Origin of the sequence: Pseudomaricurvus albidus (assembly GCF_018863235.1) — a bacterium.
In the GTDB taxonomy this organism is placed as follows: domain Bacteria; phylum Pseudomonadota; class Gammaproteobacteria; order Pseudomonadales; family Cellvibrionaceae; genus Pseudomaricurvus; species Pseudomaricurvus albidus.
Genome location: NZ_JAHKRS010000004.1, coordinates 1 through 57,671, shown reverse-complemented (window position 1 = coordinate 57,671; position 57,671 = coordinate 1). Strand labels below are relative to the sequence as shown.

At 49.6% G+C, this 57,671-nt stretch carries 57 protein-coding genes (1 of these 57 running past the window's edge); 16 read left to right on the top strand and 41 right to left on the bottom strand.

Features of this window, described 5'->3' with window-relative positions:
- The 6 genes from KOI40_RS08470 to KOI40_RS08445 form a co-directional block, all read right to left on the bottom strand.
- Positions 1-114: the beginning of a DUF6795 domain-containing protein gene (locus KOI40_RS08470; protein ID WP_216097075.1), read on the bottom strand. Its footprint begins 360 nt before the window's first position; only the first 114 of its 474 coding nucleotides appear in the window; its start codon is at positions 112-114; its stop codon lies beyond the left edge, outside the window.
- Positions 107-400: a PAAR domain-containing protein gene (locus KOI40_RS08465; protein WP_216097074.1), complete on the bottom strand. Its 294-nt coding sequence runs from the start codon at positions 398-400 to the stop codon at positions 107-109. Before KOI40_RS08465 ends, KOI40_RS08470 begins: the two co-directional genes overlap by 8 nt.
- A gap of 136 nt (positions 401-536) precedes the next feature.
- Positions 537-1,109, bottom strand: coding sequence for a DUF6931 family protein (locus KOI40_RS08460; RefSeq protein ID WP_216097073.1), 573 nt, complete (start codon positions 1,107-1,109; stop codon positions 537-539).
- 65 nt (positions 1,110-1,174) lie between these two features.
- Positions 1,175-3,010 carry a type VI secretion system Vgr family protein gene (locus KOI40_RS08455; protein ID WP_255568291.1) on the bottom strand — a complete coding sequence of 612 codons (1,836 nt, stop codon included), beginning with the start codon at positions 3,008-3,010 and terminating at the stop codon, positions 1,175-1,177.
- A gap of 250 nt (positions 3,011-3,260) precedes the next feature.
- Positions 3,261-3,749 carry an Hcp family type VI secretion system effector gene (locus tag KOI40_RS08450; protein ID WP_216097071.1) on the bottom strand — a complete coding sequence of 163 codons (489 nt, stop codon included), beginning with the start codon at positions 3,747-3,749 and terminating at the stop codon, positions 3,261-3,263.
- A 543-nt stretch (positions 3,750-4,292) separates the two neighbouring features.
- Positions 4,293-5,009 (bottom strand): transposase, encoded by a 717-nt coding sequence (locus tag KOI40_RS08445; RefSeq protein WP_216097070.1) that lies wholly within the window; start codon positions 5,007-5,009, stop codon positions 4,293-4,295.
- A 341-nt stretch (positions 5,010-5,350) separates the two neighbouring features.
- Here KOI40_RS08445 and KOI40_RS08440 point away from each other — a divergent pair, with 341 nt between their 5' ends.
- From KOI40_RS08440 to KOI40_RS08420, 5 genes are all read left to right on the top strand, one after another.
- On the top strand, positions 5,351-6,235 hold the full coding sequence (locus tag KOI40_RS08440; protein ID WP_216097069.1) for a Stp1/IreP family PP2C-type Ser/Thr phosphatase: 885 nt from the start codon (positions 5,351-5,353) through the stop codon (positions 6,233-6,235).
- 99 nt (positions 6,236-6,334) lie between these two features.
- Positions 6,335-10,462, top strand: coding sequence for an RHS repeat-associated core domain-containing protein (locus KOI40_RS08435; RefSeq protein WP_216097068.1), 4,128 nt, complete (start codon positions 6,335-6,337; stop codon positions 10,460-10,462).
- Positions 10,459-10,677 carry a hypothetical protein gene (locus KOI40_RS08430; RefSeq protein WP_216097067.1) on the top strand — a complete coding sequence of 73 codons (219 nt, stop codon included), beginning with the start codon at positions 10,459-10,461 and terminating at the stop codon, positions 10,675-10,677. Before KOI40_RS08435 ends, KOI40_RS08430 begins: the two co-directional genes overlap by 4 nt.
- A 65-nt stretch (positions 10,678-10,742) precedes the next feature.
- Positions 10,743-11,069: a hypothetical protein gene (locus KOI40_RS08425; RefSeq protein ID WP_216097066.1), complete on the top strand. Its 327-nt coding sequence runs from the start codon at positions 10,743-10,745 to the stop codon at positions 11,067-11,069.
- A gap of 6 nt (positions 11,070-11,075) precedes the next feature.
- On the top strand, positions 11,076-11,360 hold the full coding sequence (locus tag KOI40_RS08420; protein ID WP_216097065.1) for an immunity protein Tsi6 family protein: 285 nt from the start codon (positions 11,076-11,078) through the stop codon (positions 11,358-11,360).
- 129 nt (positions 11,361-11,489) lie between these two features.
- Here the strand turns inward: KOI40_RS08420 and KOI40_RS08415 are convergent, their stop codons facing one another.
- The gene (locus KOI40_RS08415) at positions 11,490-12,032 is read right to left on the bottom strand and encodes a flavin reductase family protein (RefSeq protein WP_216097064.1); all 543 of its coding nucleotides are present in this window, start codon (positions 12,030-12,032) and stop codon (positions 11,490-11,492) included.
- Positions 12,033-12,407: 375 nt separating this feature from the next.
- Between KOI40_RS08415 and KOI40_RS08410 the strand changes: the two genes are divergently transcribed.
- Positions 12,408-12,881: a PEP-CTERM sorting domain-containing protein gene (locus tag KOI40_RS08410; RefSeq protein WP_216097063.1), complete on the top strand. Its 474-nt coding sequence runs from the start codon at positions 12,408-12,410 to the stop codon at positions 12,879-12,881.
- 31 nt (positions 12,882-12,912) lie between these two features.
- Here the strand turns inward: KOI40_RS08410 and KOI40_RS08405 are convergent, their stop codons facing one another.
- Positions 12,913-13,494, bottom strand: a complete 582-nt coding sequence (locus KOI40_RS08405) for a DJ-1/PfpI family protein (protein WP_216097062.1) — start codon at positions 13,492-13,494, stop codon at positions 12,913-12,915.
- Between the two features lie 475 nt (positions 13,495-13,969).
- Here KOI40_RS08405 and KOI40_RS08400 point away from each other — a divergent pair, with 475 nt between their 5' ends.
- Positions 13,970-14,605, top strand: coding sequence for a hypothetical protein (locus KOI40_RS08400; RefSeq protein ID WP_216097061.1), 636 nt, complete (start codon positions 13,970-13,972; stop codon positions 14,603-14,605).
- Positions 14,606-14,762: 157 nt separating this feature from the next.
- Here the strand turns inward: KOI40_RS08400 and KOI40_RS08395 are convergent, their stop codons facing one another.
- Positions 14,763-16,325, bottom strand: a complete 1,563-nt coding sequence (locus KOI40_RS08395) for an EAL domain-containing protein (RefSeq protein WP_216097060.1) — start codon at positions 16,323-16,325, stop codon at positions 14,763-14,765.
- Positions 16,326-16,807: 482 nt separating this feature from the next.
- Here KOI40_RS08395 and KOI40_RS08390 point away from each other — a divergent pair, with 482 nt between their 5' ends.
- Positions 16,808-17,815 carry a permease gene (locus tag KOI40_RS08390; RefSeq protein ID WP_216097059.1) on the top strand — a complete coding sequence of 336 codons (1,008 nt, stop codon included), beginning with the start codon at positions 16,808-16,810 and terminating at the stop codon, positions 17,813-17,815.
- 16 nt (positions 17,816-17,831) lie between these two features.
- Entirely contained in the window at positions 17,832-18,071 is a 240-nt protein-coding gene (locus KOI40_RS08385) for a thioredoxin family protein (protein WP_216097058.1), read from the top strand.
- A 110-nt stretch (positions 18,072-18,181) separates the two neighbouring features.
- Here KOI40_RS08385 and KOI40_RS08380 read toward each other — a convergent pair whose 3' ends face one another.
- The 7 genes from KOI40_RS08380 to KOI40_RS08355 all read right to left on the bottom strand — a co-directional run bounded on the left by KOI40_RS08380 (position 18,182) and on the right by KOI40_RS08355 (position 25,832).
- Positions 18,182-18,952: an EAL domain-containing protein gene (locus KOI40_RS08380; RefSeq protein WP_216097057.1), complete on the bottom strand. Its 771-nt coding sequence runs from the start codon at positions 18,950-18,952 to the stop codon at positions 18,182-18,184.
- Positions 18,953-19,261: 309 nt separating this feature from the next.
- A complete protein-coding gene (locus KOI40_RS08375) occupies positions 19,262-19,477 on the bottom strand; it encodes a TIGR02450 family Trp-rich protein (protein ID WP_216097056.1) in 216 nt (71 codons plus the stop codon).
- A gap of 578 nt (positions 19,478-20,055) precedes the next feature.
- Positions 20,056-21,777 (bottom strand): DUF2326 domain-containing protein, encoded by a 1,722-nt coding sequence (locus KOI40_RS08370; protein ID WP_216097055.1) that lies wholly within the window; start codon positions 21,775-21,777, stop codon positions 20,056-20,058.
- Positions 21,768-22,001 carry an ABC-three component system middle component 6 gene (locus KOI40_RS18850; RefSeq protein ID WP_369413163.1) on the bottom strand — a complete coding sequence of 78 codons (234 nt, stop codon included), beginning with the start codon at positions 21,999-22,001 and terminating at the stop codon, positions 21,768-21,770. Before KOI40_RS18850 ends, KOI40_RS08370 begins: the two co-directional genes overlap by 10 nt.
- A complete protein-coding gene (locus KOI40_RS08365) occupies positions 21,994-22,986 on the bottom strand; it encodes an ABC-three component system protein (RefSeq protein ID WP_216097054.1) in 993 nt (330 codons plus the stop codon). The genes KOI40_RS18850 and KOI40_RS08365 overlap by 8 nt, the downstream gene beginning before the upstream one ends.
- A 186-nt stretch (positions 22,987-23,172) precedes the next feature.
- Complete coding sequence (locus KOI40_RS08360; protein ID WP_216097053.1) at positions 23,173-25,089, bottom strand: DUF262 domain-containing protein; 1,917 nt, start codon at positions 25,087-25,089, stop codon at positions 23,173-23,175.
- Positions 25,090-25,172: 83 nt separating this feature from the next.
- Positions 25,173-25,832, bottom strand: a complete 660-nt coding sequence (locus tag KOI40_RS08355; RefSeq protein ID WP_216097052.1) for a RipA family octameric membrane protein — start codon at positions 25,830-25,832, stop codon at positions 25,173-25,175.
- A gap of 746 nt (positions 25,833-26,578) precedes the next feature.
- Here KOI40_RS08355 and KOI40_RS08350 point away from each other — a divergent pair.
- Entirely contained in the window at positions 26,579-26,995 is a 417-nt protein-coding gene (locus KOI40_RS08350; protein WP_216097051.1) for a hypothetical protein, read from the top strand.
- 114 nt (positions 26,996-27,109) lie between these two features.
- Here the strand turns inward: KOI40_RS08350 and KOI40_RS08345 are convergent, their stop codons facing one another.
- Positions 27,110-28,381, bottom strand: coding sequence for a PA0069 family radical SAM protein (locus KOI40_RS08345; RefSeq protein WP_233710131.1), 1,272 nt, complete (start codon positions 28,379-28,381; stop codon positions 27,110-27,112).
- 143 nt (positions 28,382-28,524) lie between these two features.
- On the opposite strand from KOI40_RS08345, the gene KOI40_RS08340 reads away from it, so the two are divergent.
- Positions 28,525-31,026 carry a bifunctional diguanylate cyclase/phosphodiesterase gene (locus KOI40_RS08340; RefSeq protein WP_216097050.1) on the top strand — a complete coding sequence of 834 codons (2,502 nt, stop codon included), beginning with the start codon at positions 28,525-28,527 and terminating at the stop codon, positions 31,024-31,026.
- 14 nt (positions 31,027-31,040) lie between these two features.
- Here the strand turns inward: KOI40_RS08340 and KOI40_RS08335 are convergent, their stop codons facing one another.
- Both KOI40_RS08335 and KOI40_RS08330 read right to left on the bottom strand, forming a co-directional pair.
- Positions 31,041-31,493, bottom strand: a complete 453-nt coding sequence (locus KOI40_RS08335) for a hypothetical protein (protein ID WP_216097049.1) — start codon at positions 31,491-31,493, stop codon at positions 31,041-31,043.
- A gap of 85 nt (positions 31,494-31,578) precedes the next feature.
- Positions 31,579-32,160, bottom strand: coding sequence for a DsbA family protein (locus tag KOI40_RS08330; protein ID WP_233710143.1), 582 nt, complete (start codon positions 32,158-32,160; stop codon positions 31,579-31,581).
- A gap of 232 nt (positions 32,161-32,392) precedes the next feature.
- Between KOI40_RS08330 and KOI40_RS08325 the strand changes: the two genes are divergently transcribed.
- Positions 32,393-32,743: a YggL 50S ribosome-binding family protein gene (locus KOI40_RS08325; protein ID WP_216097047.1), complete on the top strand. Its 351-nt coding sequence runs from the start codon at positions 32,393-32,395 to the stop codon at positions 32,741-32,743.
- Between the two features lie 66 nt (positions 32,744-32,809).
- On the opposite strand, the gene KOI40_RS08320 is transcribed toward KOI40_RS08325, so the two are convergent.
- Complete coding sequence (locus tag KOI40_RS08320; RefSeq protein ID WP_216097046.1) at positions 32,810-33,157, bottom strand: nucleotide pyrophosphohydrolase; 348 nt, start codon at positions 33,155-33,157, stop codon at positions 32,810-32,812.
- Between the two features lie 154 nt (positions 33,158-33,311).
- Between KOI40_RS08320 and KOI40_RS08315 the strand changes: the two genes are divergently transcribed.
- The 3 genes from KOI40_RS08315 to KOI40_RS08305 all read left to right on the top strand — a co-directional run bounded on the left by KOI40_RS08315 (position 33,312) and on the right by KOI40_RS08305 (position 35,762).
- Positions 33,312-33,785, top strand: coding sequence for a DoxX family protein (locus tag KOI40_RS08315; protein ID WP_216097045.1), 474 nt, complete (start codon positions 33,312-33,314; stop codon positions 33,783-33,785).
- A gap of 116 nt (positions 33,786-33,901) precedes the next feature.
- Positions 33,902-34,873 (top strand): glutathione S-transferase family protein, encoded by a 972-nt coding sequence (locus KOI40_RS08310; protein ID WP_216097044.1) that lies wholly within the window; start codon positions 33,902-33,904, stop codon positions 34,871-34,873.
- A 37-nt stretch (positions 34,874-34,910) separates the two neighbouring features.
- A complete protein-coding gene (locus tag KOI40_RS08305) occupies positions 34,911-35,762 on the top strand; it encodes a pirin family protein (protein WP_216097043.1) in 852 nt (283 codons plus the stop codon).
- A gap of 51 nt (positions 35,763-35,813) precedes the next feature.
- Here the strand turns inward: KOI40_RS08305 and KOI40_RS08300 are convergent, their stop codons facing one another.
- The 21 genes from KOI40_RS08300 to trmJ all read right to left on the bottom strand — a co-directional run bounded on the left by KOI40_RS08300 (position 35,814) and on the right by trmJ (position 56,101).
- Complete coding sequence (locus KOI40_RS08300) at positions 35,814-36,074, bottom strand: GNAT family N-acetyltransferase (RefSeq protein WP_304504193.1); 261 nt, start codon at positions 36,072-36,074, stop codon at positions 35,814-35,816.
- Between the two features lie 83 nt (positions 36,075-36,157).
- Complete coding sequence (locus KOI40_RS08295; protein ID WP_216097042.1) at positions 36,158-36,958, bottom strand: VOC family protein; 801 nt, start codon at positions 36,956-36,958, stop codon at positions 36,158-36,160.
- Between the two features lie 203 nt (positions 36,959-37,161).
- Positions 37,162-38,580, bottom strand: a complete 1,419-nt coding sequence (gene der, locus KOI40_RS08290; RefSeq protein ID WP_216097041.1) for a ribosome biogenesis GTPase Der — start codon at positions 38,578-38,580, stop codon at positions 37,162-37,164.
- A 181-nt stretch (positions 38,581-38,761) separates the two neighbouring features.
- A complete protein-coding gene (gene bamB / locus KOI40_RS08285) occupies positions 38,762-39,898 on the bottom strand; it encodes an outer membrane protein assembly factor BamB (RefSeq protein ID WP_216097040.1) in 1,137 nt (378 codons plus the stop codon).
- A complete protein-coding gene (locus KOI40_RS08280; RefSeq protein WP_216097039.1) occupies positions 39,895-40,584 on the bottom strand; it encodes a YfgM family protein in 690 nt (229 codons plus the stop codon). Before KOI40_RS08280 ends, bamB begins: the two co-directional genes overlap by 4 nt.
- A 112-nt stretch (positions 40,585-40,696) precedes the next feature.
- Positions 40,697-41,962 carry a histidine--tRNA ligase gene (hisS, locus tag KOI40_RS08275; RefSeq protein ID WP_255568289.1) on the bottom strand — a complete coding sequence of 422 codons (1,266 nt, stop codon included), beginning with the start codon at positions 41,960-41,962 and terminating at the stop codon, positions 40,697-40,699.
- A 63-nt stretch (positions 41,963-42,025) separates the two neighbouring features.
- Positions 42,026-43,144: a flavodoxin-dependent (E)-4-hydroxy-3-methylbut-2-enyl-diphosphate synthase gene (gene ispG, locus KOI40_RS08270; RefSeq protein ID WP_216097038.1), complete on the bottom strand. Its 1,119-nt coding sequence runs from the start codon at positions 43,142-43,144 to the stop codon at positions 42,026-42,028.
- A gap of 57 nt (positions 43,145-43,201) precedes the next feature.
- Positions 43,202-44,239, bottom strand: a complete 1,038-nt coding sequence (locus KOI40_RS08265; RefSeq protein WP_216097037.1) for a RodZ domain-containing protein — start codon at positions 44,237-44,239, stop codon at positions 43,202-43,204.
- A 13-nt stretch (positions 44,240-44,252) separates the two neighbouring features.
- Complete coding sequence (pilW, locus tag KOI40_RS08260) at positions 44,253-45,041, bottom strand: type IV pilus biogenesis/stability protein PilW (RefSeq protein WP_216097036.1); 789 nt, start codon at positions 45,039-45,041, stop codon at positions 44,253-44,255.
- 86 nt (positions 45,042-45,127) lie between these two features.
- Positions 45,128-46,318 carry a dual-specificity RNA methyltransferase RlmN gene (gene rlmN / locus KOI40_RS08255; protein WP_216097035.1) on the bottom strand — a complete coding sequence of 397 codons (1,191 nt, stop codon included), beginning with the start codon at positions 46,316-46,318 and terminating at the stop codon, positions 45,128-45,130.
- Positions 46,319-46,399: 81 nt separating this feature from the next.
- On the bottom strand, positions 46,400-46,825 hold the full coding sequence (gene ndk, locus KOI40_RS08250) for a nucleoside-diphosphate kinase (RefSeq protein WP_216097034.1): 426 nt from the start codon (positions 46,823-46,825) through the stop codon (positions 46,400-46,402).
- Between the two features lie 289 nt (positions 46,826-47,114).
- Positions 47,115-47,537, bottom strand: a complete 423-nt coding sequence (locus tag KOI40_RS08245; RefSeq protein WP_216097033.1) for a SufE family protein — start codon at positions 47,535-47,537, stop codon at positions 47,115-47,117.
- Positions 47,538-47,623: 86 nt separating this feature from the next.
- On the bottom strand, positions 47,624-48,157 hold the full coding sequence (gene sufT, locus KOI40_RS08240) for a putative Fe-S cluster assembly protein SufT (protein WP_216097032.1): 534 nt from the start codon (positions 48,155-48,157) through the stop codon (positions 47,624-47,626).
- A gap of 1 nt (position 48,158) precedes the next feature.
- Positions 48,159-48,527 (bottom strand): HesB/IscA family protein, encoded by a 369-nt coding sequence (locus KOI40_RS08235; RefSeq protein ID WP_233710130.1) that lies wholly within the window; start codon positions 48,525-48,527, stop codon positions 48,159-48,161.
- A gap of 106 nt (positions 48,528-48,633) precedes the next feature.
- Positions 48,634-49,851, bottom strand: a complete 1,218-nt coding sequence (locus tag KOI40_RS08230) for an aminotransferase class V-fold PLP-dependent enzyme (RefSeq protein WP_216097031.1) — start codon at positions 49,849-49,851, stop codon at positions 48,634-48,636.
- Positions 49,852-49,885: 34 nt separating this feature from the next.
- Complete coding sequence (gene sufD / locus KOI40_RS08225; protein WP_216097030.1) at positions 49,886-51,142, bottom strand: Fe-S cluster assembly protein SufD; 1,257 nt, start codon at positions 51,140-51,142, stop codon at positions 49,886-49,888.
- Positions 51,143-51,146: 4 nt separating this feature from the next.
- Positions 51,147-51,929 (bottom strand): Fe-S cluster assembly ATPase SufC, encoded by a 783-nt coding sequence (gene sufC / locus KOI40_RS08220; RefSeq protein WP_216097029.1) that lies wholly within the window; start codon positions 51,927-51,929, stop codon positions 51,147-51,149.
- A gap of 60 nt (positions 51,930-51,989) precedes the next feature.
- Positions 51,990-53,426 (bottom strand): Fe-S cluster assembly protein SufB, encoded by a 1,437-nt coding sequence (sufB, locus tag KOI40_RS08215; protein WP_216097028.1) that lies wholly within the window; start codon positions 53,424-53,426, stop codon positions 51,990-51,992.
- A gap of 138 nt (positions 53,427-53,564) precedes the next feature.
- Positions 53,565-54,731, bottom strand: a complete 1,167-nt coding sequence (locus tag KOI40_RS08210; protein WP_216097027.1) for an aminotransferase class V-fold PLP-dependent enzyme — start codon at positions 54,729-54,731, stop codon at positions 53,565-53,567.
- On the bottom strand, positions 54,728-55,198 hold the full coding sequence (gene iscR, locus KOI40_RS08205; protein ID WP_216097026.1) for a Fe-S cluster assembly transcriptional regulator IscR: 471 nt from the start codon (positions 55,196-55,198) through the stop codon (positions 54,728-54,730). The genes KOI40_RS08210 and iscR overlap by 4 nt, the downstream gene beginning before the upstream one ends.
- Positions 55,199-55,309: 111 nt before the next feature.
- On the bottom strand, positions 55,310-56,101 hold the full coding sequence (trmJ, locus tag KOI40_RS08200) for a tRNA (cytosine(32)/uridine(32)-2'-O)-methyltransferase TrmJ (RefSeq protein WP_233710129.1): 792 nt from the start codon (positions 56,099-56,101) through the stop codon (positions 55,310-55,312).
- 237 nt (positions 56,102-56,338) lie between these two features.
- On the opposite strand from trmJ, the gene KOI40_RS08195 reads away from it, so the two are divergent.
- Positions 56,339-57,145 (top strand): inositol monophosphatase family protein, encoded by an 807-nt coding sequence (locus KOI40_RS08195; RefSeq protein WP_216097025.1) that lies wholly within the window; start codon positions 56,339-56,341, stop codon positions 57,143-57,145.
- Positions 57,146-57,671: the final 526 nt, after the last annotated feature.

The following is a 57,671-nucleotide window of genomic DNA, read 5'->3' as shown; positions in this document are numbered from 1 at the left end:
AACCTCAGAAAATACACAGGCGTTACCTGCACCGAAAATAGACATACCAAATCCATTAGCTGATAAAAAAACAAGGCTTAACAATACTGTGAATTTTTTTAACAATTTAACCACCTATCAATACTGTTGGACAACCCAGTACGATCTTGCCACCATGAGCCGTGCTATCCCCCAACCGGGCGGCAGGTTTACCCTGAATCAATACGGTCGAACTACCAGAACACACCGTATCTGGTGGCCCAATACAAACACAAGTGCTGCCCACAGTTGCTGAGGGCAAAAAACCAATAATCACCGTCGGTCCACCCGGTGACACAATCGGACCGCCGACATGAGGTACGGTTCCTGTCACCATCGGACATACATGCATATCTGTAATTCTGGACGCTGGTTTTCCCATAACTGTTTTCCCAAATCGTTACCACTGCAAGTTGTCACATCTGTTAAGTCGAGTTTGTCAAACCCTTACGCCTAAAAACTGACCTTTCTGAAATGGTGGCGCCCCTAACTGAAGCCCAGCCTGGACCACAGGCTGGTCAGACCAAGCCATTTCCACCTTCAGCAAGATTAACCCCCTGCTTGATAAAGCGCAGCATACCTTCAGCAGGATCATCCATGTTCACCAGCCCTCCAGCCAGAGTCACACTACCCGCGACTGCATGTGCATAAAGATACTCAGGAGGATTAACCTCCGGCTCTCCCGGCTCTGACATACTACCGGTCGACCAGCTTGCTGCCGTTGCAGCCCAACTGGCAGGGGTTTCATAGCGGGTTTTTTCAGCAAGCTCTTTACAGCGGAGACGGTTTTCTTCAGTCGGTTTTTTCGCCCAGGCCTCCGCCGCAATCAGTGCCGCCGCGTTTAATTCGTCCGTCTCCGGTGTCTGCGTTTGACGGGTCGCCAGACAAGCCCACCACACGGCTTCACGCTTGGGAAGGCAATGGGCGAGAAACTTAATCGCATCGTAATGACACTCGGCTTCAACCAATGCCATCAAACCTCCAGGAGGGTTTAATTCCGGGTGCAATACTTCAGCAGCCTTATCCTCTAATTCGAAGTGAGTCATTAATTCACCAGCATTTACAGCGGCCACTTTTACCCAATCATTCATCAACTTATATCCTTTGATCTGCCCTGCCAACCAGAAACTGGTCTAGCTTTTATAGCTAACCCCAATCAATTGATTTTGGTCAAAGCCCCCTTCAACGTTAAGACTCCCCCGGCTTTAACAGTGCTCATGGCACTGGCCTTACTATCGATCTTGGCTGCTTTGAGGGTAATTCCTGCCGGATCTATCTTGATGCTACTACCACCCACCTTGAGGGTAATAGACGTCTTTGAGGTTATTTTAATTGCTCCCTGAACATCTACAGTTTGTGTTCCTTTGCTAACGGTCTTGCTTTCATTACCCTTGGAAACAGTAATCGATCGATTATTGACCACTTCCAGAGATTGATCATTTTCAATCTTTCCTGATTGGTCGTTATGGATCAGGAAATTGTGGTCTCTACCTGCCTCCATATAAATTTCTTCTTCACCAGGCTTATCATCAAACTTAAGCTCATTGAATTTACTGTCGTCAAACTCTGTCTTCCAACCGCTCTGAGTTGACGTATATTTCGGCCCGGTATTTGTACCATTGTAAACTGCACCAGTGACCAGAGGCCTTTCAGGATCACCATTAATAAAAGTAACAACAACCTCTTGATCTTTTCTCGGAACGAAATTGGCTCCCCAATTTTTACCTGCATAGGATTGAACAACCCTGATCCAGCAAGAGTTCTGCCTGGAATTCCAGGGAAACACAACTTTTACTTGAGTAAAGGTATCCTGACCTCCACTGGTTGGATTAGCTCTAACCTCTTTCACAGTAGCCAGCTGAGGGTGATGAATCTGTTTGGCAAAACCTGACGGATCAGGTCTGGGAGTTACATCCGAAGGCACACAAATGAATTCGTTCTTAAAAGAGGTCTCACGATTATTTCCATCAGACGCAACCATCTTTACCTGCATCAGCAAGTAATTTCCTTTTTCACTGGAGATTGGATGCTCAAGCGTGAATTTTCCGCCCGCGGCAAAATCGACCACATCACTGGCACCACGCCCTACATCAAAACCCATTTCCTGAAACTCGAGCGCTCGATCAACAACCTCTTTATTTACGCCATCGTTAAATTTATGCTTATTTTCGCCATCTATTTCAAATTGATATCTTCCATAACGCTGCGTTTTATAACTGCTAACGTCATTCAGATTGTTTTTTGTGCTACCACTTTTCAGATTATCTTTTGACGTGGTGAATTCATTGTAATCTTTGAATTCAAAACCACCGGTATGATAGGAAAACTCTCTCTGCCAACGATGCACAGTGCATTTATCAGGTTGACTGCCGCCACCATCATATTCAATGTCTTGCTTGCAGCAGTCAAAGTAATCTTTAATTCCATCGGTAAGGATAAGCTCATGCTTACCTTTAGTGTGCTTGAAGTAATAACTTATGCCCTCTTCTGCCATCAATCGATGGACAAAATCATAATCACTTTCATCAAACTGAACACAATATTCACGATTATCAGTATGCTGCTTGTCGACTTTGATGCTATATGAAACAACCTTTTTATATTCACCTAAAACCTCCTCGATTATGCTTTTAACACTTTTCGAGTGAAACACTCTATTTTTGGCACCCAGAGTCAAAAACCAAAAACCGGGAACGACTGTCGCCCGATAACATCTCATACCACTGGCATCAACATCATAACAAGCAAATTGATTCACATACCCATGAATGATTCGGGGATTATCTTCGCCATTATTATAAATTGATAAGGTAAGAGCATGACCGACAACATCCTGTTGTTGTATTTCATGGTCATCAGAAAATAACTCGACATCGAATCTGAAGAGATCAGAGACAAATTCCTGGCCGGAAAGATAAGTAGCGATAAATTTTGATTCACCCAAGTGTGAATCTACGCGTATTAGTCGATGATCCTGGCTTAAGATAGGCATAACCTTGTTAATCTTCCCTAATCAATTTCATGGTTAAGATGCTTTTATCGTCAATCGTCGATTGAGCCCTAATGAGCACCAGCATTCAAATCTTATACTTCAAAATTTAGAGCAGTTCACTGATTTTATTAACAATACGATTAGATAACACAAGAATCGATATCTATAACAAAAAGACGAACTGCACAATCGCCAAAAAGCCGGACATCCGCTAAACAGCGGAGCCCGGCTTTCGGATAGCAGACCGTTATTACAGCGGAGTAGCAGTAGTAAGGTCGTAACCAACACGCATATTGGCAGTGTTTTTGTTGGTTTTATCAGCGTGGGTCAGATCTGCTTCGATCTTGGCAAAGCTGATAGAAATAGCTTCTTGTGGTGGACCACCGGCAGAAGCGTTTACGGAGTAGCTGGAGATAATAGAGTCTTCCAGTTTGTACACAGCGTACTTCTCAACAGAGTTAGCACCAGTTTGTACAACGTGAATTTCAACAGGAACACCTTCATCGCCAGTTACAGAAGCCTTGAACAGACCACCTGAAGAAGAATCCAGAGGCTTGGAGAAGCTGACTTCGCTCAGGCTTGGGCGAGTTGCTTCACGGTTAGACATAGCACCAGCTTCCATGGTAATGCCACGGCCTACACCAAAGTTAAAGGCGTCCACTTCAATCCAGTCTTCGTAGCCTTTAGCGGTTACGTTACCTTTGGTTGCCAGGTTATTAAAGTTCATGTAGATAGCCATTAATGAAATCCTCTTTCTATTTGGTTTGACTTTTAATTAAGCTTGAATCAATGAGCTTGACTCAATCGTCTATAAACCAATCAAATCCACGACTTCTTGCGAAAATGTATTCGCGGCTTTTGATTTGGCAATGCGTCCATCTGAGGAACGGAAAGAATTTAAACAAATATTTTTTTATTTAAAAACCCTGAATCCACACTTTTAAATCCACTCTGACACCATTTATACAACGAACAGCCTTCGATTATTTTTAAACCTTTGACAAATATTTCCGTCGACTCTGTCATTAAAGTGTTTTAAGACAATTTCAACACAATCAGAATGGATCTAATAAAAACGACTCTGACACTATTTATCAACGAAAACCTCATTATTATTGGCCATTCCTCTCCTGGATCCACAAATAAACAGAAGTAAAATCAAAGAAAGGGAGAAAACCAGAAAAGAATCAATCAGAAAAACTGTTATACAGAGTCATGCCGTTGACACAAAACAGAACCACCCAGAAATAAGCAAACTTTCAAACATGAAAAAAACTAACACTTAAGCATTAACTTCTTCTTTTTCCTTTTTAGTCACTTTTTTGGGACGACCTCGCTTCATTGGCCGAACGGGCCGATCTGCAATTTTTTCTATCCGATCCTTAAACGCATCACCACCAAGCACCTGGCCGAGCTTGATGGTTTCTGCAATGTAATTCAAAAGACGCTTATCAAACTCGTAACGAAAAAGGCGACTGTACTCATTAGCGCGTTCTTTCTTTGTTTCACCCAGAGCTTTATATAACTTGTGATCTTTAAGCAAATGATCCCGTTGAATGCCAGTATTATGACGAAAACTGGACCAGCGATAATCCCTGGGTTCTTCCACCAAATTCTGAAACATCGGCTTTAGCTCGACATAGCGACAACAACTCAGAAGATAGGCATCAGAGTCGATCAAACTGGACTTGTAACGCCCACCCCAAAGGGTTCCGGAGCGTTTGTAACGGTGATTGGCATACTGCACGTAGCGACGCCCCAGAGATTGCATCATTGATGAAATGGCTTGGGGAACTCTGGGTGTAGCGACAATTTGAATGGAACCAGGCAAGAGCACATAAGCATGAACATCGACCTGATACTGATCGGCAGCCAACTTTAAACTGTGTAGGTAGAACTCGTAATCTTCATCGTCGAAGAAGCAGTTCAGATTATTATGGCCTACCTGAACGATATGCTGAGGAATGTCGACAATATTAAAACGCGGAAGCCTGGCCATGAGCGTTGTGTAATCCTTACAATTTATTCCCTGAGGTCTTGCTCTTCAGTGCCGCAGCATTATGCAAAAACCTTATAAATTTTTCAATTGATGTTATCTGGCACTTTAGTATTAGTTCTTCCAATTTGATATTGAGATTTAAGTCACACTCATCGTTGCAGTGATTACAAAACGGATTAAATCGCGCAATTTAACCAAAAAGAGCTTCATACACTTTGATCTTCTACGTTAGAATCGCCTCTGTAAATTCAGGCTTAAAATTTTAGGATGTACTTTTAAGGACGTCTTTTTAAGTTTAATAGCGTATTTTAAGGACAGCCCCAGCAAATCGGACTTGTGAAATGCCTTCTACATTACCACCACGTATTGCCATCAATGGACGAACTGATATCGGTCAGGTCCGCAACGAAAACGAAGACAATATCCGATGGTACAGCCATCCAAAACTCCCCTTTGGGTATGTCGTCGTTGCTGATGGAATGGGTGGCTATACCGGTGGCGCCAGAGCCAGCTCAATCGCCGTGAATTGTATTGGACAACATCTCGAATCCTTAATAAGCCCCACATTCCAATCCTGCACTCCACAACAACAGGAGCTGATGATTCAGTCTTCACTGATTGAAGCTATCAATACGGCCAATCAGGAGATCCTGGCAGAAAAGCAAATCAATCCACAGCTGGGTCATATGGGTACCACTGTCGCTATGGCGGTTATCTGGGAAAGTCAGGTGACCATTGCACACCTCGGTGACTCCCGTGTTTACCTCTGGGACAAACAGGGTTTCGTACAGCTGACCAAGGATCACAGCCTGGTTCAGGAAATGATTGACAGTGGCAGCCTGAATGAAGATCAGGCAAGAACCAGCGATATTCGCAACCAGATTACCAAAGCCCTCGGTGTAACCGCTTCGGTCGATCCAACCATTAACAATTTCCAGCTGACACAAAGCTGCCTGATGATGCTCTGCAGCGATGGTCTGACCGAGTATCTCGATAACGGCCAGCTTGACTATGTGTTGTCGACTCATCGCCCCGCACTGGAGTGTTGCTATCGGCTAATTGATGATGCCAACCTTCTGGGCGGCAAGGACAACATCAGTGTTGGCATCATCGAATACACCGCCAATCCGGCAACGGGTGAAACCGTTGATAACCCGGCAGCACAGTTTATCCCTCCTGCTGCTCCCGACGGAGAAGACGTCACCATCAGAAAACATGCTCAGTAACCTGCGCATCAACATATCTTCTGAGCATATTAATCTTATTCACCCTCTGTACTACATTCATTCTAAGTACAATCGCATAGACGCAAGGCAACTATGACAATGGAAAGTCAGACAATGGACAGTCAGACATCAAACGGCATCAATCCTCTGGTCATTGAAGACAAAAAGGGAAACCGTTATCTCATAAGTTCACAAGTACCTGCTGATTTACCTGCGGGCATGTCACCTGAACACTTTCGCACACCAGGAGAATACTCCTCCTTTGTTTCCCTGTTGTCCGATAAAGGCAAGAGCAAGCTCAACACGTCACTGGGCAAAAACCACTACAAGACGGCAGAAGCCCTGATCATGCAGGGCGATTATCAGGTATTTAAATTCAGCCCCGGCCAATCTTTACCCAAAAGCCTTGGCCATGATCAAGACAAGGATCAAAAAGACGCTGAGGCTCCCATAGGCGTCGTCAGTGCCAAGGGTAACAGCGGCAAAGGAAAAGACAGCTCCGCCCAAAATGCCAAACTGCCTGTCGAAGAAGTCGTGATAAACAGATCATCCGGTCCGCAGAGCAGCACACCGAAAAAGTCTTCTGCCAACAACAGCTCACAAAAGAGCAAGCCGGCCGACAACAAACCTGGGGACAAACCCGCAACCAAAGACACCCCCTGTGAAGGTGATCCCGTCAGTATGGTATCCGGTGAAGAACTGCTGCCACTGACCGACTTTACCCTGCCCGGCCCGATTCCTTTCCGCTGGGAACGCACCTACCGCACCAGTAACCCTGAAGATTTCGGACTGGGTCACGGTTGGACCCATCCGCTGTGCGAACGTCTGACCATCGACAATGGCTTCGTCTATTTCCATACGCTGGAAGGACGTTCTGTACGATTTGTACAGCCCGTCATCGGCCACAGCCGCCGCAATCGCAGCGAGAAGATGACGCTGCACCGCCAAAGCGAACACAACTATCAGGTTTTCCAGAAAGACGAACCCCGCCGCACCTTCCGCGCTGACGGTATCAGCCAACACCTGCCGCTGGCGGAGTTACGGGACGACTTCAATAACAGCATCAATGTCGATTACCTGAAAGGCAAGCCCAACAAGCTGATCACATCCTGGGGCAGAACACTGGAATTCCACCACGACGATCAAGGGCACATCACCGAGATTCACAGCGCTCATGGCTGTGAGGACGTCCCTACCCTGCTGGCGCGATACGCGTACGACGAACACAACGACCTGATTGAAGCAGAGGATCAAAGCGGTTCATCCGAGCACTATCAATACGACAATCACATCATTCTGCAGCGCACCACCCACGCCGGAGTGAACTTCCTGTTTGAATGGGATCAGCACACTCCTGACGCCCGCTGTCAGCGCCAGTGGGCCGACAACGGCGCCTACGATTATCGTTTCAAATGGCAACCCAAACGTAAAATCAGCTACGCCACCGACGGCAATGGTAAAACCCGGGAATACCATTTCGACGAGAACGGCAAGGTCGTTAAAGAAGTGGATCCGGAAGGCGGCATCACCAAGCGTCTGTACGACAGCTATGGCCACCTGTGCAGCGAAACCAACCCTAACGGTCAAACCACCTATTATCGCTACGACACTCTGGGCAATATCACCCGCATTACCGATCCACTGAACCAGAGCACCCGCATTCGCTACAACTCGCAGGGCCTGCCTGCGCTGATCACCGACGCCCTCGGCAACCACTGGCAGCGCCGCTATAACGCTCAGGGATTGTTGACCGAAACCCGCGACCCTATGGGGAATACCTGGCGCTACGACTACAACGAGCGCGGCCAGCTGGAAACCCTGACCGATCCCGAAGGTGGCAAGCGCAAGCTGGAATGGAACAGCCAGTTTGAGCTGCTGAGCCAAACCGATCCGGATGGACGCAAGACCGAATACAGCTACGACCACTGGAGCCGCGTCAACAGCGTCACCGACCCCGCTGGCCAGACGACCCGCTACAAGTACGACAACGCCGGTCGCATCACACAGGTGACCGACAGTAAAGGTGATGTCACCAGCCTGCGGTACAACGAAGCCGGTCAGGTCACCCACCACACCGATGCCAGCGGACGCACTACCGAATACCGTTACAGTGGTTTTTCCCAGGTTGAAGAGCGCCTTGATCCAAACGGCCAGACCTTCCGCTATCAATACGATCAGGAACGCAACCTGATTGGTCTGATCAATGAAAAAGGCGAGCAATACCAGCTCAAATACGACGGCAACGAACGCCTGATTGAAGAAATCGGCTTCGACGGCCGCCAGCAACAATACCGCTATGACGCCGCTGGACACCTGATCGAACATCGCGACATGGATGTGATCACCCAGTTCCAGCGCGACCCTCTGGGACGCCTGCTGCGCAAGAGCAACAACTCCGGCGATGTGGCGGACTTCCATTACGACGCTCTGGGACGCCTGACCGCGGCCAACAATCAGGATGCGTTTGTCCGCTTCCAATACGATGCCTCAGGCCGCCTCGTGGCGGAACACTGTGACAACGACGTCTCGGACAGCAGCCACAGCCTGAACCACCAGTACGACAAACGCGGCTGGCGCATCGGCACCAGCTCCGACGACCAGCATGTCCGCTATCAGCATACGCCAGGCGGGCAACTCTACGGCGTCGATCATAACGGCAAGCCGGTCATCCGCTGTGAATACGATCAAACCGGTCGCCTGAGCCAGCGCACTCAGGGCTCGCTCACCAGCCACTACGACTACGACCCCATGGGTCGACTGGTTCAGCAACGGGTGAACGGACAAGCCAAAGACGATCCGGTCATCCAGCGGGACTACAAATACAACGCAGCCGGCAATCTGGCACAAATCGAAGACCTCCTGCGCGGCCTGACCCACTACCACTACGATGGCAACGATCAGTTGACGCAGGTCGATGGCGCCATCAAAGAGGCCTTCGACTTCGACCCCGCCGGCAACCTGCTGAAAAGCAACGACGGCGAAGCCCAGTACGATAAAGGTAACCAGCTGCGCCTGCACGGCGACCGCCATTTCAGCTACGACAAACGCGGCAACCTGATTCAGGAGAATCGCGGCAAGCAGCAGTCCTTACAGGCAAACTACCAATACAACGGCTGGAACCAGCTCACCAGCGTCGAAAAAGACGGCTTTAAAACCTACTACCAATACGACGCCCTCGGCCGCCGTATCGGTAAAACCGTCACCCACATGAAATCCAAGCAGCAGAAGAAAACCACCTTCTGCTGGAACGGCGACGTGCTCTGGTCAGAAACCAACCACACGCCCAAAGGCACCCAGAGTCAGCATTACCTGTTCGAGCCCAACTCCTTCAGACCGCTGGCCCTGATCAAAGACGACCAGATCCACCACTACCATCTTGACCACCTCGGCACCCCGCAGGAAATCACCGATGAAAGCGGCGCCATCGTCTGGCAAGCCCAGTACAAAGCCTACGGCCAACTGGCGGGATTCGCCGACAAACCCGGCATCTCCAACCCCCTGCGCTTTCAGGGACAATACTTTGATAGCGAAACCGGCCTGCATTACAATCGCCACAGATACTACGATCCGAGCGTTGGGCGGTTTATTCATCAGGATCCGGTTGGGTTGTTGGGGGGTACCAATAACTATCGGTATGCGCCGAATCCGGTTGGGTGGGTTGATCCTTTTGGGTTGACGTGTAAAGAGAATTCTTGGAACACATTCCAAAAGAATACGAAAGGACATTTTGCAAATAGCTCGGATGCTGCAGCAAGCTATCAGGAAATGAGGCGAGTTAAGGCGATGTCGAAGGAAGATCGCCCTGATCCATCAAAATACCTGCCTCAGTCATACATTAACGCTCATCTACAAAAGTTTGAGAGTGGGGCTTCGTATATTGTACCTACAGATATTTTAGATACCTATGGTAGAGACACTTTGGGCTGGCCTGACAACAGTCAGTTTGTAATGCCAAAAGATGAAATGAATCAGCTAATCAGCACGGCTGATGGTGATACTGCCTTTCTTGAAAAAGAGTTAGGCATACCTAAAGGTGCTTGGCAAGGTCGAGAATTAACTCAAATCATCGTTGATGACCCCGTTGCCCTTAACTTGAGAATGGCTACCGGAAAAGAAATGGGGGCAAATGATGATTGGTTGCCTGGCGGTCACTTACCAACTGGTAAATCAGAAGCTGTCATCAATAACATTCCATCCTCTAAATTCACAGAGAAGAAAATCACATGAAAGAAATAATATCCCAGAAAAAATGGGTTTATACGCTCTACAATACTGACGATGGGATGCTCTTATCCGTGGTTTGTGGCGGTGTTGCAATGTTTAATGTTGACGTCTTTCTGTCAGATGAAGATGTCAAAAACCTAAGCAAAGACGAAGCTTTATTGGATAAACTTTCTGAAAAAATCAGGAACAATCCCGAACAATATATGCACAATAGCTAATAATCTATTTCAGCCAAGGATGGTGATGGAGTCAAACTCTCAATTGAAGTAACTGTGATATAACTATGTCTAATGTTGATGCTTATGTGACTAAAGCTGACGGAAAACAGGTCAGAGTCCAATTTATTAACCAAACCTTTGATTCACGATTAAAATCTCTTGGGTTTTCATTTGACTCTAGTCTGTCTATGTATATCAAAAATACCTCTGACCAATCAGATAAAGCCAATACCTTTGCCCTACTAAGAGATTCTGGAGTCGGATTTTCTGATGGAAAAGAGTGGTGTCCTTCAGAGCTATTTGAATACTTTAGGGAACAAAAATTAATAACAGGAAAATTCAAACGAATATCCTGGAGCAACCCCAAGTCTTTCACCATAAAAGAAATATAAAAACCAATGAAGCCCATAGAACGAGACTCCTCAATTATAAATATCAATGAAGGAATTTCGCTCATTGAAAAAAGGCTAAAAGATATTACAGACTTTGAAACTTATCAAAGCTCGCTCAAGCAACTCCATTATTTACTATCAGTACTAGATGGATCCGAGCCGGACAAAAGTAAATTAGACAAAATAATAGTAGGTCATTTTGCTGTACATGAATTTGAAGAAAGTGATCCCGAGCTATCCAAAGCTCTCAAAAAGTGCCAAAACATTGCTTTCAAATTAGAAATGGAATGAAGTACTTCAAGTATTAAGCCTGTTCTCAAGTCGAGAACTCCTCTATATAAAAGGTTAAAGAATTGATGAATCAGATTCTAGAAGGCTGTAATCCAGTCAAACAGATGTAAGCCCGGATAAGCCTTCTACCTAAACCCCATCCGGCAACCTAGCCCGCATCATCTCCCTGCGATCCAACTTACGACCATCCACAATAAAGCTTCCATCACCCACCGCATGCAGCATTCGTGTTTCTTTCCGAGTGCTGTTGATTGAAGCTGCAACAGCATCCAGCACCACGATATTGTGCCTTTTGATGATTTCCACCACGGTGCATTCAATATTGGCCAGACACTCCCCGATCAGCGGGGCTTCCACATATTTCCCCTGTACCGGGGTAAGTTTGAACTTATCGAATTTGTCGGTCTCGCCGCCTGAGCAGACGCCAATACCCACGACGGTATCGATCATGTCTACGGTTGGGATGGCGATAACGCACTCGCGAGTCTTTTTGAGAGCTTTGTAGGAGAAATTCCAAGGGCCGGTGGTAATGGCGAAACGCGGGGTAAAATCCATCACCATCGTCCAGGATATGGTCATGATGTTTCTGCGATCACCGTTACGGGTGGTGATCAGAGTGACGGGACCCGGCTCTAACAGGGTAAAGGCTTTATGGAGCGGCATCGATTTCATGGCAATCTCGGTTACTCCTTAACTGTTGAAGCAGCAAGATAGAATCAAACATTAAGACGAACCAATCACCTCAAACAGACCACGCTCTCTATTGCCAGCCTAAGATTGAGAACGGAATACTCTCATCCGAGTCAGGTGAAAGACACTTATCAGCAGTGACCCAAAACCCGGATTTATTGCAGTGATCCATAATGTAAAAAACACCCACAACTCATTTTTGTCCACCACAAAATCTGTCAACATTCTTTACAACTTAACAATCTTTATCGGCTCAAGCAGTTAGAAGATGTTGATATATATACAGAATCTGTAAATGGCACACAAATTGTATAAACCTCTCGAGAATATAGTAAACGCCATTACAGAGACAAAATCATGAAATCATTCTTTGCATTTATCCTGACTCTGACCTTTTCATTGCACGCATCCGCAACGCTAATCACCGTTAACAGTACCGAATACAATGTCGAGTGGAGTATTGGCACCTTTAACGACGTTAATACCACTTACGATTTGATAAACCAAGTCTGGTGGTCCGATTCGAATCTTGCGTTTGACTTTGCCTCTGCACTAGGTTTTGTCAGTGATGGCGATATCAACGCAAACATAGGTCCGAGTTTTGCGTACGATTTAATAAACGACGCCGTTTACATTGCAGCCGCTCAAGATTCTGTTCAAGCCCCTCTTGCTAGTCTGCTTCTGAACATTTCTCAAAACCCCGATTATGAAATTGCCTGGGCGTATGTTGTCAATGAGGATAGAGAAAGCATTCCCGAGCCCACCAGCTTACTTTTGTTACTCATTGGTGCTTGTGGATTACTCCTATCCCGTAACAAGTCGCACACTTAGTTGGTTATATATTCATCCTCCCAACAAGGCATCAATTCTTCCGCCAATCAAACTCCATCTGTCTGGCTGTTTTCTCAGCCAGCTCAAGGCTGAACAGTTTTGAAACCAGATGCAGGCTCATATCGATACCGGCGGAAATACCGCCCGAGGTGACAATCCTGCCCTCATCGACCCAGCGCCGGCCTTCCACCACCGTGAGATCCGGATAGGACTGCCTAAGATCGTCTATATCTTCCCAATGGGTTGTGACCTGACAACCGGCCAACACTCCCGCCTCCGCCAGAATAAAGGCTCCAGTGCACACCGACGCTACCATCCGGGCTTTTTCTGCCGTATCCGCCACCCACTGCAGAACGTTGGCTTTTTTCAGCTCTTCGGTATGAACACCGCCCACAACAATCAACAAGTCAATATCCGGGTGGTTGGTGATGTCGTAATGTGGATTGAAGCTATACCCGCCCCGTGCACACACAGGCCCCGCTTGTTCGGCTACCAGGAAAACTTTAAACGCCTGTTCGGTATCGCGTAAGCGGTTCGCGGTTGTGAAAACCTCGAACGGGCCAGAGAAATCCAGCACCTCGGCGTTTTCATAAATGTATATTCCTACGTTCATCTCAACTCCTCATAATTCACGCCACATATTATGAGGAAACCACTCCTGACGGAAGGCTCATCCCTCACAGCTCTTTACTGGCTATATATTTCACCCTATGGCAATTGCCATACGGCTCTATCTCAAGCACATGTTGTTTTCCGACCTGAAAAGCATGAAGTGATCAACCTGCCTTTCCGTCAGTGAATTTCCGAATTGTGTTATTGAGTTCTTTTGCTAATCTTTTCTTGTGTGGCTGGTTGCAGGGACGGAACCATACCTGAACAAGGAGGTTTATCTGACCTACCCTCCTTCATGCTGTTCTGTACCGGCTTTTCAGAAGATCATGCTTTATTGACCAACCAATCGATTAATGGGTGAATTTTTCACCAAGTTGATTTTCATGGCGCTGAAGCATCCTGAATAGAGTCCTGTTTATTAATACTCAGCAGCACGTCCAAGTGCTTTGGATTCAAACCATATAAAGAGAAATGTAATGGAACGGAGTTTTCTAACCATCTTTTTATTGATGGCCCTGTTCTTTGGTTCGGCATTATCAAACGCTGAAATCGTGACCGAATCATGGATGCGTCAAGCCGGAATCTCCTGCGGTGGCGGGATGTCCGTTTCGGCGCAAGGTGAACTGGATGCGGCGGTATTGAGACGCCTGAAAGTGGCCAGCATTGATGGCAGCGGTAGCTTCCAAATGTCCAAAGCCGAATCACTGCTTAACCAGTTTAAAGAGGAAGAGAAAAAAGAATCCTACACCAACTACATCAACTGCCTGATCACGTTGATGAATATGGCTTCCAATACCAGCGGCCTGCCGCCGAAAGAAGTGATTCTAAACAGCCCAATAGCGGTTGCCTCGCTGGAAACCATCCAACGCGGGCAGCGCTTTGTGATGTCGCCCGGCGACACCATTGCCGTCAAGGATCACTCGCTTATTTTCACACTGAACAGAATCAACAAAACCATTGTCTACTTTACCTGGTCGAACTCTGAATCCGGCAAAGGTGGTACAACCGCAATCAATCAGGCGCAATTGATCAATTTGGGCGAGGCGTGCTCGCTGGTGCCCTATAAGGTAGAGGCTGATAAAGACACTGCCTCCTTTCTCTCGAATTGTTAATGCAAATCGACTTCGACATCTCCTGACAGTATGGATGTTTATGAGCCGCCCCCATCAACAGGGCTTACTGTCGATGGGCGCGCTTATAGTGCTTTTTTCAGTCGTGACGAAGACTATAGACAAACCTTCGGTTGTGTCCTGCTAGGTAAATCCCTGATCAAAAACTCTGAAACGGGATCGCAACAATATGGAAAATATGACGACCGAACTCGTTTCGATCAGGGATCATGACCGCGCGGAGGTAGAGGTAATCATGACCCTCTACGCGTGTAAACTCAGTGATCTTCTCAACCAAAACCCCATTCTCACATCGTGCTTTAATTGCATCAAAAGCTTCCTGAGGCATTAAATTGGCTACTGTTTCGGCAGTACCGATATCGAGTTCGACATGAGCGTGTTTATTGATTCGAATTAATTTTCCATCTTCATCAACGATAATAAACGGAACCGGGAATTTATTGGTCGACTCGATGAACTTTCTCGGTGGCAATCGAGAATGAAAGCCTTCGAACGCATTTACCAGCATAATCAAATGACCGGTTTTCGGGTCAGTTCTGGGAACCTGAATACAAAATACCTTCTTGGCCTCCCCGCCCGGGAAAAGGTCCCATTCTGAACTGATCTCCTCTTCGCCAGCCTTCAATCGCCGCTGGTAACTTTTCAAACGGGTTTTGGCCAGGTAGTTCATCGCTGTATAGTCCCGCTGCACAAGGTCATCAATTGAACTTGCTACCCAGAATTTAAGTGCGGCCGAGTTGGCCCAGACTATCCCATTGACCTCAAAGTCCCAAATCCAGGAAGGATGAGGGCGTTGTTCCAAAGAGTCCAGTTCATCCTGCTTCAGTAAAATCGAAGAATTGGCACAAGGGTTATAATTGCGATTTCGTCGATAGCTGGTTATCCACTCTTCAATGTGATTATCCCTAACCCCTCGATTGAAAAGATACCCCTGCCCATAGCACGCACCCGCTTCCAGCAGTACCGACCGAGCCATACAGGTTTCAATCCCTTCAACAATGCAACGAAGCCCCAGATCACTGCTTAACTGTAAAATCGCATTGATCCCCGCCATACTGGTTTTATCATTGATCAACTGTGACGTGAGCGAGTAATCAATCTTGATCTCTGAAAAGAGGTTCAGGCGTATGGTTTCCAGAGTGGAGAAGCCGGTCCAAAAGTCATCCACCGCCAACTGGATACCGAACTCCTTGATTTTGCGCAAGTTGGTGACACTGACGTCATCAAAGATCCCGGCAGTCTCGGTCACTTCCAAAACAATAGTGTCATAGTCCATCTGGTATTGACTGGCAGCGCTGATGATATCAGCGGCGAACTGTTCACTACACAGATCATGGGCAGAGATATTGATGGAGAAATGCAAACCCGGCTCAAGATGAGAGAGCCGGTCAAGAATGGACAACATCCGTTTAAAGATGTGAATGGTGAACAAATAACACTGTCCGCTTTCTTCCAGCACCGGAATAAAGTGGTATGGCAACAAATCACCGTACTGCTCATGTTCCCAGCGCGCGAGCAGTTCAAACCCGATCAACTCAAAGCTTTCAAGATCAACCTGCGCTTGTGCCACCAGATAGAATTGATCCTTGTCGATCGCGTCAAGAATCTCATCAATAGTAAAATCAGGAATCTCTTTCACCAACGATGCTGCTTGTATCAGTTGATCTGTTGACGCTTGTTCATGAAAGCTGGAATCACCCATGCATAACCTCGCAGTCATTGCCTTATGTATAAAACCCAACCTCCACTTTAGTGTAGCTGCAAATGGTTATAACGGCTGAGAGCGGCGCCGGGTTGGGGTCTTGCACAGATAAGCTTAAATTAATTATAAAGTCAGAAACACTCTACTTATCAATATCCAGGTATCAGCGGCTGAAGCAAATGCACAAAGACCGCCGAAGCTATCCAGAAGATTGCCGAAAAACTGGCTAGAAGCCACTGTAATTAAACAAACCTGCAAGCCATGCTCACCTACAAAGTCATGAGCCCCCTTAGGACGATATTATCCCTGATTAAGAGTGTCCGTTAAACTGTAGCAGCTTCACTCCACCCCCTTTTATCAAATTGATCTGTATCAGGGTAATCCCACTTAGCGCCGGGACAGCATTGCCATTCATGAATTTCCTCATATACTGAAACTCCAACTTTACCTGCCCGGACCACCCGCTGCTGAACGAGGGATCCATGTTCAAACTGTTTACGGATCTGGCCGACTGGCTGACATACAGCGTGCTCAATCTGGACCCGGCGAGCAAGCTGGGCGATGCCGTGCATTTCTTTATTGAAGACGTCAGTAAGATTTATGTGCTGCTGATCTTCATGATCTACGTGATTGCCCTGCTCCGCGCCTCGTTGAAGGTGGAAAAGGTGCGCGACTATCTGGCGGGCAAGCATCGCGGCCTGGGTTATCTGCTGGGCTCCGGCTTTGGGGCCATCACCCCCTTCTGCTCCTGCTCCAGCATTCCGGTGTTTCTGGGGTTCTCCTCCGCGGGCATTCCCGTGGGCATCACCATGGCCTTTCTGATGACCTCCCCGCTGATTAACGAAGTGGCCGTACTGCTGCTGTTGAGCCTGCTGGGGTGGCAGTTCACCATCCTCTATATGATCGTGGGTATGGGTGTGGGCATTCTCTGCGGCTTTTTCCTGGACCAGATCCGGGCCGAACGCTGGCTTGAATCCTTCGCCGCCGAAGCCCTGCAACAAGCCAGGCAGGCCCCTTCCGAGTTGAACACCACCGCAACCGAGGCCGAACCAGAGCGACTGACGTTTTCCGAACGCCACCACTTTGCCAAAACCGAAACCCTCGATATCTTTGGCCGGGTGTGGAAATGGGTGATTATCGGCGTCGGCCTTGGTGCCGGACTGCACGGCTTCGTACCCGACGGCTGGATCGAAACCCATTTGGGCGATGGTCAGTGGTGGTCCGTCCCTGCGGCGGTGTTGCTGGGCATCCCCCTCTACTCCAACGCCACCGGCGTGATCCCGGTGATGGAAAGCCTGATCATCAACGGGCTGCCGGTCGGCACCACACTGGCGTTTTGCATGAGCACCGTGGCCGCCAGCTTCCCCGAATTCATCTTGTTAAAACAGGTCATGCAGTGGCGTTTGCTCGCCATTCTGTTTGCCCTGTTACTGGCCGCCTTTACCGTGGTGGGCTGGATTTTTAACGGGTTTACCCCCTTCATCCAATAGCGAACTGGGAGTCTGCATGAAAGAGATCAAAGTACTGGGCAGCGGCTGCAGCAAATGCACAAAGACCGCCGAAGCTATCCAGAAGATTGCCGAAGAACTGGGCGTCGAAGCCACCGTGATTAAAGAAACCAACCCGCAGGCCATGCTCACCTACAAAGTCATGAGTACCCCTGCGGTGGTGATTGACGAGAAACTGGTTCATGGGGGGAGCATTCCCCATCGCAACCAGATTGAGAAATGGCTGACAGCAGGTTGACGCCAGCCTGCCACTTACGGCATCAATAGAGGTCTGTGTCAAAACATTGATCTGACCGCTTTTATACCCCAGGAGAAAGCGGGGTTATTGCCGCCTCTTTTAATGATGGGTTAACAACTTTCGAGGTTGGCCAGAGAGCGAAAACTGGGTTTGGCAAAATAATAGCCCTGGAACAGATCAATACCGAAGCTTTGCAAACAGAGCAATTCCTCTTCGCATTCGATACCTTCCGCAATCAGCGTGATACCCAGATCCCGGCACATGTGAGCCATGTTTCTGACGATGGCCTGCCGGGTATCACACTCATGGATGTCACGGATCAATGCCATATCCAGCTTAAGGATATCGACGGTCATATCCGCCAGAAGATTGAGACCGGAATAACCTGCGCCAAAGTCGTCCAAAGCAACTTTAAACCCCAGATCCCGATACTGACTGACGATATTCCGCAGATGCTCATGATCCGGGACTTTTTCGCCTTCAGTGATTTCGAAAATAATACGCTCAGCCGGGAACTGATAGTGCTCAGCAGCCGCCAGCGTGGTACGGATACACAATTCTGGCCGATACACCGCATTGGGCATAAAGTTGATCGAGAGGTAACTCTGAATATCCAATTCAGCTGCGCGCTGAATGGCCTTGACCCGGCAACTTTGATCAAAACGGTAGAGATTGTGGGCATTGACCTGATCAAAGACAAACCCGGCGGGTTCATTATTGATACCGCGCACTAAGGCCTCTTGAGCGAATACGCTGTGGTCGGAGTACTGCAAAATGGGCTGAAAGGCCATATCAATTTTAAAGCCAAGTGAGTCACCCCAAGCACACTCCGCACAGCCCAGTTTCTTGCCTGCGCACTCATCCAGCAACTCATAGTCCATCGCCTACCCCCTCAAGCGCCCTTACATTGAGCATTTCACCATCGTGTGGACTCAAATCGGCTCGATTGAGAACTTCTTTAATAACTTACAGTTATACTGCTTTGTTTGATCAATTAATTCCGTCATTGCGATCAAAACGCAGTGAAGAGCAGCAATCCATGATTGGCAGAACTTAACTACATCGTGCCAACCATGGATTGCCGCGTCGCTATGCTCCTCGCAATGACGCCAGGAAAATCTGATTAAGAGTGTCCGTTAAATCGGGGGAAGAGCACAGTCCCTCTTTAGCGCCTTATTAGGTGTGTAGGACTATTTCCAACCATGAGACCATTTGTCTTGATCTTTGAGTTCTACCCAGTCAATTATATATTCCTTGTTTGAAAGCACTGCTTCCAGCTTGCACAATACAACCGAACCTTCTTCATCAAACTCAATTTCTGAAACCAAAAAGTGTTTTTCTCGATTTAATGGCTTAACTGCCGTCCATTTACTATTGCGTAACTTTGCTGGATTAATTCGATTCATAAACACCCCATAAAGACATGACGTTAATTACAATTTTCCCGTAGGCGCAATTGCTCTGAACTGTATGCATAGTTACTTGTGACATCCGATGAAAGACCAAATCGGGACAGGGAGGCACCTCACGATGCCCCTCCTCCCACACCACCGGGTATACGGATTAAGTACCACGGCGGTTCATTTCCTGAGAAAAAAGAAAAGAGAAAAGAGAAAAGGGTTTATTGGTTTGCGTAAGATCCCATGTGTGACACCACATCCCGCTTATATGGCTCTCGGCAAAGGTTCAGCCTCACTGCCGCAAGCGCTTATCTCGAGCTGTTCAAGGGGCACATCGCCGAAGACGACATGACAAGAATTCACGAATCCTGGGTAACCGGCACCCCACTGGGGAATGATTATTTTAAAGACCTAATCGAAGCCCAACTGCAATGCAAAGTCGGGCAAGCTCGACGGGGAAGACCTTTAAAAGAGCTCTGACCCCTTAAAATAGTTAATTTATAGTAGTGACCAAACCTGTACTGATTCATCAACTTTTTCCTTGTTAATAAAAGGGATAGCCACGTATTATTACCCAAAAACTTTTAGTCTTTTTCGTATTGCATATCGATCTGAATACCGAGCAACTTAGATTGCGGAGAATCGTCTTTTAACTCTAGTGTTACCGTGCCAAGTATCTCCTCAAATTCTTCTTCTGCAAGAACATCTTTTAGTGATGTTAATTGATCTTCGTTAATGGTCGCTATATATTGTTTCCCATATTCATTAGTCAATTTGTGGGCAAGCTGTAACAATATAGCTCTTTGTCTAGGGTCTATATCACTAAACATTCTACTATCATGGAAAATGCTTTGAAAATGATGAACTCTGGAATTAATTAAGTTATTCAAGTCATAGCAAAAGATTTTAACTTCATTAATTCCATCTGAAGCGTCATTTTGAATTTTCGCACTTATTTTGAAACGTTCTTGGTTATTTCCCTCGTTATTTTTAATTGAAATTCCAGCAGGCACTTCAGGATAAAACACATTTGCAAGATCACTAAATCCAAGATAGACCGGATGCTCTTGTTCTTTATAAGCTTCTAAATACTCGATTGTAGTTACTTCTTGGCTTGATAGTTCCTTTTGCGCCTCTGCCATTTCCTTTTTAGAATGTGCTGAAATATTCTTGTAATCTTGCAGCTTGGAAAGCCTGTTCTTTAGTTCAGTTAATTGGGCATTGATTGCAGCGAAAAAGTCTAAAGCTCGACTTTTTGCCAGCAACTTCATTTTCTCATCAAAAGCTTTCTGCAGTTCATTCTTGATTTTTTCTTCTTCCAAATGTGTAGCAGATAACGTCCTAAGCTCTTTAGCTAATCGTTCACTTCGTTTAACATGAATATTTTTATGGAATGTAGTGACATTTTCGAGAGATTGTAGCGTACCTTCTTTAAACAGCTCAGTAACTTCACCATAAAGATTATAAACTTTCTCTAAGTCCATATCCTGATATAAGCTCATACTGTGCTTAATATTGTTGATGCTAGTTTTTAAGTAATAAAGCCTGTTTTTCATTTGTGACAGTTTTTCAGCCATACCATCCGCTTCCGATTGGATTGCCGCGTAGTTTTCTGCCACATTATAGTTTTTAATGTCAGATTCTAGTTTCTTTACATCTTGTGTTAAGCGAGAAATCTCAAATTCAACATCCAAATCGCCAGTGTAGTATTCTCTTATTACCGGGTCATTTTTGAACGACTTTTCGAATTTTTCTAATTCTTGGTAACGCTTCCTTGTGTTTCGTTTTTGATAGACATAGTCAAGGTCTAATTCAAGTAAGAAGGCATTATTTACCAAGGATGAAAATGGCTGCTCTTTCGCAGTTGCGAGGCTTGATACATAACTTCCCCGGCCTGTACGATAAAAACGCGAAAGAACAGTCCTAAAAGTAAGATATGGAGAGTTTTCAGGTATATCTACAAGCATTCGTTCCATTTCAGCATTGAAAGCAGTTTGCCCGAATTCCTTATCATTTAGATAAATCTTGTTCTGACTTTTTGCAGCACGGTTTGCGGTAAACCTTTTATCACCAACCTTGAAGCTAAGAGTAAACTCCCATTCCGACAAATGCTGTTCAAATGCTGGGATTTTGTTGGAACCAAGACAAAAATTCACGAGCTGGAGCAACAATGACTTCCCAACACCATTATATGTATTATTTTTATCAGTTGATGTGCTTTTCCCAATAATTAGGGTTAAACCCTTGGGGTTAAAATGAACTGTGTTAAAAGATGGCTTATTCGCTTCTAGAGAAATCAACTGCATTTGACTACTTTTCCTTGCTCATTCAACTCAACCGCTCCACATGCATATAAAAAATCTAACGCTAAAATAATGTGTTCAAAATCATGACTAATGAGCAAATTTAGATTCTTCAACTTGTCATAGATTTGTTCAGGGGTCTGTGGACGAGACAATAAATTTAGAATATTTGCGCCTAACCCCAAAAGCGACTCAGACAATCGTATGTGCTTTTGTGGACTAAGCATTTTCAATCACCTTCGGGTCATAACCTTCAGGGGGCTCCTCAAAGATGTCACATGCCTCAAAAAAGAAAGCCAGAACAGCGATTACATTTCTTTCGTAATCACGCCTCTGTATATTAGACAGGTTATCAGGCAACACTTCATCAACCATGTTCTTAAAAACTATATCGGACTCAGAAAAGCCTGTAGCTATTGCAACTTCTGCATTGTCAGTATTTAAGTGGTGTTGATACATGTCGTTCAACGAGTCTCTAGAGTGTTGGCGGGAAAACTTACTATTTGTTCGAAAATAGTCATCAACATAGCCTACTTGATATGCCCCAACATTAAGGTGCATCGCAGTACTTTTACCCAATTTATTAAAGAGTATCTTGTTATAAAAATCGGGCGGTTCATTGGCTTGAGATTCAGAAAAACCGCTGTAGTTCTTAGATACATAACCTACAATTTCTGCGACGATTGAATTATCGATAAACCCAATATCTTCTGGCTTTGGATAATAACCACATATTGAGGCAATATTCTCCTCTGGCAACTCCATGAAAACATCTTCTAACTCAGAAGAAAGAAATACATCACAAATCTCCAGGCCATACTTATTCTTAACGCTATTTAGCGTTGTATAAATTTCTGGGTAGGCACCATGATATTTATCATTGAACACAAAGTAGAAGTGTTTAATTTTATACTTATGCTCATTCCCCCAATACGCTATTAGTCCGCCTAAATCTTCTTCGATTTTTGAAGTGGCGGAAGTGGGATTGCCAGTCGGAGATTGAGGAGAGTAAACTTGAAAATATTTTCCCTCTAATGGAATAAAGCCATCATTTTTTCTATCACCAATGCGTCCTTGTGGTTTTACTTTTTTAAAGTCTTTATTTGACGCACGCATCACATCGCAAAACAAATCTTCGAATGCATTTCCATTTGACTCATGTATACGCAACTTAAAGGCTTTACGTACATCTAATTTTTGTTGAACATTCATTGACGAATTCCTTTCACAGCACCCTCAATAGTTTTTTATATCCTTGACTAGATTAGGACTCACAACTTAAAAAATTAACTATAATTATTTGCTGACTGAAGGCACTACACTTCCATTAAAAATTACCGCTTTACTCACCGGAAAATCAGGAGCGCAGTAAGTAATTTTTCCGAGTTCAGAAACCTGTTATGCATTTGATAGATCGACTTTATCGAGGTGCAATAATCTATTTTTATAATCGGGGCCACCTAATTCGATATTCCAACGATGCTCCATAAATCTGAGAAGTTCCAAGCCTCGCTCTAAGATTTTATTTGGAGTCCAGTCTTGATTTTGCGCAACCTCATTCTCGGAAACTGAGCCGTTGTAATAACCAACACCCGCGCCATTATTGACCTTTTTAGGAAAACTATCATTTTGTAATGCCGAGTTTTTGGAGCGGGATAAAGGTAACAAATTACCCAATGAGTGGGTTAAATAGCGCTGTTCCTGTTCATTCAGGTAGGCAAAGCGATCAGTCCAATAAACATCGCCAGGTGTTTGCGGAAAGATATGCTCTAAAGTTACATGGTCTTTTTTGCTGGTTTTCAGTACATTCCATGAAAGCTTACTGGTCGCTTGCTTACCTTTCTCTTTAAGCCAGTGCTCGTTTTCATACAAGAAGTAACGAATACCGTCCCAGTGATAAAACCCATCCCTATCCAATTCATACTTCTCTTCGATGTGAGCCAGAAATTTTTCAGGGTCATAATAGCGATCAACCCAAGCATTTATGGATTCCACTACCTCTTTAATTGATTTAACTCCAGTCAAGAGATCTCTTGACATGCTAAAGAATTCAGTATCACCCGTATTCGCACGACGTTGGCTAAGGTTAAACAGTGTGAAGTTATAGCGTTCGGCTGCTGCCAGTAACTGACTAATCATTTCAGGATTTTGCTTGGAGACAAATGCAGACAAGATCAAGGGCTTGAAAGACCGGAAGCTTAACCGCTCTAAACGGTCTAGCCAAAGCTTCTGTGAATCGGTCAGATGATTAGCCTGCGCATAATAGGGGTCATGCATATAAAACCAATATACTATAGACTGCTGAAGACTTTTCACATACTCGGAGATTTCTTCAATCTTCAGCTCATCTTCTGATTCTTTAGGGCGAGTAATATTTCGGGCATTAAATTTCTCATCCAGCAGGAATTTTATGTAGTCATCACCCTTCCGGCGAGTGTATTTGAAATACATAGTCCAATGGTTGCGAAGAAAGAGGTTATCACTCAGGGGAACTTCAGGATTCTTGCCCAAGTACTCATACATGGTTTTCCATGCATCGTTAATATTAACTCTTAATTGTTCTCGCCCATTATTGTCCTTAAATAGGGTAGAAAGGTAGATCAATCTGTTCTTGAGCAGCTCCAAACTTGTAAGCGGCTTACCTCGATTATTCATTGTTTCGAAGGTAACAAAAACGTCAATTTCTTCGTCAATTTCGTACAAATTGAATTTCAACTTCTGCGTTAGCTTCTTATAGATTACAGCGATCTCATCAACCGACATTCCTGTTAAACGCTCCAAAAAATAGCGTTTGGCAAAGCTAAGATTACGCGTATAGAGCGTTTCGACGAACTGATTTGAACCGGAATGTTCACCAAATATCTTGGTTTTCATGTATTCGTCACTGGGGTTATCTTTCTCGTAGCCAAAGATAAAACTTTGCTGCAGTTTATTGTCCGCCTCAAAAAATATAAACTGCTTGCGAATAGAAGTGATTGACTGATAATTTAACTCTGCGCCTTCCTCGACAGATTCAAGGATTGCCTGCAAAAGGATCATTGAAGTGGTTAATCGCTGCTGACCATCAACCACATAAAACGGGCGAAAACCAACACCGTCTATTAACCATAAATCCTTCTCCCAGCGCTGATACAAACTGGATGTTACAGGTTCAAGTGTGATTACTCCGGTATAGTGAATTCGATCAGATTCGAGCTGAAGAATATCCTCCCAAAAGTCCTCAACTTGGTGCTCCTTCCACGCATAACCCCGCTGATAATCGGGAATACGCAATAAACGTCGCTCGAAAATATCACTTAAGCTATTCAGTTTCATACTCAAAATTCCATTTAGGATGCATAACGCCCTGCTCTGGGCAAACCGCAGCGCAGCGTAGGCTTGTCCCTAGCAGCAGTTTGTTAGCCATTGTTTATTTCCGTGCTTCTGATTGTAGCCTTATGCCAAAAGCCACCACCATAGGTACGACCTAGCCACAAAAAGAATATGCACGCCAATATGGAAAATACAATTAACGAACAGTAAAACCAATTTACGCCCGCCTCGCATTTAAATGGTGGAAGAGAATAGACAAGTAGACAGCACCATAGAGCGGTTACATACAAGCTTATAATTTGATTTATTTTAGAAACGGATAACGGTGATGGCCCCGTAACTAAGTGCATGCTTATTTCTTTTATTCCCTCGGGTGGGCGGCGAGCAAGAACCACCTTATACAAAGGCCCAATAATTCCATCCTCAAGCATATCGACATGTTTTTCCCAATTCTCTTGCCACTGCTTGCTGCCTCGGTTAACACAAACCCAAGCAAATGAAAAAACCGCACCAATACAAGAGAGCATTACTGATAAATCTTGCTTATTATCAGCCGCTGAGGCTTGAACAGCTATAAAGCCAGCGAACGCCGCACCTATAAAAGTCCAGAAATAAGCTGCTCTTTTCCAATAAAGCTCAATTTCAAATTTTCGTATATCAAGAGCATGCTCCAGCGCCTCCTTTCTTCGTTTTTCATCGAAGAAGTCCTGTTTATACTGCTCTTGAGAGTAATCGTTCTGTGGCACAATCTCTCCTGATGGCTAACAACTAAATCAACGTCCCAAAGACGTGTTTAAACACATCTCGATGACATATATCCACATATCAGGTCACCACCCCAACCCAATACCATCTAATTTTCAATGCGTGACCTAGCCATAACGCAATCAATCACATCACAGCGACATAGATCTACAGGAGGAAAAAACAGATAAGAAAGGAGATTATCCCTACGCTATACCCATTGCTGGTGGCTCTTCCTGTGAGGCACTTTGTCGTCAATATCAACATCCATTGTAGCCAGACTGACGGTTTCTTCAAGACCATCATGCAAAGCCGCATACATAACGTCCTTATCGCGTATTCCATATTCAGCGCCCCACCTTAGACACTCGATCTCGGAGCTAAAACACTCGACGGCCTATTCCTGAGTCTCGTGTTCGGGTTTTTATGGGTCGTTATCGGGTCTCAGAGTTTCGACATTGGGTATTAAAGCCTCGATATTGGATCTCAAAGACTCGACATTGGGTCTTTGATTCTCGATGCCGAGTGGTTGTGTATGCAACATCGGGTCTTTTGTATGCGACGTCGGGTCTTTGATATGGGATGTCGGGCCTTTTGTATGGGCCTGGGGGATACGATGTATGGGCTAAGCGGATACAAAAGACCCGACGTTCCATTGCGCGTATGGAAGCTTCTCTGTCCGATAGCCGACATCTTCCTTCGGCAATGGACGATCGAGTGTTTTGTATAGGCCAGGGGGATACAACGTATGGACTGGGGGGATACGATGTATCCCCCTCCCCTGTACCGTGATACCCCCTTCCTGTTTGTTCACCCGTTATCCTGTGCGTGGGAGCCGTTGTTCTATTGCGGAGCTTCGGTAATGGTGTATTTAGCTCCGGTATTGGGTCTTGGGGCTTCGGTTTTGGAGATTGGAACGAGGACATTGGAGTTAAAACACTCGGTGGTCGAGCAAAATCATTCGATTGGCTCGCTCAAAGTCTCGGCGTTGGCTTTCAATGGCTCGGCGGGCTACAAAAAAGGCTCGGTATCCTCTGAAAATCACTCGGCGTCTTCTGAAAATCAGTCGGCGTCCTCTGAAAATCAATCAACAGCCCTATACGAATCACTCGATGCCCTCCGAAATTGCTCCGGCATCGGGTGTTCGAGAACCGTGATCGTCTGAAAAAGGCTCGGCGTCGAGTGATTTTGGTCGGCGGTGCTCTGGTGGAGCTTCGGTGTCGAGTGTTTAAGGTGGGATTGGCTCGCTGGCAGGTGGTTTTTGAATGCGGTGTCGATATCACCCAAAAAAATCCATCTGCCCCCGCCCTGCTCCTGGTGTTTTGTCTGCCGCGGCCACGGTATCGGGCCGTCGAAACAATGACGTATCCAACCCTCGTAGGCGGCCATCACCCAGTTTTAATTTGCGCACAGTTCGCTGAAAACGCTGGCGGATGAGGTCGGCCCAGAGGCCTTCGCCTTTCATGCGGGAGCCGAAGCTGGCGTCGTAGTCTTTTCCACCGCGCATGTCGCGGATGCGGTTCATGACCCGTTCGGCGCGGTCGGGAAAGTGGGTTTGCAGCCAGTCCTGAAACAGAGGGTTCACTTCCCACGGCAGGCGCAGGACGATGTAGTTGGCGCTGACAGCTCCGGCTTCGGCCGCGGCTGCCATAACCTGTTCCATTTCCTGCTCGGTAATGAACGGAATCACCGGTGCGATGCTGACCGAAACCGGTATGCCGGCGTCGGTGAGTCGGCGGATGGTTTTCAGGCGACGCTGAAGAGACGCCGCACGGGGTTCGAGTTTGCGGGAGAGTTCGTGATCGAGGGTGGTCAGGGTGATGGCGACGCTGAGAAGGTTGTCGCGGGCCATGTCGGTCATGAGGTCGAGATCCCGTTCGATCAGGGCGGACTTGGTGATCAGGCCGGTGGGATGGCGGCACTGGTGCAGGATGTCCAGGCACTGGCGGGTAATGTTGAGTTCCCGCTCGCAGGGCTGGTAGGCGTCGGTGTTGATGCCCAGGGCAATGGGCAATGGCTGGTAACCGGGTTTGGCGAGTTCGCGACTGAGCAATTGCGGGGCGTTGGTTTTGGCGTACAGGCGGCTTTCAAAATCCCACCCGGGTGACAGGCCCAGATAGGCGTGGGAGGGTCTGGCAAAACAGTACACACAGCCGTGCTCGCAACCGCGATAGGGATTGAGTGAGACCGAAAACGGCAAGTCCGGCGACTGGTTGCGGGTGAGGATGCTGCGGGCACGCTCGGGGGTGACGTGGGTTTTGAGTCGGGGTATCTCTTCCTCTTGCCACCAGCCATCATCCACGGTTTCGATCAGCTGGGCCTCAAAGCGGCCGGCCAGATTGCTGCTGGCCCCGCGGCCCTTGATGCTGATGGCCCCGCGGCCCTTGATGCTGGTTTGCGACTTTGCCGATTCACTCGTCGGCTCAACGGTCCTCTTTGACACGGGCCACCCCACAAACACTGTATATAAAAACAGTACCATTATGGTTGTGACCCGCCTGTCTGGCAAGCGCCAAGGGTGACCCCGTCGAGCTGGCGGGTATATTGTCATCCAAATTTCCAGATTAACCGTATAGTTAGAAGACAAGCAGCCGATACAGCCAGTAACTGCGTACATAATTATAAAGGCGGTGTCAGTCGAGGTAAGGCTCTGTGTGAGCGCTGCATCACCCCACAAATTTAGGTCAAAGTGGTATGAATTTTTGGCGTCTGGTCAGCCCAAATGACTTTTCTACCCCTGCCCTGATCAGCCACCATAACCACTGGCTGTGTGTGGTGGCCATCCTGTTGGCTGTGTTATCAGCCTGGGTTCTCCTGCCCGTAATCCAACGCTACCATTATGGTAACCCTCGCAATCGCACTCTGTGGCTGGTGGTCGGTGGTGTTGGCATGGGGGTTGGTATCTGGGCGATGCATTTCACGGCCATGCTGGCCTACTCGCTGCCCATCAGTATCGAATACGACCTGCTGATCACCTGCATTTCAATTGTCCCGGCCATCCTGGCCAGTATGTGCTGCATACGCCTCTATCAACCGGAAAACCCCTCGTTTCGACGTTATCATCTGGCGGGACTGGCACTGGCTCTGGGTGTCGGCAGCATGCACTATCTGGGCATGGAGGCCATTATTGTGGCCGCCGACATGTACTATGAGCCGAAATGGTTTGTCGTATCGCTGCTCTCGGCGTATTTGCTGGCGGTCTGGGGGCTGCGGGCACATAAACATTTCAGCCAGTACCCCAAATTACCCCATTTGGGATTGATGATTGGCTGCCTGCTGTTGGGCATTGCCGTCAGCAGCATGCACTTTGTTGCCATGAAGGCGACCTATTTTCAGGCCAGCATCCCAGGTCTTGCTCATCACATGACCATACCCCCCTATGGGCTGATTGTGATTATTATCACCTGCACACTGATTTTGCTGGGAATGATTGCCATCGGGGTTCTGGTAGACCAGCGCCTGGACCATGTCACCACCTCGCTTGAACACAGCGAAACGCGCTTTCGACAATTGGCCGAATCGACCCAAACCGCGATTTTTACGTTTGATCCCGAACGTATTCACTTTGCCAATCCGGCACTCAGCCAGATCACCGGTTATGACGCTGAAGAACTGCTCACCCTGCCCCTGTCACAGGTATTGGGTGAAGAGTTTTATCGGTTTGTGCAGGAGATCCAGGAAAGCGAAATCCCTCCCGGTCAGGTGTACCGCAAACAATGTCGGGTGACGACATCGACAGGCGAAAAACACTGGCTGTATTTCAGTCTGACGTTGGCAGAATTTGAAGATCGGCCTCTGGGACTGGCCAGCGCCGTCGATATCAGCGATCAGAAACGGGCAGAAGCCAACTTGCGCAATCTGGCCTATACCGACCCGCTGACACGATTGGCTAACCGTGCCCGCCTGATGGACCGGCTTTCTCATCATTTGAAGTTACTGAAACGGCGAGACGAAGGTTGCCAGTCTTGCCTGATGCTGCTGGATCTTAATGGCTTTAAAGCCATCAACGATATTCATGGCCATCAACAAGGGGATTTGTTGCTGACCCGTCTGAGTTTGCGGCTGCGTAAATTCTGCCGCGAATCCGATACCGTGGCCCGCCTGGGGGGCGACGAGTTTATTGTTCTGTTTGAAGATGTTCAGTCCCATTATGAGATTCCCTCCATCGCAGATCGCCTGCTGGAGCACCTCTGCCGTCCTGTAGAACTGGGGCGTGGTCCGATTGATATCCACATCAGCATTGGTGTGCTGGAATTGCAGCCGGGCCTCTACTCCACGCCGGATGAAGCTCTCAGGGATGCGGACATCGCCCTGTATCGAGCCAAGGAAACCCATGGCCCCAGCTGGACCCTGTTTGACGAGGCGCTGGATCAGGGAGCCCAGCGCGAACGGCTGCTGATGGGTGAACTGAAATCAGCCATCGCAGGGGATCAGCTGGAGCTGCATTACCAGCCGATTGTCGAAGCCCGGAACGGCAAGGTCGTGGGTTTTGAAAGTCTGGCACGCTGGCAACGCTCGAACGGTGAATGGGTATCCCCTGCCGAATTCATTCCATTGGCCGAAACCATGGGGCTGGTTGCCGACATTGGTCTGTGGGCGACCGCCACCGCAGCCCACCAGTTGAACCAATGGAATCAGTTGCTTCAACACCAGAAGCTGTATATCAGTATCAACCTGGCTCCGGTGTCGTTTTCAGACGAACGCCTGCAAACCCTGCTTGAAAAGGTGTTCAAAGAGTATGAATTAACCAGTGGTCAACTTCGGCTTGAACTGACAGAAAGCATGCTGATGTCAGACACTAACGCCATGCTCAAGCGCCTCGACAGGTTACTGGCACTGGGGTGTGAAATCATGATTGATGATTTTGGTACCGGTTATTCATCCCTGTCTTACCTGCACCGTTTGCCGATCAGTACCTTGAAGATTGATCGCAGTTTTATTGTGAGTCTGGAGGAAGGTGAATCTGCCCGCTCGATCATTACGACAATTGTCGGACTTGCGGACAACCTCGACATGAAAGTTATTTGTGAAGGTGTCGAAAATGCCGGACAGGTTTATCAATTGATGATTCTTGGCTGTCACTTGATGCAGGGCTTTCATTTTAGCCGTCCGTTACCGGCACAGCAGGCGCAAGACTATCTGTTAAAGCACCTGCCAGAAAAAACAGAAGCGGCACTCATAAAGCGCAGGGGGTAACTCAGGCAGCCCCGTTACAAAGTGGGTACCCAGCCATTGGGAAATCCCTTTAGATACCCATCCCAACAGCCCTGGCCTCGCAAGACAATAAAACGCGAGCGTGGCAGAGGCTGCTGACCGTTTTTTAACAGACCTTTCGCCCCGCAATACTTTTCCCACCAGTATTGTTGCGCGGCAAGCGCCTCCAATCGGGTGAAGCCTTTCAGGTGTTCTATGATGTCCGGCCGGTAGGGCCACTGTTCGCAGGACCCCTGATAAATGTCCGCTGGCCACTGGTGTGCGTGCCAGGGAGAGCGGACATCGTCGGTGTAGTGGCGAAAAAAACGCTTGCGGTATTGTCGGCTCAGGACCACGCCGATGTAGACACTTTTTCTGGACGCGCTTTCGATCAGGCGGTAAACGATGTAATCATCGCGCTCGGGGCTTGAAATTTCTTCTGCGTTCCACTGCTCTGAATCCCACACCATAAGGACACCCTGCGGCCAGACTTTGCATTCACTCTTTTAAGGACGCTTTCAGCGATGCTTTTATAAAAAGTGTAGCATTTCAGCTTCAGTTGGCATGCAGGCTTTGAATCTGACGCAGGAGTACGTTGTGGTCGCGGTATTCGCGAGAGAGCCGCACAACGCCACGTTCGGTTTCCAGCACCAGCGAAGGAAACCCGTCGATGGGTAGCTGTCGGGCCAGCGTCATCTGCTGCTCGAATGTCTGTTGCACGGCGTCGGACAACAAGTCAGTTTCGAACTGTTCGGCATCCAGCCCCAGCTCCTGAGCCAACTGCACCAGCACCGGCACGTCCGAGGGGTTTAGTGCCCGCAGGTAGTATGCGCGCTGGACAGCATCGATCATCTGTTCCTGCGCGCCCTGATTGGCTGCCGCAATGGCCGCCCGGCAAGAAATGTAGGTGGATCGCCGGGGTACGTTGTTGTTCCAGAAATCAAAATTGAACTCTGTGCCCAGCTGGCTCTGAATATCGCGCCAGTACCCCTGAATGGCCTGTTGCATGGCTTCGGGCATGGGCTGATCGTTATCCGGCGCCAGACCACCGGCCAGATAGACCAGCTCGAGGTCGGATGGCAGCTCTTTCTTCAGGGCGTCCCACACCGGCCTGAACCCCCAGCACCACGAACACATGGGGTCATAGGCATAATAAAGACGGTCCGGGCCTGGGGAGGTTGAAGTCGGTGCGAACGTGGAAGTCGTTGAGGAGGTCATAAAAGGGTGTCATCACATTGAGATGGGAGCAGTTTACCCTATTTAGCCGACTCTGCCGGCAAGCGGATGGCCACGGCGAATCTCTCGCAAGGCAGACATCATTGCTCTACAATGCGCCCCAACACCCTTCCCCCTCAGAGATATCAAGATTATGACCAGCCCCAAAACCTCTAACCGCAGCCGCCGTTTACGCAAAAAACTGTATCTGGACGAGTTTGCCACTCAGGGATTCGAACTGGATTTTGAATTTGCCGCCGAAAAAGACGCTGACCAGCTGGATGCCTTTATTGCAGACTTTATGGCGGACGCCATGGAAGCCAACAAGCTGGCGTTTATGGGCAGTGCCTGTGCCGAAACCATCGCCGGTGTGGTCATCTGTGAAGGCCGTTATGATTCTGTCACCCCGGAGCAGCGTCAGGCGGTTGCCGACTGGCTGGCGGCTAACGCAGACGTGAAAGCCTGCGAGTGCGGCGAGCTGGTGGATTCGAACGAAATACTCTAACTGCCCTGGTTAGTTATATAGCCGAGCAAGCCCTGCGATGAATCCGGGCTTGCTCTGCCCCACCTCTTAATATTCTGTGTACTTTTTACTGCTGCCCCGCACCACGTCTGCCGGGTACTTGGCTTCGTTCTTTCTGGTCTTTTGGCGCACCGCCTCGCCGATATCCACACCCAGCTTATCCGACAAGCGAGCCAGATAGATCTGGATATCCGCGATTTCGTCCACCACGGCGGCCAATTGCTGTTCACTCAGATTTTGGGATTGTTCTTCCGTCAGCCACTGGAAACATTCAACCAGCTCTGAGGCCTCGACGCTGAGCGCCATCGTCAGGTTTTTGGGTGAGTGAAACTGGTCCCAGTCTCGCTTTGCAGCGAATTCCCGCAAATACTTCTGTAGCTGCTTAAGCTCTTCCATGGTTCCCCCTGTTGCTGCTGTTCAATTGTTCAGTTTTTTTGACCATTCTCTTTCAAAATGGACGCTTATTCCGCTGTGAGTCGCATTCTACAATGTTTTCATCGTTTGAAGATTTATCGAATCCACAGATCGCCCCCTGTTCAGGAGCAACAACATGACAACGACTACCGTGAATCAAGCTTCAGTTACCCCCAAATTCATCAAGCCTCTGCTGGCCTCTCAAGCCGGTATTGGCGCTCTGGTATTGCGCGTGCCCATCGGCCTGATTCTGGCGGCCCACGGCTCACAAAAACTGTTCGGCTGGCTGGGCGGCTACGGCCTGGAAGGCACTGGTCAGTGGATGGCATCCATCGGTTTTGAACCCGGTGTATTGATGGCTCTCCTGGCTGGCAGCGCCGAGTTTTTTGGCGGCCTGTTGCTGGCTCTGGGCCTTTTGACCCGCCCTGCGGCTCTGGTTGCGGCTTTCACCATGCTGATGGCGCTCACCTTCCACCTGCCAAATGGTCTGTTTGTCAGCAACAACGGCTATGAGTTCGCGCTGAGCCTGCTTACCGCTACGGCTGCATTGATCTTTCTGGGCGGTGGCCGCTTGTCGCTGGATAACGCTATTGCCAAAAAGATCCAGTAATACCGATTTACCGTATCCCCAAGGAAGCTGCTTCCCTGGGGATGGCTCCAGGCCAGAGTTTAACCGGCTTATGTTTGCAATAACCAAGAGTTCACTCACCACGCAAGGAGATCATCATGGGATTACTCATTGAAGGCCAATGGCACGACCAATGGTACGATACCGACAGCAACGATGGCGAGTTTGTCCGTACCGATGCACAGTTTCGCAACTGGGTAACCGCAGAAGGTTCCAGTGATTTTCCAGCTGAGTCAGGCCGCTACCACCTGTTTGTATCGCTGGCGTGTCCATGGGCACACCGCACCCTGATTTTCCGCAAACTGAAACAACTGGAAGATGTGATAGGCGTGACGGTGGTCAAACCCGAGATGCTCGACAAGGGGTGGGAACTGTTACCTCAAGATGATGCAGCCGCCATGGACCCAAGCCCGATTGCCGATATCCGCTATCTGTACGAGGTCTATACCGCGACTCAAAGCGATTACAGCGGGCGTGTCACCGTGCCCATACTCTGGGACAAAAAGACGCACACCATCGTCAACAACGAGTCGGCCGAGATTATCCGCATGCTCAACAGTGCGTTCGATGCCTTTACGGACGTCAAAACGGATTTTCACCCGGAGCCGCTGCACCCACGTATCGATGAGATCAATGAGCTGGTGTACGACAACATCAATAACGGGGTGTATAAGGCGGGCTTTGCCACTACGCAACACGCCTACGAGAAAGCCTTTGATGCACTCTTCAAGGCGCTGGATCATGTGGAAGGCACCCTCGGACAGCAACGCTATTTGGCGGGCAATCAAATGACCGAGGCAGACTGGCGTCTGTTCACAACACTGATTCGCTTTGACAGTGTGTATTTCGGACACTTCAAAACCAATCTGCGACGGATTGAGGACTACCCCAACCTGTCCAATTATCTGCGCGAGCTGTATCAGGTTGAGGGCATTGCCGATACGGTGAATTTTGATCACATCAAAACGCACTATTACTACAGCCACGACACCATCAATCCAACACGGGTCGTGCCTGTTGGACCGGAGCTGGATTACAACCGCCCTCACAACCGTGATCGTTTTTTCTAACGAGATCGGTTTTCTAATACGACGACAGGAGGTAATCATGAACAGACAACTTATCGGCCTCTACGCCGCCCGGGCAACCGCGGATGGCGATGGTGTGGATATACATCGCATCAGCACGCAACAGCGTTACGCCCAATTCGATCCATTTTTAATGCTGGATGAGTTTAAAGGTGGTTTCGATGGCAAACAGACCCGTGGCTTTCCCGAGCACCCTCACCGCGGATTTGAAACCGTCACCTACATGCTGGACGGTGCCATTGAACATCGGGATCACCTGGGTAATGTCGGTCGTCTGGTCAGCGGCGGCGTGCAGTGGATGACGGCCGGACGCGGCGTGCTGCACTCTGAACTGCCCATTGCCGAGCAGAATTATTTCCACGGGTTTCAGATCTGGGTCAATCTGCCTGCGGACGAAAAAATGACGGATCCGAAGTATCGTGAGTTCGGGCCCGAGGACATTCCGGTATTAAGCCTGGCCAATGGCACAGATGTAAAAGTCATTGCCGGAACCTTCACTCAGGAAGGACAGTCTGTCACCGGCCCGGTGAAAGATGTCGCCACACGGCCAGACTATTGGGACGTTCACTTGCCACAAAGCGAAACTGTGTCGCTGCCGGTCGCTAACGACAAACGGGTTCTGGTGTATGTCTATGAAGGTGAGGTTCACGGGTCACAGGATGGCGCGCACCAGCAGATAGGCTCAAAACAAATGGCGGTATTCAGCCCCGGTGATGTCTTGCAAATTGAAGCGAATGAAAGCAGCAAGTTTTTAGTGCTAGCGGCCCAGCCGATTGGTGAACCGGTGGTGAGTTGGGGGCCATTCGTAATGAATACCCGGGATGAAATAGAACAGGCCATACAGGATTACAATAACGGCGTGCTGGTTTAATGCCAGCGCCGGCCTTTCCTGTAAACCGTTTACCGGGAAACGTTGGTGGGATCAGCCCACCAGATCCGGAGTCAAATGCTTTTCTACGTACCAGCAGGTGGTGCTGATGTCGTACCCCTGCTGTCGCGCCCAGGATAAACCGGTTTCTACCAGTTTTTCGGCATAGCCTTTTCCGCGCAGGCGAAAAGGTACGTAGGTTGAAGTGAATGTCACTGAGTGATCTTTCAGATCATATTCTAGCTTTGCCAGGCTGCCATTCACTTGTGCAATAAAGCAATGCTGATCCGGTTGATGTTTAATGGTATCCATCATTTTTCTTACCACTCTTTCCTGTTACCACTTTTTTCAGTAACTCTGAATTGCCAACGGTCTGACAATTCTTCTGCAGTCAAAACTCACCGCGGCTGTATCAATAACGTCGGAATACCCAGCTGGTGGCTTTTAACGCTCGCGACCAGAGAGCCTTCCTTTCTTCCTTTGCGTAAGTCTGACAACTTTACGCCGGCCTTGCTTAACCGTTGATGAACAATGTTTATGTCATCAGCCTGGTAGGCAATACCCCAAAAGTAATCGGTGCCCTCAAAAGGTTTTGTGGGCTCTATCACTTCGAGGGTGAGCTTGCCGACACGAAAAAACAGCATCCGCCCACCCCACTCCGGGACATTTTTATCCAGCGCCAATCGAATACCTAACCCGTCTGATCCAAATAAACGAATGGTATCGTCTGCACTATGAGTATAGATGACCAGATGATCTACCCGCGAAATATTGTCCGGTGTAAAGCTATCGGCATTAACGTATGTTTCTTGATCAAAGTTTGGCTCCATCGACGCCGGAAACTCATCATCCGGTTCGAGGCTGAGCCATAAGCCCCGACAATCTTCTTCCGGCAATGGTCCATATCCGGTTGCTGATTCAGAGTCGTGTTGGACGGCAAAGACAATCCCCACCAACGACGGTGAATCGACCGGCAGTTCCAACAATTCCAACGTCGTATTTTCTAATGAGAACCAGGCCGCCAAGCAAGAACTCGAGCGTTCCGGCAGTTCGACCCTGCCCTGCCAAACCGGATCGATACCCAGTAACGTCCGATACTGGTCGACAGCCTCTGTCCGATTCGGACAGGCAATTCTGAGACGTTTGAAACCAAGAATGTCAGGTTTGGCCGTTTGGGCCGGAGGGTTTGAATCTGTCATCGGAGGCACTCGCTAAAAGATAGCGAAATACTAACATGATGGGTAAACAGGAGGCACGATGGGTAAACAGGATGAAGGCCGGGATCGGTGTTGGCGGTAGAACCAGAAAACGGGGAAGATCAGGGAAAGGCGCCTCCGAGGATGAGGCGCCTGAAGAAAAAGGCCTTAACGTGGCAAAAAAAACAAGTCTGAGGGATCCGTTGTTATTTTTTCTTTTTCTTCTTCTGCTTAACTTTCTGCTTCTGATAATGCTTGGTTAAGCGCTCACGTTTCTGTAACTGGCGATCGGTGAGTTTGTTTTTGCGATCCTTGAACGGGTTTTCGGTGGTTTTAAACAGGATTCTCACCGGAGTCCCGTGCAAGTCCAATGCGCGACGGAAGGTTTTTTCCAGGTACTTGGTGTAGTGGCCGGGAATTTTATCGGTCTGGTTGCCGTGAATCACAATGATCGGAGGGTTATGACCACCGGAGTGCGCGTAACGCAACTTGATTCGACGTCCGTTGACCAATGGTGGCTGGTGAACCACAACCGCATCTTCCAGAATCTTGGTCAGGTGATTGGTAGAGAGTTTGTCCGTCGCCGAGCTGAACGCTTTTTCGATTGACTCATACAAGTGGCCAACGCCGGTACCGTGCAATGCCGAGATGAAGTGAATATCGGCAAAGTCCACAAACCGCAGACGTCGGTCGAGTTCGGTTTTGATGTGTTCTTTCTGCTCAGCTTCGAGGCCATCCCACTTATTGAGTGCGACAACCAAAGCCCGGCCACTGTCGATCACCTGCCCCATCAAGTGCAAATCCTGATCAACTACCCCTTCGCGGGAATCCATGACCAGCACCACCACATTGGCATCTTCGATGGCTTGCAAGGTCTTAACAATGGAGAACTTCTCAACCGTCAGTTTGACATTTTTACGACGGCGAACACCGGCGGTATCAATAATGGTGTATGGCTTGCCGTCCCGCTCGTAATCGATATAGATGCTGTCACGGGTAGTGCCCGGCATGTCGTAGACGATAACCCGATCTTCACCCAGCAGGCGGTTCACCAGAGTGGATTTACCCACATTCGGGCGACCCACAATGGCCATCTTAATGCCACGATCGTCGTCCTCTTCCTCTTCTTCCTGAGGCGGGAACTCGGCCAGCACGGCTTCCATCAGGGACTTCACACCGCGCCCGTGGGAGGCGGTGGTCGGATAGATCTCTCCCATCCCCATCTCATAGAACGGCGAAATAGCAACATCAAAGCTCAAACCATCGACCTTGTTGGCGACCACATAGGTTTTCTTGTTGTTGACCCGCAGATGCTTGGCGATCATTTCGTCTGCCGGAGTCAGACCGTCACGGCAATCCACCAGAAACAGCACGGCATCGGCTTCAGCCACTGCCTGCAGGGATTGCTCGGCCATGACTTCATCGATACCGTCTTCGTCGCCACTGATGCCGCCGGTATCGATCAGAATAAACTTATGATCCAGATAATTGGCCTCACCATACTTACGATCACGGGTCAGACCCGCGTAGTCGGCGACAATCGCATCACGTGTATTGGTCAGTCGATTGAACAGCGTGGATTTACCCACATTAGGACGGCCCACCAGGGCAATTACAGGAATCATCAAATATCTCGTTAAAACTGTCTCATTAAAGCTGTTGCTACTCTCCTGCCCTGAAAAACCGTGACTGTGCCATCGGTTTCAGAAGCGGTGTAAAAACAGCAAAGGCCAGAGCAGCATTGCTACTCTGGCCTTTAGTATAACTCAGGTCGCCTTCAATAAAACGCAGGTTATTGACTTGAGCTTATTCTTCCTCGGTCAGGGCTTCGAGATCACCGCTGTTGCCGTAAACATAGAGGACATCACCCACACCAACCATTGGGGTGCGTACTCCGTCACCATCAACCTTGCGGCGAGCCACAAACTGTCCGTCGCTCTGGTTCATGATGTGCACATAGCCTTCGAAATCAGCCACGGCAACATAGGAACCAAACGTCTGGGGAGCACCAATCTGGCGGCGAGCCAACTGGTCGTTTTCCCAAATCAGGGCACCACTTCTTGCATCGTAGGCTTTGACGGAATCGTCTGCGCCACTGACAAAGATATAGCCCATGCCAGCCCCCAGGTTGTTATAGCTGGAAGCCTGCTGAGCCCACAGGCCTTGTCCGGTGCCACGGTTAAGTGCCACAAGACGCCCCTGGTAGCTCACTGCGTAGAGAATATCACCCACAATCAGAGGCGCTGCATTAATGTCGACCACACGCTCAAGCTCAGAGCGGCCCTGTGCGGCAGCCACACGCTGCTCCCACTGAACGGTGCCATCTTTCACATCCAGCGCCATGACTTTACCTGAGGAAAAGCCCGCGTAAACAGAAGTCGAGGTAATCAGTGGCGTCGAAGTACCACGCAAAGTCAAAGCCGGAATAGCAGAATCGTTCATCCACAACTGACTGCCATCGGAAACCTTCAGGCCATAAACTTTGCCGTCCAGAGTCTGAACGGCCAGCTCTGAACCATTGCTTTGAGGCGGTGACAGGATTTCACTGGACAATCGTGTGCGCCACACTTCGGACCCGGTGTTTGCGTCCAGGGCAACCACTTCACCCTTCAGGGTGCCGACAAATACGTGATTGCTGGAAGAACCAACACCACTGGATACCGGTACCTCCAACTCCACTTCCCAGATTTCATCACCGGTGGAACGATCCAGGGCTTTAACCAACCCTTCTGCGTCCACGGCAAACACCTGATCACCTTCAACGGCTATCGGCAGCAAGCTGTAGGTGCTACCGGCGCCCATGCCAATACCTTCAGACCAGAGGCGATCCATTTCGACGGTCTCGTCGAAATCCACCAGATCTGCGGGTTCCAGATTCACATCGTCATTGGAAGAACAGGCCGCCAGTACGGATACCAGACCAATCAAGAGAACACGTTTCATGAGTTGTCTCCCTGATCCACTGAGGCAACAGAAGGTTGCAGATCTTCAATCTTGATTTCCAGTAAAGGACGACGGCTGGCCTGATCCGGCAACAAGCTGTCCAGCGCCAGTTGGTAGGCCGCCAGGGCTTTGGCTGTCTCATCCTGGCTGACAAACACATCGCCGCGAATCTCGGCGAAGGTCGCTTTGAAGCTGCCGCTGTTCTCGTCGGCAACCGTGGCCAGAGCCTGATCGTACTGTTTTTGATCCAGCTGAACACGAGCCAGACGCGAGCGCACCAGCAGAGTTAAGGCTTCTTCTACGTTCTGGTCGATGACCCACTGCAATTCAGCGGCCGCAGCGGCCAGATCGCCTTTTTCGACATCCAGCTTGGCCTTAAACAGGGCCGCCTGACTGGCGTACAGGCTGGAGGAATAGTTTTCTTTTAACTGATCAGCCAGATGATAGGCCGTCGTGGCCTTCTCTTCGCTCAGTGACTTGCCAGGTTCTGAAACCATGGCTTCGGCGAGATTCTGGTAGATAGCCGAAGCTTCTTCGGCGCTTTCTTGCTTCGCGTCTTGCCAAAAGCCCCAGCCCACATAGCCGCCAATGGCCAGCACAACACCGACAATGGTGGATTTACCATTGTCGTCCCACCAGCGCTTCATCGATTCGAGCTGTTCTTCTTCCGTTAAATGTGCAGTCACAAAAACTCCTAAAGGTTATTCTTCAATGGATTCCTGCGGGAATCACTTATTCTGAGCATCGGCCACTGGTCTATTTTTGATCAGTCGCGGTCTGCACTAGCTTCGCTGGGGGTTAATCTTGCAACGCGGACAAAAGTTCTTCAACTGCTAATGTCTGCTGAGGCTTATCATCGCGTAAAAACTTAATGGTGGCCTGACCATTGGCGGCTTCGTCCTCGCCGATGATGATGGCGACATCGGCCCCGCTGGCATCGGCTTTCTTCATTTGTTTCTTGAAGTTACCGCCGCCACAGTGGCTCATCACCCGCAAATGCGGCAAACCGCTGCGAATCTGCTCGGCCACGGCAAATGCCTGCGCCTGAACATCCCCCATCGCTGCGACGTAGACGTCGACGCTTTGGTTCAGACCTTCGGGAATGACATTCAGTTCCTGCAACAACAGAATCAAACGCTCGACGCCCATGGCAAAACCGACTGCCGGGGTAGGCTTGCCGCCCATTTGCTCAACCAGACCGTCGTAACGGCCACCGGCACACACAGTACCCTGCGCACCCAGACGGGTTGTGACCCACTCAAATACAGTCTTGCTGTAATAGTCGAGACCGCGAACCAAACGAGGGTTGATCTCGTAGGCAATGCCGGCAGCGTCCAACAGCGCTTTTAATTGCTCGAAATGCGTCCGTGACTCTTCATCCAGATGATCGTGCAGAGCCGGTGCGTCATTTAACAAAGCCTGGGTTTCCGGGTTTTTACTGTCCAGAATCCGCAGAGGGTTACTGTCCAATCGACGCTGACTGTCTTCGTCCAGCTGATCTTTGCGGGCAGACAGGTACTCTACCAATGCGGCCCGGTATTCGGCACGGGACTCTGAAGACCCCAGGGTATTCAGTTGCAAGGTAACGGCATCGGAAATGCCCAGCTCTTTCCACAAACGAGCCGTCATCAGCAGCAATTCCGCATCGATGTCGGGACCGTTCATGCCGAAGGTTTCAATGCCGATCTGATGGAACTGACGCAGACGCCCTTTTTGTGGACGCTCATAGCGGAACATGGGGCCGTGATACCACAGACGCTGAGTCTGGTTATACAGCAGACCGTGTTGTTCACAGGCACGCACACAGCAAGCGGTACCTTCAGGACGCATGGTGAGACTCTCATCATTGCGATCGTTGAAGGTGTACATTTCCTTTTCAACGATGTCTGTCACTTCACCAATGGAGCGCTTGAACAGTTCGGTCTGTTCCAGGATCGGGAAACGAATTTCCTGATAGCCATAACTCTGAACCACATCAGCAACGGTGGACTCAAGGTACTGCCAGGCTGCTGAATCGCCGGGGAGCAGGTCATTCATGCCACGAATGGCTTGCAGTTTTTTCAAAATCTGTTCCTTTTTTGCTCTGTTTCTTGCCCCGTACGGTGTCCGCTTGTGCTCGGAGACGTGTCAGGCTTTTGCAATAATATCTTTGTCAGCTTCGGCTTTATCCGCAGCTTTCTTACGGATCAAGCGCTCTAAATCGTCGATCAGGCTATCGCTGTCCTGTTTTAGCTTCTGGTTGGGTTCACCATCCACGTAAATCAGGTTATTGGGCGTACCACCAGCCAAACCGATATCGGCTTCTTTCGCTTCACCCGGACCATTTACAACGCAGCCAATAACCGCGACGTCCATCGGTGTTGTGATATCTTCCAGACGAACCTCGAGCTCGTTCATGGTTTTAATCACATCAAAGTTCTGTCTGGAACAGCTTGGGCAGGCAATAAAGTTGATGCCTTTGCTGCGCAGCTTGAGGCTCTTGAGCAGATCCCAGCCCACTTTCACTTCTTCAACCGGATCGGCCGCCAGTGAAATACGTAAGGTGTCGCCAATGCCGTCCATCAACAACGCCCCTAAACCGACGGCCGATTTGACGGTACCCGAGCGCAATCCGCCAGCCTCGGTAATACCCAGGTGCAAAGGCTGTTCAATTTGCCGGGCAAGACCACGGTAAGCCTCCACGGCCATAAACACATCCGAGGCTTTTACACTGACTTTAAAATTCTGGAAATCGAGTCCGTCGAGAATTTCCACATGACGAAGTGCAGACTCGACCAGTGCTTCAGGCGTTGGTTCGCCGTATTTCTTTTGAATATCTTTTTCCAGTGAACCGGCGTTTACACCAATTCGGATGGGAATATTCATGTCCCGGGCTTTATCCACCACCGCACGGATGCGTTTTTCACGGCCAATATTACCCGGGTTGATACGCAAGCAGTCGACACCCAGGTCAGCCACACGCAACGCAATTCGATAGTCAAAGTGGATATCGGCTACCAGCGGAATATCCACCCGCTTGCGGATTTCACCAAAGGCTTCAGCCGCATCCATGGAGGGAACAGAAACGCGAACGATGTCAGCCCCTGCGTTCTGAATGCGCTGGATCTGATCGACAGTTGCCTCGACATCGGTTGTCTCGGTGTTGGTCATACTCTGTACAGAAATAGGCGCATCTCCACCTACCGGTACATTACCCACCATAATCTGACGAGATTTCCGACGTTTAATCGGTGATTCAAAATGCATGATATAGATCCTGCATGGCAGTTAATCAAAAGAATACGTACATACTTCAGGGGCCAGCTACTGATCAGGCCCTTGATCGCCAACGGTCGTACGAAGCGTTTTACGGTTACCGTTGGGAATGAGCGTTACCGGCTCACCATTCAACTGCAATTGTGCAGCTCTGACATTACCCAGCATCACTTCAAAAGGTGCAACGCCTTCCAGCATAGCGGTAGCACCCGACTGATAGAGGTTTGCCGCAACCACATCGCCGCGTGCATCAGTCACTTCAAGCCAACACTCATCACTGAAGACAAACGTTAATGTATCCAGAGTACCAGCGCCCTCTTCTTTCGCGGGTTCACTGTCGACTGCAGACTGAACGGCCGCGGCAGTCGGCTCTGAAACCGCTTCTTCTGCGAAAGACTCTTGTTCTACAGCATCAGTCACCGAGCTGAGCGATTCGTCAGGCGCAGCAGTAGTTTCACTGGAACCGGTATAGGAAACAGAATCCGATACTGCTGGAGTGATACCTGTATCTGCATCATCAGTCACGGAATCGTCTGACGAATCAAGCTCTGAACTTGTGTCAACCGCATCCGGTACAGCCAGCGGGGCTGTTGATGCATTCGCTTCAGGGCTGTCCGTCGTTTCAGGCGTGTCCGGTGTTTTGGACAACAGAGACACCACAACCCAGGTGGCAACCAGCAACACGGCAATGATGCCGTAGAGTCGATTATCGGATTTTTTGGTTGAGGGCCCTTTCTCAGCTTTAGGCAGAGGCCGATAAGCGGACGATGAATAATCCCGCGATGCCTGTCCCTGCTGGGCTTCCGCTTCATCTGTATGACTGCGATGGTGTTCACGGTAGCTCTGGATAAAACCGTCTGGCGATACGTTTAAAATACGGGCATAAGCGCGATAGTACCCCAGCACAAAGGGCTCGGTGGGCAGTTTTTGAAATTCGTCTTTCTCAAGGTAAGAGATATACGCTTCTGACAGGCGCATTTGATCCGCAACGTAACTCAGACTGAAGCCTGCAGCTTCACGAAGCGCTTTCAATTCACGTCCCGGTGATTGTTCGTCCACTGTCATGTCGTCATAACTTGATGTCATGGCTTATGTCACCTCACTCACCAATCGATTGCTTGTATTCCAGATATTCAGACGAGTATGGGTGCAGGTTTTTCAGAGCCAGCGCATAACTGGCCTCTTTGTCCTTGTTGCCAAAGATTCGTTCAATGCGAATACCCAACCACAAACTGCGCGGGGTCTGCCGTGCACGCTTGCCGTACTGATCCAGATAGAAACGAGCCACGGTGTAGTCTTTCTGATCGAAATAGATATCTGCCAGCTCCAGATAGGGAGCTGCAAGCTGGCTATTGATCCCCAAAACCTGTTTCAGGGAATCGATGGCCTTATCCTGCTTGCCCAACTTGGCCTGTGTTCGTCCCAGGTTCAGCAGTCCGACATAACGATTATCGTATTCGTAATCCTTGCTGACCTTCTCGAATTGCTCTTCGGCAGCGGTGTAGCGCTGCTGACTGAACAGGAAGGTTCCGTAGTTGTTGCGAGCCTGAGAAAAGCCGGGATCAATTGACAATGCTTTCTCAAAGTTACTTTCGGCCAGCTCGGTGTTGTTTTCCATCCAATAAAGATACGCGAGGCCATTGTAAGCACCGGCGGAGTTCTTATTGATTTTCAAGGCCTTTTGAAAGTGTCGGCGGGCGGGTTTTTTATCGCCCTGACGCAAATAGCCCAATCCAGCCTGAACGTGCGTCTTTTCCGCCTGATCCAGATCGGGTTTGGGCTGTGTCGAATTGGTGGTGGTCACACAGCCGGCCAACAACATTACGGCAAAGAGGAAACACCCTTTGTGTACGATCTTGCTAAACCCCATATCACTCCACATCTTCATAAAATTCCCTGTAGGTATTTGTCCTGTCCTCAAGAATCGAATCGTTATTATGATATATCAGACGACAAGATAAACACGAACAAGTTTCACGAATTAACGATGCGCACCGGTTCTTCAGCGCCTTTGGCCTGCTGGTCACGATAGCGAGCGCTGCGCTTGGTACGATCATTGACGGCACCGGCCAACTGTCCGCAGGCAGCATCGATATCATCACCACGAGTGGTGCGTACGGTGGTGGTATACCCGGCCTTGATCAGAATATCCTGAAATGTGCGCAAGGCGTTGTTGCTCACACGACGATAATCCGACTGATCGAAAGGATTAAACGGAATCAGGTTGATTTTGACGGGAATGTCTTTCAGTAGCTGCGCCAGCTCATGGGCATGATGCGGGCGATCATTCACCTGATTGATCAGTGTGTACTCGATGGTCATTTTGCGGCGATTGTCAGGCAGGCCTTCAATATAGCGCTTGGCAGAATCCAGCAGCATGGCAATCGGGTACTTTTTGTTGATCGGTACCAGCTCGTTGCGCAACTCATCATTAGGTGCGTGCAGGGAAACCGCCAGGCACGCGTCGGTATATTGACCAAGACGATCCAGTGCCGGAACCACACCTGAGGTACTCAAGGTCACACGTCGTTTGGACAAACCATAACAGTTGTCGTGCATCATCAGATTCATGGAATCGACAACGTTATCAAAATTCAGTAGCGGCTCACCCATTCCCATCATCACCACATTGGTAATGATGCGAGGGCGGTCTTCGCCAAACTGGCCATAGGATTTGGCCGCCAACCATACCTGCCCAATGATTTCGGCAGCGGTCAGGTCGCGATTAAACCCCTGTTTACCAGTGGAACAAAAGCTGCAATCCAGAGAGCAGCCCACCTGAGAAGAGACACACAGAGTGCCACGATCACCATCGGGAATCAGAACCGTTTCTACAGCACTGCCGCCGGTTACCTTAATCAGGAATTTTCTTGTCCCGTCGGCGGAATCCAGCTGCTGGATCACTTCCGGGGGACGCACTTCCGCGATGCGCTTGAGCTTTTCACGGAGAGCTTTACTGATGTTCGTCATATTGTCGAAATCATCAACACCCATCTGGTGAATCCACTTCAGGACCTGGGTCGCACGAAATTTTTTCTCGCCAATAGACTCGAAGAAAGCTTCCAGCTTGGCCTGAGAAAGGCCCAGCAGATTGACTTTGTCTTCGGTCTTGTTAGCGTCCGTGCTGACATCTGTTGTGGCAGTAGCAGTAACAGAATCTGTCATGGTTGGTTACCTGAATCATTCACCAAATGGGCATTACCCACGTATTAACGCGGGCCCGTCAAATCCGGGCCCCGCCGCCAATTAACGAGGGCAGATTTCGCCTTCTGCGAAGAAGTAAGCGATTTCACGAGCAGCAGACTCTGGAGAGTCAGAACCGTGAACAGCGTTAGCATCGATGGTTTCTGCGAAGTCAGCACGGATGGTGCCAGCAGCCGCTTCTTTAGGGTTGGTAGCACCCATCAGGTCGCGGTTAGCAGCAATGGCGTTCTCGCCTTCCAGAACCTGAACAACAACAGGACCAGAAGTCATGAAACCGACCAGATCAGCGAAGAAAGGACGCTCTTTGTGCTCAGCGTAAAAACCGCCTGCTTTTTCATCGTCCAGGTGCAGCATTTTCATGGCAACAATGTTCAGGCCAGCTTTTTCAAAGCGAGCTGCGATTTCGCCGATTGCGTTTTTGGCAACAGCGTCAGGTTTGATGATGGACAGGGTACGTTCAACGGCCATTTGGGTCTCCAAAACAGTCGAAATTAAGAGTAAATAAATCGCCTCCGGATGGAGGCACTTAAAGCTCGGAAGGCATATCCGGCCAAAAAATCGGCAGAATGCACTTCCCGAATTACAAAACGCGCGAATTATACGCGTAAATCCATGAATTTAATACGAAATCCCCAATAAAAATGGGGGATTCGGGACGCTATGGCCAGGCTATTTCTGAAGAAAGGAATTCGCTGCCATAACGGGCGTCTTAAAGCTCAGATTCATGCGCGGCTTTAAACCTGCGAGCGGGTAATTTTCAGCCTGCGGCCGTCTGGGAGGCCTGAGCGATGGACTGGATACGCGCCACAATGGATTTCAGACCATTGCCCCGTGTCGGGCTGAGATGGCGCTCGAGATCCAGAGACTGAAAATAGCCATCGACGTCAAAACCGGTGATTTCAGAGGGGGTTTTGTCGTTGTATGCCGCCATAACCACAGCCAGCAACCCACGCACAATAACCGCATCACTGTCGACCAGAAACTGCAGGCGGTCGTCTTCACGACCCACTTCGATCCAGACGTTACTCTGGCACCCTTTCACCAGACGCTCCGGCGTTCTCAGGGACTCATCCATCTCTGGCAGGTCTTTACCCAGATCGATGATGTATTTGTAACGCTCTTCCCAATCGTCAAAGAAGGTCAGGTCATCGAGGATTTCGTCGGTGGTCGGCAATGCCATAATTTCTGTTAAGCCTCTGTTTTAACGGGATATTTAAATGATATGCAGATACTGTGTGAAGATACATTCAGTGCTAACCGGCAGCACTAGAAGAACAGACCCGCCTCAAGCTGGGCCTCTTCGGTCATCATATCTCTGGACCAGGGGGGATCAAACACCAGCTCGACCGATACGGCTTTCACATTGGGCACCTTGCCGACTCGGTATTCCACATCTCCAACCAACACCGGGCCCATACCACATCCGGGGGCAGTCAGGGTCATGCGGACATCCACGCGACCAGAATCCTGATCCACGTCTACACCGTAAATCAAACCCAGCTCCACGAGACTGATGGGGATTTCAGGGTCGTAAATGGAATCCAGAGCCGCCCACAGCTGATCTTCGTTGATTTTGCCGCTGCCATCATCACTGAAATCCGGCAACTCCACTTCCTGACCAATGGCATCCGCATCGGTACCGTCAATTCGGAACATGTTGCCCTGCCAGGTAACGGTAAAATTACCGCCCAGACTTTGATTGATTGTCAGGAACTGGCCTTCTTTCAACACGACGGGCTCACCGCTAGGCACACGTCGCGCGGGGCAATCCCGACGGGTGACCACCATACTTTGCTGCATATCAGCTCACACTAAAGCTTTCGCCACAGCCACATTCTGCCACGACGTTGGGGTTGTTGAACTTGACGACCTGGTTAATACCCTCGGTCACCAGATCGATTTCAGTGCCACGCAGGATATTCACAGCATCCGGCGCCACCGACAGAGTAATCTTATCGCTGGGAGTCAGTACCTCGTCCCCTTCTTCAGGTCCGTCAGCAAAGTCCAGAACGTAGGCATAACCGGTGCAGCCACTGGTTTCAGTACTCAGACGAATGATTTTGCCGTCCTGAGTCGCCAGCTTCTTTTCAAAATGACGTACTGCAGCTTCAGTCATGGTGACTGCAGGTGCATTGGGATCAAAGATCTCCGGGGTTTTCATATCTGTCATTTTTAACCTCTTGGTCAGCCCTCACGGCCGACTCTCTATGGTCAACTTTATACCGTCAACAATACCCACCCGAGGGCGGGACTTCCCTTTCATCCGGAAAACCGGATCAAGCCAGCATCATTCTGACTTTTTTCAAAGCTTCAAACAGCGCGTCCACTTCGTCCAGCGTGTTGTAAATCGAGAAAGATGCCCGCGCAGTGCCAGGAATCCCCAAACGGTTCATCAGTGGCTCGGCGCAGTGGTGCCCGGTGCGAATGGCAATGCCCTGACGATCCAGCAGAAAGCCGATATCGGCCGGGTGCCCACCTTCCATCAAAAAGCTTAACACCCCTGTTTTTTCACGAGCCTGACCCACAATTGTCAGCCCTTCGAAGGCTTGTGCCTGGGCGGTAGCACTGTCCATCAAGGCTTTTTCGTGAGCCTTGAGCGCCGTCATATCCAGCTCGGAAAACCAGCGAACCGCCTCACCCATGCCAATGGCGCCTGCTATATGGGGCGTTCCTGCCTCCAGTCGGTAAGGCAACACATTCCATTGGGCATCCTGATAAGTGACTTCGGAGATCATTTCACCACCGGTCTGCCATACCGGCCACTCAGACAGCAGCGAGGCCTTGCCCCAAAGCACGCCAATACCGGTGGGACCAAACAACTTGTGGCCCGAGAAGGCGTAAAAATCGCACCCGATATCCTGAACATCCACCGGCCCGTGGGCAATGCCCTGCGCGCCGTCGACCAGCACCCAGGCGCCCACGGCTTTAGCCTTGCGGGTCAATTCTTTGATCGGATTGATGGTTCCCAGAGAATTCGACACCTGCGGAAAAGCCACCATCTTGGTATTCGATGTCAGCAGCGCTTCAAACGCGGCCACGTCCAGCTCACCCAACTCGTTGATGGGCGCGACTTTTAAAGTGGCACCAGAACGCTTGCAGGCCTGCTGCCAGGTCACGATATTGGCGTGGTGTTCCATTTCGGTAACAACGATTTCGTCACCGCTTTTCAGAATCTGACCAATGCCATTTGAGACAATATTGATCGCCTCAGTGGTACCGCTGGTCCAGATAACCTCTTCACGTGCCTGCGCATTGATAAATTGCGCCACGGTATCGCGGGCACCTTCGTAGCGCTGAGTCGCCTCATCCGCCAAACGGTGCGCACCACGATGCACATTGGAATTGCAGGTGGTGTAATAATCTACGATCGAATCAATAACGCACTGTGGCTTTTGTGTGGTTGCCGCATTATCGAGATAAACCAGAGGCTTACCGTCTATCTCTCGCGCAAGGATCGGAAACTGCTTGCGCAGTGCCATTACATCAAACGTCATAGGGCTTTCACCTCTTGCCACTTAAGTCCCATCGTTACTTCACTTCCATCGCAGCAAAGCGATCGCGCAACTGTGGGCGCAACCATTCAGCCAGAACGTCATTGGGCATCTCGTCAACCAGCTCATTAATAAAACCAAAATTGAGCATGATCTGCGCCTGGGAACGACTCACACCACGAGACTGCAAATAATACAGAGCGGTTTTATCGATCTCCGCAATGGTGGCGCCGTGCGCGCAACGTACGTCGTCGGCGTAGATTTCCAGTTCGGGCTTGGTGTCGATCTCGGCACGATCAGACATCAGCAAATTACGGTTATTCAGCTCGGCCAGCGTTTTCTGAGCATCACGGTGAATATGAATTCGGCCGTTAAACACAGCACGGGAATTATCCGCAACAATGCCGCGAACGTTCTCTTCTGTAGTGCCATGAGGCACGGCGTGCTCAATGGTACTGTGCAGATCAAACAGCTCTTTGCCGTCAAGCAGATAAATTGCATTCAACTTGGCAAAAGCATGTTCACCCGCATGAGTCACATCCACATCGACACGCTGCAGAGTGCTGCCAAAGCCAACCAGAGTACTGTTCAGTTCTGCGCGGGTTGCCAGTTCGAAATGGCTGCCGCCGATACTCAGCGACTCGCCGGTTTGCAGAGCAAATCGGTAATGTTCGAGACGTGCGCTCTCTCCCACCTTGTACTCGGCAAAGCCCGTGTTCTTGCTGCGCTGATTACCACAGAACTGTTCAACGACAGAGGCTTTGGCGTTTTGTCCCAGGCGCACGAGCACCCGCGTATGGGCTTCGCTGTCCTGAGTCAGTACATTCACAATACGGATCGGTTGTTCAATAACTGCCTCGGCAGCCACATCAATCAGCACTCCCTGAGTCGCCAGAACATCGTTCACCAGGCCGAACAGGTGGCGCGACGGCTTAACCGAGGCGAAAGTCTCTGCTGCCCACGACTGTGCATCGGCCGAAGCGTCGGCCAGAGAAACTATGCTCAGTCCTGCCGGCAATTCATCATTCAGATCTGACGTCAATTCACCGTTCACGAACACCAGATCAATACTGTTCAGGCCTTCAATCGACTCTGCAACAGCGTTGACCTCAACTGCATCAGATTGCAACTCGGTGCGATCCCACACATTGATCGGTATGTATTTCCAGGCTTCGGTTTTACGCGTTGGCCACTGGGCCTCGCGCAACAACGCTAAGGAAGCTTGTCGCTTTGGTGCCAGCCAGTCGCTGACCGATTCGGCTCGGGCGACGGCTCCGTTTAACCAATTACTCATCCGCTTACCCCTCGGCCACGTCGTTGGTCGCGGCCTCGTCAGCAGGCTGATCCTTCAACCAGGCATAGCCCTGGCTTTCCAGCTCGTGAGCCAGAGAGTAATCACCGCTTTTAACAATTTTTCCATCCGCCAGTACGTGGACAAAGTCTGGTTTGATGTAGTCCAACAGGCGCTGGTAGTGAGTCACAACAATAAAACTGCGATCTGGCGAACGCTGGCTGTTTACACCCTCAGCCACGACCTGCAAGGCATCGATATCCAGACCGGAGTCGGATTCGTCGAGAATACAAAGCTTGGGTTTCAACAACAGCATCTGCAGGATTTCATTGCGCTTTTTCTCACCGCCAGAAAAGCCTTCGTTAACGCCACGCTTGAGGAAGTCGGCGGGCAAATTCACTTGCTTACTGGCTTCGCGAGCCATTTTCAGAAAATCTTTGGAGCTCAAAGCCTCTTCACCACGAGCTTCGCGAACGGCGTCGACAGATGCCTTGAGGAATTCCAGGTTGCTGACCCCGGGAATTTCAACCGGGTACTGAAACGCCAGGAACAAACCCGCACGAGCGCGCTCTTCAGCTTCCAACTCCAACAGGTCAACACCATCCAGCTCAGCACTGCCCTGCTCTACGCTGTATCCATCGCGTCCAGTCAGAACATAACCCAGAGTACTTTTACCGGCACCGTTTGGCCCCATGATCGCGTGAACTTCGCCGGGCTTAATCTCCAGCTCCAGGCCCTTCAGGATGTTTTTCTCTTCAACACTGGCGTGCAGGTTTTTAATGGACAACATAATCTTTAATTCCTCATTCACCATTTAATCAATCTGTCTTGGTCGTCGTTAAAGCGGGAGTTAACCCACTGAACCTTCCAGACTGATCTCCAGCAACTTGCCGGCTTCAACAGCAAATTCCATGGGTAATTCTTTGAAAACTTCTTTACAGAAACCGTTCACAATCATTGACACGGCCTTCTCCGGATCCAGCCCGCGCTGTTGACACAAAAACATCTGATCATCAGACACTTTGGAGGTGGTTGCTTCGTGCTCCACAATGGCCGTCGGGTTGCGACTTTCCACATACGGGAAGGTGTGAGCACCACACTTGTCACCAATCAACAGTGAATCACACTGGGTAAAATTACGCGCTCCGGCTGCTCCGGGGTTCATGCGAACCAACCCACGATAACTGTTGTTACTCTTACCAGCGGAAATCCCTTTGGAGATGATTGTCGACTTGGTATTTTTACCCAGATGAATCATCTTGGTTCCCGTGTCCGCCTGCTGGGCACCGCGAGTCAGGGCCACGGAATAGAACTCACCGATGCTGTTATCCCCTTTCAGGATACAGCTCGGATACTTCCAGGTAACCGCAGAACCGGTTTCCACCTGAGTCCAGGAGATCTTGGCGTTGGTATGACAAATCCCGCGCTTGGTCACGAAGTTGTAGATACCGCCCTTGCCGTTTTCATCTCCGGGGTACCAGTTCTGTACCGTGGAGTATTTGATTTCGGCATCGTCCAAAGCAACCAGTTCAACCACTGCTGCGTGCAGTTGGTTTTCGTCCCGCTGTGGCGCCGTACAGCCTTCCAGATAGCTCACGTGACTGCCTTCGTCGGCGATAATCAACGTGCGCTCGAATTGACCGGTATTCTGCTCATTGATGCGGAAATAGGTGGACAACTCCATTGGGCACTTGGTGCCTTTGGGGATGTACACAAAAGAGCCGTCAGTGAATACCGCACAATTGAGAGCTGCGTAATAGTTGTCACGCTGCGGCACCACACTGCCCAAATACTTTTTCACCAGCTCGGGGTACTTGTGCACCGCTTCGCTGATGGGACAAAAAATCACACCCGCCTCTTCCAGCTTATCGCGAAAGGTAGTCACTACGGAAACGGAGTCAAACACCGCGTCTACGGCCACACCTGCCAGCATCATTTGTTCATGCAGGGGAATACCCAGTTTTTCATAGGTTTTCAGCAGTTCCGGGTCCACTTCGTCCAGCGACTTGGGCTTGTCCTTCATGCTCTTTGGCGCAGAGTAATAGGAGATCGACTGAAAATCGATTTCCGGATAATGCACATGTGCCCACTCCGGCTCGTCCATTTCCAGCCAGCTGCGGTAGGCTTTCAGACGCCACTCGAGCATCCACTCCGGCTCTTCTTTCATTGCGGAGATGCGGCGAATAATGTCTTCGTTGAGGCCCGGTTCAAAGGTATCGGACTCAATATCCGATACAAACCCGGCCTCGTATTCACGCTGCAGCGCTTTTTCAATTTGCTCAGTCATGTTGTAACTCGCTATTCACGGTTATGACATCCATGTGTCTTAACAGGCAACGCTCTTTGTAAGGCGTTTTAAATTCTTGACTGCCGGGCAACTCCAGCCAGACAGCTGCATATTTGCTTTCATTTTACCAGTGAGCCATCAACCTGCTTGCAGCTGAAGTACCACGTCTCGAATGTGAGCGACAGCGCGCGCCACATCGTCTTCGGTCGTAAATCGGCCCAGCGAAAACCGGATAGAGCTGTGTGCATCGCTGTCACTCAATCCCATGGCTTTTAACACATAGGATGGTTCGATACTGGCAGAGGTGCAGGCTGATCCTGAAGACACAGCCAGTTCCCGTAACGATAGCTGCAGAGCCTCACCATCCATCCCTGAAAAACAGACGTTCAGATGTATTGGACTGACCTGCTCGGCAGAACCATTACGACGCACACCAGGCAAGTCGGCAATACCCGCCCAAAGCTCGTCCCTCAAACCTGCTATCCGGGACATATCGTCCGACAATTTCTCACGACAGATTCGGGCAGCTTCGCCCATACCCACCAACTGGTGAGTTGGCAAGGTTCCTGAACGCATGCCCCGCTCGTGTCCACCGCCATGTGTCACCGGTGCCAATTGCGGTTGAACTTTGCGGCGAACATACAGTGCGCCAACCCCTTTCGGGCCATAAAACTTGTGTGCCGACAGGCTAAGGAAGTCTACCTGCAACTGATTTACATCAATGGGCAACTTGCCCGCTGATTGCGCTGCATCCACATGCAGCAGCACATCATGTTCACTATCTGTACTGGTGTCACGGCAAAGCTTGCCTATCTCGGCAATCTGCGTGATCGCTCCAGTCTCATTGTTAACCTGCATGAGACTCACCAGACGGGTATCCGGTCTGATTGCAGCTTTTACCTGATCCGGGTGAATCACTCCGGAGCTGTCCGGTGTCAACCAGGTGACGTCAACACCTCTGGCTTCCAGCCACTTGGCCGGATCAACCACGGCCTTATGCTCAACCACAGAGGTAATCAGGTGCCCAGTGTATCCCTGTTTTTCGAAAACGCCCTTTAACGCAAGGTTATTGGATTCGGTTGCTCCACTGGTCCACACAATTTCACGAGGATCACAACTTAGCAACTCCGCCACCTGACTGCGGGCCGCTTCGACCTTCTCTTCTGCCTGCCATCCATAAATATGCGAGCGGGAGGCGGGATTGGCGAAGGTGCCATCCATCGTCAGACATTGGCTCATTGCCTCTGCAACGGCAGGATCAACGGGCGTTGTCGCGGCATAATCGAGGTAAATCGGAGGTTTCACGAGTCCCCCGCTGCAATCAACTCCAGCTTTTGCTCGAGGTTCTGACGCTCGGAGACTTCACGAACCTCTTGTCGTGCCACAAGACTGGCCAGACTGATATTGCTGAGAAAATCGTGAATTTGGTCACTCAAGTCACACCACAGGTAGTGAGTCAGACACACCTGACCATGCTGGCAGTTACCGATACCCGCACAGTTGGTTGCATCAATCGATTCGTTGACCGCATCAATAATCTCAGCCACTGAGATGTCGTCCGCCTGACGGCTGAGCTTGTAACCGCCACCCGGCCCACGGACACTGCCCACCAGAGCCTGTTGGCGCAATTTGGAGAACAACTGCTCCAGATACGACAGGGAAATCTCCTGACGCTTGGAAATATCAGCCAGACTGATCGGGCCTTTTTCTGCATTAAGAGCCAGATCCAACATGGCGGTGACGGCGTATCGACCTTTGGTTGTAAGACGCATAAACCTATCCTGTGGGCAATTCAGGGCGCGAATTATGTAAAAACCAACCTCTTTGGTCAAGTATATAACCTACTAATTTAGTATGGTATTACCTGAGCCACGTGCAACAGGTCAGTCTTCCTTCTTTTCACCATCCGTCAGGGCTTTGATTTTGTTGTCGGTATGGAAAATGTAATTCTGAACCGAGGTCAGCACTCCTCGTAGGATACTGAGTTCCATTTTATCCATACGAATACGGCTGTATAAACGACGCAAACGGGTCATGGTCTGGCGAGGATTGCCCGGCTCCAGGAACCCCAGTCGCTCCAAAGTCGCCTGGAGATGCTCGTAATAGCGCTCCAGCTCCTGATGCTCTACGGGTGGCTGATCCCAGTCGTCAAAGTGAACCGGCTTGCCATCCTGCAGTGCGAGCCACGACATGCGCACCTCATAGGCCAGCACCTGCACAGCGGATGACAAATTGAGGGAGCTGTAGTCCGGATTTGAAGGAATGTGCACATGATAATTGCATTTGTGCAGTTCTTCATTGGTCAGGCCGCGATCTTCACGACCAAAGACAATGGCCACATCATGGTGCTGGGCCTCGGCCACAGCACGATCGCCACATTCGCGAGGCGTAACCAGCGGCCAGGGGATTCGACGCTCGCGAGCACTGGTGCCCACCACCAAACCGCAACCGGATACCGCCTCTTCCAGAGTATCTACAACAATGGCCCCTTCCAGAACATCCTGTGCATTGGCTGCCCGCCACACCGCCTTATCTGCCGGATATTCCTTGGGATCGACCAGATACAACTGGGCCATCCCCATATTTTTCATTGCACGGGCAGCGCCGCCAATGTTGCCAGGATGGCTGGTATTCACCAGTACGATTCGAATTTTTTGCAGCAGCGCGTCGGACATGTCTAATCCAAATTATCAACAAGATCGGTGTTCAGGGGTAAAAAGGCGCGCAGTTTAACAAATTGCCTTCTATCCTAATAGCCAGATATTGCAGCAACACCGCTAAAACCCAAGATAGCGTACAGCAGGTATATTCACAGTTCGAACAGACTGTTATACTGCCGCCCCCTTTTTGAGGCGCTGCGATCTTGCGGTGTCTGCTCTTTCACATTGATTGCCGTAAACGGTTGGTGCCCTATGGAACCCATGCTGAATATCGCCCTGCGTGCTGCACGCAAGGCTGGCGAGCTCATTGAGCGCGCTCTTGAACGTGTTGATGTTGTTGCCTTCGAAGAAAAAGGTCGCAACGACTTTGTCTCTGAAGTAGACAAAGCAGCCGAAAAAGAAGTGATTTACCACCTGCGCAAAGCGTTTCCCGATCACGCCATCTGGGGTGAAGAAACGGGCCACAGCTCCGGGAGCGGCAAAGGTGCTGATTACGAGTGGATCATTGACCCCCTCGACGGTACTACCAACTTCCTTCACGGTATCCCCCACTTCGCGGTCTCCATCGCCTGCCTGCATAAGGGACAGATCGAACACGCCGTGGTTCTGAACCCTATGACACGCGAAGAATTTACCGCCAGCCGCGGTAAAGGTGCCGCTCTCAACGGCCGTCGTATTCGGGTATCCGACAGACGCGGTCTCGGTGGTGCACTGATTGGCACCGGCATTCCCTTCAATGGCTATGCCTTTGAACACATCACCCCTTATTTAGCGGCACTGCAGGAAATAGCCGGACAGACTGCCGGCATTCGTCGCCCGGGCGCAGCCTCACTGGATCTGGCCTATGTCGCAGCGGGTCGTTATGACGGATTCTGGGAAATGAATCTGCAATCCTGGGATGTCGCCGCAGGGATTCTGCTGGTAAAAGAAGCCGGCGGTCTCGTCAGTGACTTTAAAGGTGGAAACACCACGATGGATAGCGGCAATATTGTTTGCGCGCCACCGAAAGTCTTTAAGCCACTGCTGCAAATCGTCGGCAAGCACATGGGCAAAATCTAAATCAGCCCTCCCCCCGAGCCATAAAAAAAGCCCTGCTGACAGGGCTACAAGCTCGGAGAGAGTCGGTGAAACGGGCCCGATGGGCTCGTTAAGAATTCTAAAAAAATGGCCCTGCGAAAGGGCGCAAGCTCAGAGAGAGTCATTTCTGTGTCGGCATCTGCACCGCCACAGCTGTATTCCTAAAAAAGGCCCTGCGAACAGGGCGCAAGCTCAGAGAGAGTCATTTCTGTGTCGGCATCTGCACCGCCACAGCTGTATTCCTAAAAAAGGCCCTGCGAACAGGGCGCAAGCTCAGAGAGAGTCGTTTCTGTGTCGGCGTCTGCACCGCCACAGCTGTATTCCTAAAAAAGGCCCTGCGAACAGGGCGCAAGCTCAGAGAGAGTCGTTTCTGTGTCGGCGTCTGCACCGCCACAGCTGTATTCCTAAAAAAGGCCCTGCGAACAGGGCGCAAGCTCAGAGAGAGTCGTTTCTGTGTCGGCGTCTGCACCGCCACAGCTGTATTCTTAAAAAAGGCCCTGCGAACAGG

Excerpts from the sequence above, each read along its gene's own strand:
- KOI40_RS08465 (WP_216097074.1), bottom strand. The coding sequence starts at position 400 with ATGGGAAAACCAGCGTCCAGAATTACAGATATGCATGTATGTCCGATG.
- KOI40_RS08460 (WP_216097073.1), bottom strand. The coding sequence starts at position 1,109 with ATGAATGATTGGGTAAAAGTGGCCGCTGTAAATGCTGGTGAATTAATG.
- KOI40_RS08455 (WP_255568291.1), bottom strand. The coding sequence starts at position 3,010 with ATGCCTATCTTAAGCCAGGATCATCGACTAATACGCGTAGATTCACAC.
- KOI40_RS08450 (WP_216097071.1), bottom strand. The coding sequence starts at position 3,749 with ATGGCTATCTACATGAACTTTAATAACCTGGCAACCAAAGGTAACGTA.
- KOI40_RS08445 (WP_216097070.1), bottom strand. The coding sequence starts at position 5,009 with ATGGCCAGGCTTCCGCGTTTTAATATTGTCGACATTCCTCAGCATATC.
- KOI40_RS08440 (WP_216097069.1), top strand. The coding sequence starts at position 5,351 with ATGCCTTCTACATTACCACCACGTATTGCCATCAATGGACGAACTGAT.
- KOI40_RS08435 (WP_216097068.1), top strand. The coding sequence starts at position 6,335 with ATGGAAAGTCAGACAATGGACAGTCAGACATCAAACGGCATCAATCCT.
- KOI40_RS08430 (WP_216097067.1), top strand. The coding sequence starts at position 10,459 with ATGAAAGAAATAATATCCCAGAAAAAATGGGTTTATACGCTCTACAAT.
- KOI40_RS08425 (WP_216097066.1), top strand. The coding sequence starts at position 10,743 with ATGTCTAATGTTGATGCTTATGTGACTAAAGCTGACGGAAAACAGGTC.
- KOI40_RS08420 (WP_216097065.1), top strand. The coding sequence starts at position 11,076 with ATGAAGCCCATAGAACGAGACTCCTCAATTATAAATATCAATGAAGGA.
- KOI40_RS08415 (WP_216097064.1), bottom strand. The coding sequence starts at position 12,032 with ATGAAATCGATGCCGCTCCATAAAGCCTTTACCCTGTTAGAGCCGGGT.
- KOI40_RS08410 (WP_216097063.1), top strand. The coding sequence starts at position 12,408 with ATGAAATCATTCTTTGCATTTATCCTGACTCTGACCTTTTCATTGCAC.
- KOI40_RS08405 (WP_216097062.1), bottom strand. The coding sequence starts at position 13,494 with ATGAACGTAGGAATATACATTTATGAAAACGCCGAGGTGCTGGATTTC.
- KOI40_RS08400 (WP_216097061.1), top strand. The coding sequence starts at position 13,970 with ATGGAACGGAGTTTTCTAACCATCTTTTTATTGATGGCCCTGTTCTTT.
- KOI40_RS08395 (WP_216097060.1), bottom strand. The coding sequence starts at position 16,325 with ATGGGTGATTCCAGCTTTCATGAACAAGCGTCAACAGATCAACTGATA.
- KOI40_RS08390 (WP_216097059.1), top strand. The coding sequence starts at position 16,808 with ATGTTCAAACTGTTTACGGATCTGGCCGACTGGCTGACATACAGCGTG.
- KOI40_RS08385 (WP_216097058.1), top strand. The coding sequence starts at position 17,832 with ATGAAAGAGATCAAAGTACTGGGCAGCGGCTGCAGCAAATGCACAAAG.
- KOI40_RS08380 (WP_216097057.1), bottom strand. The coding sequence starts at position 18,952 with ATGGACTATGAGTTGCTGGATGAGTGCGCAGGCAAGAAACTGGGCTGT.
- KOI40_RS08375 (WP_216097056.1), bottom strand. The coding sequence starts at position 19,477 with ATGAATCGAATTAATCCAGCAAAGTTACGCAATAGTAAATGGACGGCA.
- KOI40_RS08370 (WP_216097055.1), bottom strand. The coding sequence starts at position 21,777 with ATGCAGTTGATTTCTCTAGAAGCGAATAAGCCATCTTTTAACACAGTT.
- KOI40_RS18850 (WP_369413163.1), bottom strand. The coding sequence starts at position 22,001 with ATGCTTAGTCCACAAAAGCACATACGATTGTCTGAGTCGCTTTTGGGG.
- KOI40_RS08365 (WP_216097054.1), bottom strand. The coding sequence starts at position 22,986 with ATGAATGTTCAACAAAAATTAGATGTACGTAAAGCCTTTAAGTTGCGT.
- KOI40_RS08360 (WP_216097053.1), bottom strand. The coding sequence starts at position 25,089 with ATGAAACTGAATAGCTTAAGTGATATTTTCGAGCGACGTTTATTGCGT.
- KOI40_RS08350 (WP_216097051.1), top strand. The coding sequence starts at position 26,579 with ATGGACTGGGGGGATACGATGTATCCCCCTCCCCTGTACCGTGATACC.
- KOI40_RS08345 (WP_233710131.1), bottom strand. The coding sequence starts at position 28,381 with ATGACAATATACCCGCCAGCTCGACGGGGTCACCCTTGGCGCTTGCCA.
- KOI40_RS08340 (WP_216097050.1), top strand. The coding sequence starts at position 28,525 with ATGAATTTTTGGCGTCTGGTCAGCCCAAATGACTTTTCTACCCCTGCC.
- KOI40_RS08335 (WP_216097049.1), bottom strand. The coding sequence starts at position 31,493 with ATGGTGTGGGATTCAGAGCAGTGGAACGCAGAAGAAATTTCAAGCCCC.
- KOI40_RS08330 (WP_233710143.1), bottom strand. The coding sequence starts at position 32,160 with ATGTGTTCGTGGTGCTGGGGGTTCAGGCCGGTGTGGGACGCCCTGAAG.
- KOI40_RS08325 (WP_216097047.1), top strand. The coding sequence starts at position 32,393 with ATGACCAGCCCCAAAACCTCTAACCGCAGCCGCCGTTTACGCAAAAAA.
- KOI40_RS08320 (WP_216097046.1), bottom strand. The coding sequence starts at position 33,157 with ATGGAAGAGCTTAAGCAGCTACAGAAGTATTTGCGGGAATTCGCTGCA.
- KOI40_RS08315 (WP_216097045.1), top strand. The coding sequence starts at position 33,312 with ATGACAACGACTACCGTGAATCAAGCTTCAGTTACCCCCAAATTCATC.
- KOI40_RS08310 (WP_216097044.1), top strand. The coding sequence starts at position 33,902 with ATGGGATTACTCATTGAAGGCCAATGGCACGACCAATGGTACGATACC.
- KOI40_RS08305 (WP_216097043.1), top strand. The coding sequence starts at position 34,911 with ATGAACAGACAACTTATCGGCCTCTACGCCGCCCGGGCAACCGCGGAT.
- KOI40_RS08300 (WP_304504193.1), bottom strand. The coding sequence starts at position 36,074 with ATGATGGATACCATTAAACATCAACCGGATCAGCATTGCTTTATTGCA.
- KOI40_RS08295 (WP_216097042.1), bottom strand. The coding sequence starts at position 36,958 with ATGACAGATTCAAACCCTCCGGCCCAAACGGCCAAACCTGACATTCTT.
- der (WP_216097041.1), bottom strand. The coding sequence starts at position 38,580 with ATGATTCCTGTAATTGCCCTGGTGGGCCGTCCTAATGTGGGTAAATCC.
- bamB (WP_216097040.1), bottom strand. The coding sequence starts at position 39,898 with ATGAAACGTGTTCTCTTGATTGGTCTGGTATCCGTACTGGCGGCCTGT.
- ispG (WP_216097038.1), bottom strand. The coding sequence starts at position 43,144 with ATGCATTTTGAATCACCGATTAAACGTCGGAAATCTCGTCAGATTATG.
- KOI40_RS08265 (WP_216097037.1), bottom strand. The coding sequence starts at position 44,239 with ATGACATCAAGTTATGACGACATGACAGTGGACGAACAATCACCGGGA.
- pilW (WP_216097036.1), bottom strand. The coding sequence starts at position 45,041 with ATGAAGATGTGGAGTGATATGGGGTTTAGCAAGATCGTACACAAAGGG.
- rlmN (WP_216097035.1), bottom strand. The coding sequence starts at position 46,318 with ATGACAGATTCTGTTACTGCTACTGCCACAACAGATGTCAGCACGGAC.
- ndk (WP_216097034.1), bottom strand. The coding sequence starts at position 46,825 with ATGGCCGTTGAACGTACCCTGTCCATCATCAAACCTGACGCTGTTGCC.
- KOI40_RS08245 (WP_216097033.1), bottom strand. The coding sequence starts at position 47,537 with ATGGCATTGCCGACCACCGACGAAATCCTCGATGACCTGACCTTCTTT.
- sufT (WP_216097032.1), bottom strand. The coding sequence starts at position 48,157 with ATGCAGCAAAGTATGGTGGTCACCCGTCGGGATTGCCCCGCGCGACGT.
- KOI40_RS08235 (WP_233710130.1), bottom strand. The coding sequence starts at position 48,527 with ATGACAGATATGAAAACCCCGGAGATCTTTGATCCCAATGCACCTGCA.
- KOI40_RS08230 (WP_216097031.1), bottom strand. The coding sequence starts at position 49,851 with ATGACGTTTGATGTAATGGCACTGCGCAAGCAGTTTCCGATCCTTGCG.
- sufD (WP_216097030.1), bottom strand. The coding sequence starts at position 51,142 with ATGAGTAATTGGTTAAACGGAGCCGTCGCCCGAGCCGAATCGGTCAGC.
- sufC (WP_216097029.1), bottom strand. The coding sequence starts at position 51,929 with ATGTTGTCCATTAAAAACCTGCACGCCAGTGTTGAAGAGAAAAACATC.
- sufB (WP_216097028.1), bottom strand. The coding sequence starts at position 53,426 with ATGACTGAGCAAATTGAAAAAGCGCTGCAGCGTGAATACGAGGCCGGG.
- iscR (WP_216097026.1), bottom strand. The coding sequence starts at position 55,198 with ATGCGTCTTACAACCAAAGGTCGATACGCCGTCACCGCCATGTTGGAT.
- trmJ (WP_233710129.1), bottom strand. The coding sequence starts at position 56,101 with ATGTCCGACGCGCTGCTGCAAAAAATTCGAATCGTACTGGTGAATACC.
- KOI40_RS08195 (WP_216097025.1), top strand. The coding sequence starts at position 56,339 with ATGGAACCCATGCTGAATATCGCCCTGCGTGCTGCACGCAAGGCTGGC.